Consider the following 55,591-nt stretch of genomic DNA (forward strand, 5'->3'; position numbering starts at 1 on the left):
CCTTGACGCCCAGGTCGTCCAGTGTCTTGCGCTGCTTGGGCGCGCGGTGCCGGCCGCCGGTCTCGTCCCGGGCCGCCAGCCGGTCGGCGACGCCGATGACCACGCCGACGACGACGAGCATGGTGGCGGTGATCCGCAGATCGCGGAACGGCCCCTCGATCTGGTCCTTCAGGGTCACGCCCAGCAGGCCGATGGGTATGGAGCCCACGATCACCAGCCAGCCCATCTGCGCGTCGTGGTCGCGGCGGCGCACGGCCCGGTCGGACAGTGACCGGAACCATGCCGTGACGATCCGGCCGATGTCCTTGCGGAAGTAGATCAGCACCGCCGCCTCCGTGCCGATCTGCGTGATCGCCGTGAACGCCGCCCCAGGATCCTCCCAGCCCGAGAACGCCGCGGTCAGCCGCAGATGCGCGCTGGAGGAGACGGGCAGGAACTCGGTCAGTCCCTGGACGAGTCCGAGGACGAGGGATTCAAACCAAGACATGAAGGTACGGCGTCCAAGCACTGGGAAGAAAAGGTGATCATGTGACGGCCGAAGCGTAGCGGGCCAGGGGGACGGCGTGGAAACAGGGCCCGGACCGCCCTCAGGCGGCTGTCGGGCCCGTCACGGTCCACCCCGGGGCCTGCGGATGGGCCGTCAGGTCCTCGTGGCGCACGGGTGCGCCGCATGCCCGGCAGGTGACCACCGGCACCAGTTCGTTGCCGCACACGTGCTCGACGGCCATCGGCAGGCCGGTGCCCCGACGGACGTGGCGGTCGCCCCACTCCTTGAGGGTCATCAGGACCGGCTCCAGTTCCAGTCCCGCCTGCGTGGGCCGGTACTCGAAGCGCTGCGGGCGTTCGCTGTAGAGGCGCTTGGTGAGGATGCCGGCCTCCACGAGCCGGCGCAGCCGGGTGGCCAGGATGTCGCGCGGGGCGCCGATGTTGCGCACGAGCTGATCGAAGCGGCCGTTGCCCAGGCACACCTCGCGCAGGACGAGCAGCGAGTACTTCTCGCCGACCAGTGCGAGGGCGTCGGCGATGGAGCAGGGGCGCGGGTCCTTCGTGGCGGCCATGCGCCCAGTCTAGAGGAAGGTTGGAATTTCCAACTGACAGGATTATGGTGAGTCCGGATTTCCTACTCACTGGTAGCCCGTCCATCGCCGCAGGAGGCCGGACCCATGCGTGACGCCGTCATCGTCGAAGCCGTACGCACCCCCGTCGGCAGGGGCAAGCCGAACGGCTCCCTCGCCCACGTCCACCCCGTACAGCTCCTCGCGCACACCCTGCGCGCCCTGGTCGAGCGCTCCGGCGTCGACCCGGCGCTGATCGACGACGTGATCGGCGGCACCGTCGACCAGGTCGGCGAGCAGGCCATGAACACCACCCGGTACGCCGTCCTCGCCGCCGGCTTCCCCGAGTCCGTGCCGGCGACCACGGTGGACCGCCAGTGCGGCTCCTCCCAGCAGGCCGTGCACTTCGCCGCGCAGGGCGTCGTCGCGGGCGCGTACGACGTCGTCGTCGCCTGCGGTGTGGAGTCGATGAGCCGGGTGCCGATGTGGTCCAACGTGCCCGCCGGCGCCGACCCGTTCGGGCCCGGTGTCGCCGAGCGCTACCCGGAGGGCCTGGTCCCGCAGGGCATCAGCGCCGAACTCATCGCCGCCAAGTACTCCCTCACCCGGGCGCAGATGGACGAGTTCGCCGTCTCCTCCCACCGCAAGGCCGCCGCAGCGTGGCGGGAGGGGCTGTTCGACGACGAGATCGCGCCGCTGGACGGCGTCGCCCGCGACGAATGCGTCCGCCCGGACAGCACCCCGGAGATCCTCGCCGGCCTCCGGCCCGCCTACCACGACCCCGGCTTCGCCGAGCGCTTCCCGCAGATCGAGTGGAACGTCACCGCGGGCAACGCCAGCCCCGTCAACGACGGCGCCTCAGCCGTCCTGATCACGTCCGGCGAGACCGCCGCCCGGCTCGGCCTGCGTCCGCTCGCCCGGCTGCACAGCTTCGCCGTGACCGGCTCCGACCCGCTGCTGATGCTCACCGGTGTCGTCCCGGCGACGGAGAAGGTGCTGCGCAGGGCCGGCCTCAGCCTGGCCGACATCGACCTGTTCGAGGTCAACGAGGCGTTCGCCGCCGTGGTGCTGGCCTGGCAGCGGGAGACCGGCGCCGTCCTCGACAGGGTCAACGTGCACGGCGGCGCGATCGCCCTCGGCCACCCGCTCGGCGCCAGCGGCACCCGGCTGACCACGACCCTGGTGCACGCGATGCGGCGACGCGGCGCCCGGTACGGCCTCCAGACCATGTGCGAGGCCGGCGGACTCGCCAACGCGATGATCCTGGAAGGAGTCTGAGCCGGGAACCCGCCCGCAACACCGGTGCGGCTCGCGGCACCGGCGGGCCGCCGGGCCAGGGCGCGTCCCGCGGCGGCGACCAGGTCGTCGGTCGCCGCGACGGCGGCCTCGCGGCGGGCGGCCGGCACGGTTGGTCGGTGACGTCGGGACGCTGAACCCGGCCGGCGGGGCCCTGCGGGCCGGTTCCGCCAGGGGCGGCTCCAGCACGGAGACCGCGACCGGGGGAGCGTTGACGGCGGACCGGGTGGCTCGGGACGCCGCCCGGGCCGCCGCGGCGGCCTCCGTGCTCGCGCCGCTCAGCCGCAGGTCCTCGCGGTGCCACATGGCCCGCCGATGGCCGCCCGGCACGGCCACCGGCTCGCCCGGCGCCGACCGCGGCGCATCCGCCCCGCCGTCGGCACGGGCCGCCCGCTCGTGCCCGAACTGCGTCAGCCCGGTGAGCGCACCACCGAGCGGCGTGCCGGCCGCGGCGATGACGCCGGACCACAACGAGGCATTGTCCTCGGCCGACTGACGCAACCGGCTCCGTCGCCTCCTCGGCCGACCGGTCCGCCGGGACGGCCTACCGGCCGCGCAACTGGTGGCGTTTGCGCCAGGCCACCACCGAGCCGGCCAGCGCCGGTACGGCGATGCAGCCCATCGCGATCAGGAAGGCCGGGGACGTCGGCGCCGAGGCGCGGGCGCCGGCCACCGCGTAGGCGGCCGTGTTCGGGATCGAGCCCAGGGCCGTCGCCAGCAGGAACGGCAGCCAGCGCATCCGGGAGACGGCCGCGCAGTAGTTCGCCGCCCAGAACGGCACCCCCGGGAACAGCCGGGCGATCAGCATGGACCGGAACCCGTGCCGGCTCAGCTGTCCGTCGGCCGCCTTCAGCCAGCGTCCCCGCAGCAGCGGGCGCAGCGCGTCCTGCCCGAGCATCCGGCCCAGCCCGAACGCGACCCCGGCGCCCAGCACGGTGCCGGCGAGTGCCGTCGTCAGCCCGAGCTGCGAGCCGAACAGCGCGCCCGCGGCCAGGTTCAGCAGGGGGCGCGGGACGAACGCCACGGTGCACAGTCCGTACGCCGCCGAGAAGACGACGGCCGCCGCGACCCCGCTGAGCTGTGGCGGCCAGCCGTGCGTCAGCAACCGCTGCGGCTCGAACAGCAGCACGGCCACCACGCCGCCCGCGAGCAGGGCGAACAGCAGCGAGAGCCGGACATGCGGGGACCGCAGCACACGGGCGCAGCCGGCGGTGAATCTCGAGTGCGGCAGCGGTGCGGCGGGCGTGGCCGCGGGGACACCCGCGGTGACGGCCGCGGCCGTGGGCGCGGTCAGGGGAACGGTGAGCTCCGTGCCGGTGGCCCGGGGAGAGGCCGTGGCGGTGCCAGAGCGGTTGGCATCGAGCATCTGGTGACACTAACCGACGGACGTGTGTGATCGCCGTATGGTCGGAACTCGCCCACGGTGGAAAAGGGTTCGACGCCGGACAAACCGTCGGTGATGATGGACGGCATGTCCCGGTTCGCCTTCCTCCCCGCAGCATCCGCCGTCGCGGATGCCTCGAAGGCTGCCGTCGCGCTCCTCGTGGCCGCTGTCGGCGGCGCCCGAAGCTGACCCTCTCCGGACAGTCCGGCGGACCCCGCAGGGGGAGGGTCGGCGGGTCCCAGGGGTCCCCGCGTTCTTCTTCCCGGCTGAGAGGCTTCGAGGTACAGCCATGTCCGCAACGGCCTACGTGCGCACCAAACCACACCTGAACATCGGCACCATGGGTCACGTCGACCACGGCAAGACCACCCTGACCGCCGCCATCACCAAGGTCCTCGCCGGGCGCGGCACCGGCACCTTCGTGCCGTTCGACCGCATCGACCGCGCCCCCGAGGAAGCCGCCCGCGGCATCACCATCAACCTCACGCACGTCGAGTACGAGACCGACACCCGGCACTACGCCCACGTCGACATGCCGGGCCACGCCGACTACGTCAAGAACATGATCACCGGCGCCGCGCAGCTCGACGGGGCGATCCTCGTCGTCTCCGCACTCGACGGGATCATGCCGCAGACCGCCGAACACGTGCTGCTCGCCCGGCAGGTGGGCGTCGACCACATCGTCGTCGCGCTCAACAAGGCCGACGCGGGGGACGCGGAGCTGACCGACCTCGTCGAACTGGAGGTCCGCGACCTGCTCACCGCCCAGGGCTACCCGGGCGACGCCGTCCCCGTCGTACGCGTCTCCGCACTGCGCGCGCTGGAGGGCGACCCGCGCTGGACGGCGTCCGTCGAGGCGCTGCTCGACGCGGTGGACACCTATGTGCCGACGCCGGAGCGGTATCTGGACGCGCCGTTCCTGCTGCCCGTGGAGAACGTGCTGACCATCACCGGGAGGGGGACCGTCGTGACCGGTGCCGTCGAGCGGGGCGTGGTGCGGGTCGGCGACCGGGTCGACGTGCTCGGCCCGGGCGTCCGGACGGTCGTGACCGGGCTGGAGACCTTCGGCAGGCCGATGGCACAGGCGCAGGCCGGGGACAGCGTCGCGTTGCTGCTCCGGGGCGTTCCCCGGCACGCCGTTCGGCGGGGACACGTGGTGGCGGCGCCGGGAAGCGTGGTGCCGGCCCGGCGGTTCTCGGCCCGGGTGTACGTGCTGCCGGGGCGTGACGGGGGCCGTACCACCCCGGTCACCACCGGCTACCGGCCGCAGTTCCACCTCCGTACGGCGGACGTGGTGGGGCGCGTAGACCTGGTTGGGGCGGGTGTCGCCCGGCCCGGGGAGACGGTGGAGATGAGCGTGGAGCTGGGCCGGGAGGTGCCGTTGGAGCCGGGGCTCGGGTTCGCGGTCCGCGAGGGCGGGCGGACCGTGGGCGCGGGGACCGTCACCGCGGTGGGATGACCGGTGCCGCCGGGGGCCGCGGGGCCGTACCGGCACGGTCCCGCGGTGCTCCGGAGCACGTCACAATGAACGGGTGACCGAGCAGATACCCGTGTCCCGCACCACCGATCACGGCACCGCCAGGCTGATGCCCGACGTCGACCGGGAGCGGGCCTGGCTGCTCACGGTCGACGGGGCGCCGCAGTCGTACGTGGACCTGGACGATCCGGCGTACCTGGAGTTCGAGTACACGCGCCGGCTGGGTTTCGCGCTGGACGCCGTGGCCGCTGAGGGCGCGCCGCTGGACGTCGTGCACCTCGGCGGCGGCGCCCTCACGCTGCCCCGGTACGTGGCGGTGACCCGGCCCGGCTCACGGCAGGACGTCGTCGAGGCGGACCGGGGGCTGCTGGACCTGGTCGCCGAGCACCTGCCGCTGCCGCGGGACTCGGGTGTCGTGCTGCACGCCGACGACGCCCGGGCCTGGCTGGAGGGGGCTCCGGACGACCACGCCGACGTACTGGTCGCCGACGTGTTCGGCGGGTCCCGGGTTCCCGCCCACCTGTCCACGCTCGCCTACGCGCGTGCGGCCGAGCGGGTGCTGCGTCCCGGCGGGGTCTATCTGGCCAACCTCGCCGACGCGGCGCCGTTCGGCTTCCTGCGGGCCCAGCTCGCGAACCTGGCCGCCGTGTTCGAGGAGATCGCGCTGATCGCGGAGCCGGCGGTGCTGCGCGGCCGGCGGTTCGGCAACGCGGTGGTCGTGGCCTCGCACCGGCCGCTGGACGTCGCCGCGATGGCCCGGCGCAGCGCGGCCGACGTCTTCCCGGCCCGGGTCGAACACGGCGCCTCGGTGCGGGAGTTCATCGGTTCGGCCAGGACGGTCGAGGACGCCGACGCCGTAGCGTCACCCGAGCCCCCCGCCGGCGCCTTCGGCATCGGCTGACGCGGCGGGGGCGGGCGGGGGAGGGGAAGTCACTCCACGACCGGGTCGCCGTGCAGCCGTACCGTGGCGAGGATCTTGTCGACCGTGGCGTCGGGGATCTCGTCCTTGACACCCTTGGCGCCGTAGAGGGTCCACGCCACGAAGCTGCCCTTGGAGTTCTTGAAGGCGAACGTCGTGGCCTTCCCGTCGGTGTCGCACTTGTCCTTCTTCGGCACGCCGACGACGTACGACGTCGCCACACTGCCCTCGACGCCCGACGTCGTCGTGAATTTCCTGGGCTTGCCGATCCGCAGGTACTTCTTGGCGGCGTCCGACTGGTCGGTGTAGCCGCCGAACACGAACGCGGCCGAGTCGCCGCGGGCGATCCCGGCGGTGTTCTTCGCCCCGTTCTCGCCCTTCGTGCCGCTCGCCGCCAGCGCCTGCGACTCCTTGGTGCCGCCCTTCTCGGACGTGCAGTAGTCCGGCTTCAGGTACGAGGGACTGGAGAAGCCGATGTACGGGGAGCCGTCGCCCTTCTGCTCGTCCTCGAAGAAGGAGAAGACGCCGGGCCGCTCCACCTCCCAGTCCCCGGGCACGTCGAACGCGGTGCCGTACTTGGGGTTGACCACGAGCTTCCAGCCCGCGACGGTCGGCTTCTCACTCCCGCTCGCCCGCGGGTTGCCGGCCGCGGAGGAGGCCGGTGAGTCGGCGGGGTCGGCCGTCGGTGACGGGGCCGTGCTGTGTCCGCCCTTGCCGTTGTCCGCCTCGTCGTTCTTCGAGCCGCGGCCCAGCACCAGGTATCCGGTCACGGCGGCGGTGACCACCACGGCCGTGGCCGCGACGATCGCCACCAGCTTCGTACGGCCGCCACCGCCCTGCGGCGGCTGCGGCGAGGACGCCGTGGGCGGCTGTCCCCACTGCGCCTGCTGCCCGGCCTGCGGGTACTGCTGGTACCCGGGCTGCTGGTACGGGTTCGGCTGCTGGTGACCCGGCTGCTGGTACGGGTTGTGCTGCGGGTTGTGCGCGCCCCCTGGCGGCTGCTGATCTGGCCACATGGCCAGTAACCCTAGTGGGGTGCGGGACACGTTTCGGTCACCGGTGTTCGTCAGGTTCGTGGCGAATCCGCGGTGCCCGCGGGCACCGGCTCTGGTCAGCTCCGGCTACTCGTGAGTAACATGACGGAATGAGCGCAGACCAGATGTCGATCGGCGACATGCTCGCCGCCACCGTGCCCATGGCCCGGACGCTGAACCTGGAGTTCCAGGAGACCACCGCCGACAAGGCTGTGGTGTTGCTGCCGGACCAGGGCGCGTACCACAACCACGTGGGCGGCCCGCACGCCGGCGCGATGTTCACCCTCGGGGAGTCGGCCAGCGGCGCGATCGTCCTGGCCGCCTTCGGAGACCAGCTCTCGCGCGCCGTGCCGCTCGCCGTACGCGCCGAGATCGCCTACCGGAAGCTGGCGATGGGCGCCGTCACCGCGACCGCGACGCTGGGCCGTCCGGCCGCCGACGTCCTCGCGGAACTGGACGCCGGACAGCGCCCCGAGTTCCCGGTGGCGATCGAGATCCGGCGCGCGGACGGTGCCGTCACCGGCGAGATGACGGTCGTCTGGACGCTGCGGCCCAACGGCTGACGCGGCAGTCGGCAATCGCAGCCCGCTCCCCGGCGCACCGACGGCGGCGCCGGGGGGAGAGGGCGACCGGGGGCGGTGAAGTCCGGCAGCCGACTGCGGGGCGGCGGCCGGAAGTCGGGAATGTGGTGCGCCATACGGCTTTTACGGCAGCCGAGTTGGCGGAATCCACGAGAACCGCCCTGGGGATACCGGCGGTAACTATTGTGCGGTGAACGGATGTTGGCATCGGGGGTATTCGCACTTCTTGTTTCCCGCGACCCGCGTGTGCGAAGGTGAGCCTCCCCGCGGGAAGGCAGAGGCAGACGCCGATGTCAGGGCCGGCTCTCAGGTGCATACCTCTCAGGTACGTACCTACCAGGTAGTGCTTTCCGACAGGACGCGCCTGCGTCTGCGTTTCCTGCGGCTGGAAAGGAAATGGTTCCGTGCCGTCCCCTCACCCCCCACGCCCGCCGTTCCCGCCCCCGCCCGCTCCGGCCGGTGAGTCCGACCGTGCCCTGGTCGCCCGGCTGACCGGTCCCGGCGACGCCCGCCATCACGCCGTCGCCCTGCTGCTGGCCCGGCACTGGCGCCCCACCCGCGACTACGCGGTGGTCTGCCTGGCCTCCGCCGGTCCCGCCGCCCAGCTGGTGGCCACCGCGGCCTTCCATCAGGTGCTCGGCCGCATGGCGGGTGGCGTGCTCGGCGGTGCCCTCCGGCCGCAGCTGCTCGTCGCCGTCCGGGACACCGTCCGCTCCTGGGCAGCCGACGAGGCGGCGCGCATCGCCCTGCCGGAATTGCGCAAACCCACCGGCGGCCGGGGCCTTCGCGCGACGAACCCCGGGACACCGGAAAGCCGGCAGCTCGCCGCGCGCGCATTCCAGGCCCTTCCCGGCGCCTCGCAATGCCTTCTCTGGCATACCGAGGTCGAAGCCGAACCCATAAACATACCGGCAGGTCTGCTGGGGGTCGACCCCGCCACCGCCATCGCCGCACTGGAACAGGCACGCGAGCAATTCCGTGCCGGGTGCGTCCGCGCCCACCGGGAACTCGCACCCTCCAGCGAATGCCGTTTCCACAACCGCCTGCTCGACGCCCCGATCCGCCGTGGCGGCGCCCTGCTTCCCGACGTGCGCCGGCATCTGACGGTCTGTGAGCACTGCCGGTACGCCGCCGGACAACTCGGCCACTTCGACGGCGGTCTGCACCTCCTGCTCGCCGAGACCGTGCTCGGCTGGGGTGCCCGCCGCTACCTCGACTCCCGCCCGGGCCGCGGCGCCCCCGAGGAATGGCCGCCTCCGCCGGCGGTGCGGCCCGCGCCCCCGGCGACCGCCGGCCGGCACCGCACCGGGCCGGGCAACCGCCGCCGCACGGCCGTGGCCGTCGGGGTCGCACTGACCTCCCTCGCCCTGCTCGCCACCGTGCTCGCGGCCAGGAGCTGGTCCGATGACAACGGTGTCCCCGCACCAGCCACCTGGTCCGCCCCCGCCGGCGGTGCCACGCACCCGGACGCCACCGGCACCCGCTCCGCGGCCTCGCCCTCCGCCGCCTTTGCCGGTGGGTCCGCGGAGATCGTTCGCGGCGCCCTGCGCGGCCTCGGTTCCCGGCTCTGCCTGGACGTGCGCGGCAACCGGGTCACCGCGGGCGCGGGCGTCCGGCTCGCGCCGTGCTCCTCGGCCGCCTCGCAGCAGTGGTCGTACCGGGACGACGGACTGCTGCGCAGCGCCGCGGACCCGTCCCTGTGCCTGGCCGCCGACCCCGGAACGCGGCGCACCGAGCTGGCGGGCTGCCTCGTTCCCACCGGCGAGGTGTCGTACGACGTCACGGTGCGCGGCGAGATCCTGCTCCGCCGGCACAAGGGCCTGGCGCTCATACCGGGTCCCGGCGGTTCCGGCACGCGGGTCGCGGTGGCCGGACGCGACGGGTCACCGGAGCAGCGGTGGGTGCTGGAACCGGAAGCCGCCGAGGTGCCCCGGTCCTCCGGTACGGCGGCGCGGCCTGAGGGTGCGTCCGGGGCGCCCGGAGCGCCGGACGGACCGGGGCTGTCCGGCGGGACCGGTACGGCGGGGAGGGGGGCGTCGTCGCCGGGCGGCGCCGCGCCGGACTCCGGGCAGCGGGGGGACGGCTCCGTCGCACACGGCAAGCCGGAACGCGAGGGTGCGGGAGCCGGGCAGGGGAACGAGCCGCGGATCGCCCAGGTGCACACCGAGGAGGACAGGCGGCGGGGCGCGGCCGGTGGTGCGGGCCGCCTGGGCCGCGCGGGCCGTGCGGCGGACGTGGCGAAGGCCGACGTGGCGGACGTGATGGTGGCGCTGGGGAGTGCCGTCAGACCGGTCGGGGGCGACCTCACCCCACCGGCCGGCGCACGGACGGCCTCGCTGGGCACGGTCACCGCCGACGCGGGATCGCAGGCCGTACGGGCGCTGGTGGGCTGACCGGTGCCGGGTCCGCCCGGCGGGCGCCCCGGCCGGGCCCCTCGACCGTTACGCCGGCGCCGGCCGGGGAATCCCCGGCTCACCCGCACCGGGGTACCGGAGTCGTGCCGCGGCGATGCCGCCGCACGACCCGCTCCGCGGGCCTCCCCCGCGCCGTGCCCCTGAACCGGTCCGCGCCGTGGCCGCCGGCCCACCCGCCGCGCCCCCGCCCGGCGTCCGCCGGCCGGTGGCCCGCCGGGAATGGCCGCTCGCGGTGCGCCGTGGCACACCGCGGTGGCCGCGCACCTGGGGGGCGGGGACGGGGCGGCGGCCGGACGGTGCGAGCAGGGAGACGTTCACCGCCGACCAGGTAGCCTTCCTGGGGGGCGCGCCGCACATGCGGTGACCCGGAGGGCAAGGGCAGCGACAGGGGAGGTACCGGCGGTGCACGTCCAGGAATGGCTCGACTCGGTGCCGGCGGCCGCCGTCTACGCCGTGGTGGCCCTGGTGATCGGCCTGGAGAGTCTGGGCATCCCGCTGCCCGGCGAGATCATCCTCGTCTCGGCGGCCCTGATGTCCTCCCAGCAGTCGGGCGTCAACCCGGTCGTGCTCGGTGTGTGCGCGACCGCGGGCGCCGTGATCGGCGACTCCATCGGCTACGCGATCGGCCGCAAGGGCGGACGCCCGCTGCTCGCCTGGCTCGGCGCCAGGTTCCCGCGGCACTTCGGCGCGGGCCATGTGGCCACCGCCGAGCGGTCCTTCCAGAAGTGGGGCATGTGGGCGGTCTTCTTCGGCCGCTTCGTCGCCCTCCTGCGCATCTTCGCCGGCCCCCTCGCGGGCGTCCTGCACATGCCGTACTGGAAGTTCCTGATCGCCAACGTCCTCGGTGGCATCTGCTGGGCCGGCGGCACCACGGCCGTCATCTACTACGTCGGTCTGGTCGCCGAGGACTGGCTGAAGCGGTTCTCCTACCTGGGCCTGGTGGCGGCCCTGCTGATCGGCCTGGCGTCGGTGCTGGTCCTGAAGCGCAAGGCGAAGAAGGCGCAGCCGGCCGAGCGGGAACCGGAACCCGTGAACGCCGGGGACTGAAGCCCCCCGCGCCTGCGCCCCCGCGCCCTCGCACCTGCGCCCCCGCACTCGCCCCGGTCCTAGCGGTGCACATCCGCGTGGGCCCTGCCCAGCTCCGCGTACAGGGTGCCGTTGAGGGTGACCCCTTCCCGCTCCTGCGCGGTCAGTTCCCGCTTCACCTTCGCCGGCACCCCCGCCACCAGCGACCCGGCCGGCACCACCATCCCCTGCGGCACCAGAGCCTGCGCGGCGACCAGCGACCCGGCCCCGATCACCGCCCCGTTGAGCACGGTCGCGCCCATCCCGATCAGGCAGTCGTCCTCCACGGTCGCCCCGTGCACCACCGCGTTGTGCCCGATCGACACCCGCTCCCCGACGGTCACCGGAAATCCGGGATCGGCGTGCAGCGTGACGTTGTCCTGCACATTGGCCCACGCGCCCACGGTGATCTTCTCCACGTCGCCCCGCAGGACCGCGCCGTACCAGACGCTCGCCCCCGGGTGCAGCGTGACATCCCCGATGACGGAGGCCGTGGGTGCCACGAACGCCTCCGGATCCACCCGGGGCTCCCGGCCCCCGATACCCACGATCAGTGCCTTGTGCGTCATCACCCGTCTCCTCCTGGTCGGCAGTACACCGCACGGTACGACACCGGGTGGGGTGAAGATCACAGCAGCCCGCGCCCTCCGCCGGGCGACCGGTGAGTAACGTGAGCCCGTGTCGAAGCGCAAGAACACGTTCTCATCCTGGCGACGCCGGCTGGCGCAGCGCGCGGTGCACGCGGGCTGGTCGTGGGTGCGCGACGCGGGTTCGGTGACGGCCGAGCACCCCGGCCGCTACCGGTTCGGCGCGATCGGCGAAGCCACCCGGCTGGCCTTCCCGCTCGGCACGGTCTTCGGCGAGCCCTGGATCCGGCTCGGATCCCACTGCATCATCGCCGAGCAGGTCACCCTCACCGCCGGCCTGATGCCGGACCTGGACCTGGGCCCTGAGCCCATCCTGCGCATCGGCGACGGCGTGGTGCTCGGCCGTGGCAGCCATGTCATCGCGGACACGACGGTCACGATCGGCAGTGACTGCTACTTCGGCCCGTACGTCTACGTCACCTCCACCAACCACTCCTACGACGACCCGCACCAGCCCATCGGCCGGCAGTGGCCGCGGATGGAGCCCGTCGAGATCGGCCCGGGCTGCTGGATCGGCACCGGCGCGGTGATCCTGCCGGGCGCGCGGATCGGCCGGAACGTCGTCGTGGCGGCCGGCGCGGTGGTCCGGGGCATGGTGCCCGACCACGCGGTGGTGGCGGGGGCGCCCGCCCGGGTCGTACGGCGCTGGACGGCCGGCGACGGCTGGCAGCCGCCGCTGCGGACCCCGGCCCCGGTGCCGATCCCGGACGGGACGACGCCGGAGCAGCTGCGGGCGCTGGGGGAGCTGGACGAGGACGTGGTCGCCCGGCTCGCCGCGCTCGAACCGGAGGCCTGACGCGACCGGCCGGCCACCGGCACGGCCGGCCTCGCAGTACAGTTCGGTGAACGCTCGGGTGCACCGCACCGTAGTGCGGTGCACGGCACCGCGCTATGCGTCACCTCGGACTTCCCGGATATTGGACCCCACGTGTCGGACCTCGAACTCCTGACCCAGTCCCTGGCGCGCAACGTCAAGCACTGGCGTGCCGTGCGCGGCTTCACGCTGGACGTGCTGGCCGCCCGGGCCGGTGTCAGCCGGGGCATGCTCATCCAGATCGAGCAGGCCCGCACCAACCCCAGCATCGGCACGGTCGTCAAGATCGGCGACGCGCTCGGCGTCAGCGTCACCACGCTCCTCGACTACGAACAGGGCCCGACGGTCCGGGTCGTCCCCGCCGAACGGGCCGTGCGGCTGTGGCACACGGAAGCCGGCAGCTACAACCGGCTGCTCGCCGGCACGGAGGCGCCGGGACCGCTGGAGATGTGGGACTGGCGGCTGATGCCGGGCGAGAGCAGCCCCTCCGAGCCGCATCCCGGCGGCACCGTCGAGCTGGTGCACGTGACCGCGGGCGAGCTGACGCTCGTCGTGGACGGCGCGGAGTACCGCGTTCCGGCGGGCGCCAGCGCCTCTTTCGAGGCCGACGTCCCGCACCGGTACACCAACCGGGGGGACCTGCCGATGGAGATGGTGATGGCGGTGTCCGTGCCGCCCGTGCCCTGAGACAGGGGTACGGCGCGCGGACGGGTCTTGCTAGCGTGCGGCCATGCGCCCACCCATCGGAGACTTCGACACCGCCACCCCCGCCCCGGACTGCCTGGACGAGCTGACCGCGCCCGTCGCCGATGCCGTACGCCACTGGCAGGGCGCTGTACCGGCCGAGCGGATCCTCTATGTGGACACCGACCCGCGGTGGGCCGACACGGCCGTCTTCGTGGAGCACTACGGCCGCGACCTGCTGGAGCGGTCGGCGAACTGCGTCGTCGTCGCGGGCAAGCGGGGCGGCATGACCGCACTGGCCGCCTGCGTGGTGCTCTCCACCACCCGGGTCGATGTCAACGGCGCCGTACGCCGTCAACTGGGCGCCCGGAAAGCCTCGTTCGCCCCCATGGAGACCGCGACCGGCGAGACCGGCATGGAGTACGGCGGCATCACCCCGCTCGGACTGCCCACCGGCTGGCCGGTGCTGGTGGACGCGGCCGTCGTCGACCAGCCCTACGTGCTGATCGGCAGTGGCCGCCGGCGCGGCAAACTGCTGGTGCCGGGCAAGGCCCTGGCCGAACTGCCGGGCGCGGTCGTACGGGAGGGCCTGGGCGTCGCCTGACCGGCGAGCGGCGGCCCGTCACGCGCTCAGTACGCGCCCGCCGTACCGAGGTACTGCTCGGCGAAGGCCGCCGCCGCGGCCGGTGAGGTGAACAGCCGGCGCAGCCGGGCCCGGGCCGTGCCGGCCCGGTAGGGGTCGCCGTGGGACATACCGTGGTAGATCTCGGAGAGCCACTGGGAGAAGTCCTGGTAGTCCCACACCCGGCGCAGACAGGCCTCCGCGTAGCCGTCCAGGGCCGTGCCGTCGCCCTCGGTCAGGTGGGCGACGAGGCCGTCACCGAGCAGGAACGCGTCGTGGAGGGCCAGGTTCATGCCCTTCGCGGCGATCGGCGCGACGAGGTGCGCGGCATCACCGGCCAGGAAGAGCCGGCCGGACACCATGGGCTCCACCACGTAGTTGTGCATGTCGAGCACGCGCTTCTCCAGCAGCCTGCCCCGTGTCAGCGGCGGGCGGTCCGCGGCGTGCAGGCGCCGCTGGAGTTCGTCCCAGACCCGCTCGTCCGGCCAGTCGTCCGGGTCGTCGCCCGGCGGGCACTGGAGGTAGTACCGGGTCAGGTGCGGAGCCCGGGCCATGTGCCCGGCGAACCCGTCGGGGTGCATGCCGAACAGCACACAGTCGGAGGACGGCGGTGCCTCGGCGAGCAGCGCCAGCCAGCCGATGCCGTAGTCGTGCCGGGAGATCCGCGCCCGTTCCGGCAGCGCCGCCCGGCTCACCCCGCGGGCCCCGTCGCAGCCCGCCACGAAGTCGCAGCGCACCAGGAGCCGTTCGCCGCTGTCCGGGTCGGTGTACGAGACGGAGGGCCGGTCGGAGTCCAGGTCGTGCAGGCGGACGTCGCGCACGCCGAAGCGGACGGCGCCGCCGCGCACGTCGGCGTACTCGCGAACGAGGTCCGTCACCAGTGACGGCTGCGGGTAGACCCAGTGGTGGCGCCCCGTCAGGTCGCCGTAGGCGAAGCGGTGGCCGCGGCCGTCGAAGCGGAACTCGCACTCGGTGTGCCGCTGGGCGTGCGCCGTCAGGTTGCTCCCCAGGCCGCGCTGTTCCAGGCCCTGTACCGCCCATTCCTCGATGACCCCGGCGCGGGGCCGCTGTTCGATGAACGCACGGCTGCCCGCCTCCAGGACCAGGCAGTCGACGCCGGCGGCCCGCAGGATGTTGCCGACGGTCAGCCCGGCCGGGCCGGCGCCCACGATGACGACCGGACGGTGGGGCACGGCGGAGGAGCCGGAGTGGGGGGAAGGAGACGTCATCCGTGCATTATGACGGTGTCCCGTCAGGCGAGCCGACGGGACACCGTGGGGTGGGGCGGGAGCGGGGTCAGTGCGCGGGCGCGTCCGTGACCACGACCTCCTCGATGCTGCGCTCGATCGCCTGGGGGCTGGACGCGGTGGCCCTGGCCCAGTAGTAGACGCCCAGCGAGAAGACGGCCACGACGAGGATGTCCCACCACAGCGGGATCACACCCCGGCCGCCGAAGCCGCCGAGCCAGGAGATCACGCCCAGGCCGAGCAGGTAGCCCGGCAGCCACTGCGCGGCCCGGAAGTCCAGCCGGGGCGCGTCGGGCAGCCGCTTGCTGGTGGCGTACCAGGCGTAGGAGCCCAGCAGCACGTAGCCGAGCAGGATCGCGAAGCCCAGCCGCCACAGGGTGTCCCAGCCGGCCCAGTAGATGATGAGGTTGGCGACCACGAACGACAGCGGCGAGATGAACCGCCCGCCGGGCAGCCGGTAGGGGCGGTCGTGGTGCGGCAGCCGGTCGGCGAAGACGCCGTAGGCCAGCGGCGCGCCCGCGTACATCAGCACGCTCGCCGAGGTGATGAAGCCGACCAGCTCCTGCCAGCTCGGGAACGGCAGGAAGCAGATCACACCGGTCACGAACGACATCAGGAGACCGAACCACGGCACGCCGCGCTTGTCGGTCCTGGCGAAGGCCTTCGGCGCATAGCCGTTCTTGGCCAGGCCGTAGGAGACGCGCGAGGTGGCGGTGGTGTAGATCAGGCCGGTGCCACCGGGGGAGATGATCGCGTCGATGTAGAGCACCCAGCCGAGCCAGCCCAGGCCCACGACGGTCGCCAGGCCCGCCCAGGGACCGCTGATGCCGGGGAAGTCCAGCTTCGCCCAGCCGTGGGCGAAGGACGCGTGCGGCAGCGCGGCGATGAACACGACCTGGAGCAGGATGTAGATCACGGCGCCGATCGCGACCGAGCCGAGGGTCGCCCGGGGCAGGTCACGCTTGGGGTTGCGGCTCTCGCCCGCCAGCTGGATCGCCTGCTCGAACCCGAGCAGCGCGAAGATGATGCCGCTGGAGCTGATGGCGCCGAGCATGCCCTTGGCGCCGAACGGCGCGAAGCCCTCCGAGGTGAAGTTGCTGGCGTGGAAGTTGCCCGCGGCGATGATGAAGATCGCCCCGAGCGGGACGGCGATCTTCCACCAGGTGGCGGCGCTGTTGGTGTGCGCCAGGGCCCGGACGCCGAAGAAGTTGACCCCGACGAAGACCGCCATCAGCAGCACGGCCGTGAGGAGACCGACGGGCGTCAGCGTCCCGTCGGCGTGCTGGAGGCCCTGCGCCCACTGCCAGTGACCGGCGTAACCGATCATGGCCTCGACCTCGATCGGGGCCACGGTGGCCGCCTGGAGCCAGGAGAACCAGCCGAAGGACATTCCGGCCAGGCCGCCGAAGGCGTAGTGCGGGTAGCGGGCCGTGCCGCCCGCCACCGGGAACATGCCGCCGAGTTCGGCGTGCACGAGCGCCAGCAGCACGATCGCGACCGCGCCGATCACCCACGAGACGATCGCCGCGGGACCGGCCACGACGACCGCCTTCTCGGCGCCGTACAGCCAGCCGGAGCCGATGATGGAGCCGACGGAGGCCCACATCAGACCGATCAGTCCGACATCGCGGCGCAGGCCGCCGGACTCCGTCGTGGCCTGTGGCACGGCATGGTCGACTTTCGCCATGTCAGGTGGCCTCTCAGTTCATGAACACGAAACAAACGAGCAAGGACGCCACAGGCTAGAAAGACTTTCCGCTTCAGCAGAAGACTGTTTCCCAAAACTTGACCCAGGATCTTGTCGGTCTTGGGAACAGCGTTCACACAGGTCAGAGATCAACTCAGAATGTCAATATTCAGCGACGAATTGTGAGAAGAAAGTGAGACAAGGGGTGGGCGGGCTAGTTCAGGCGTGGAATTTCGATCGCCGGGCACCGGTCCATGACCATCTCCACACCCGCGGCCCGGGTCCGCTCGTACGCGCCGGCGTCGACGACCCCCAGCTGGAACCACACCGCCTTCGCGCCCCGCGCCACGGCCTCGTCGGCCACCGCGCCGGCCAGCGCGCTGTTGACGAAGACGTCGACCACGTCCACGTCGAAGGGCACGTCCGCGAGGGAGGCGTACCCCCGCTCGCCGTGCACCGTCTCCGCCTTGGGGTGCACCGGCACGATCCGCTTGCCGAACCGCTGGAGCACCTGCGCCACCCCGTACGCGGACCGGTTCCGGTTCGCGGACAGGCCGACCACCGCCCAGGTGTCGCCCAGCTCGGTCAGGATCCTGCGGATCGTCGCCTCGTCGCCGTACATCGGCCGCCTCCTCGGGCTGCGGGAACAGAACGTGGGGGCAACAGCGCGCCCACCGGTGCGGATTCCCGCCGCAGCGCGCCACGACGGCCGCAATCGGCGCAAGCTGCCCGCATGCGGCCGTCCGGCCGCCTACGCTCGCCCCGTGCTGCGCATCCTCGACGTCCGAACCGGTGAGCCCGTCGCCGCCGCGCCCGCCCGCCGCGGCCTGACCCGCGTCGAGGCCCACGCCTCGGGTCTCGACCCGACCGCCCTGCGGGTGCTGCTCACCGCCGACCTGCTCGTGCGGGCCCTGGAGCTGGGCGGCACCCCGGTCTGGACGATCCTCACCGCACCCCGTGAACAGCCCGAGCTGCGCACGGCCGCCACCCACCTCGCCATCCGCCCCTTCGAGGACGGCCGGGACCTCGCGTCCGGGCTGGGAGAGGCCCAGGTGATCCACGTCGCCGGACCGAACACCGCGACCGTCCGCACCGAGGGACCGGTGGCGGCCGTCGCGCCGGTGGCCTGGACCGGGCCCGAGCCGCCGCTGCCCGCCCTCCTCGCCGACCCCGCCGCCCTGCGGCTCGCCCTGCTCTCCGTCCCCCGGCGGGAGACCGCGCGGCTGGACGCCGCCGCCCTCGACCGGTCCGCCGGGCAGCTCGCCCACTGGCGGCGGGCCGTGGCCGGATGGGCCCGGCGGCCCTCACGGCCGGTGCCCGAAGAGATCCGGACCAGGCTGCGGGCCGCCTGGGACGACGACCTCGACCTGCCCCGCTCGCTGGCGGTGCTGCGGGACGTGGAGCACGCCCCCGACCTGCCCGACGGCGCCCGCTTCGAGACCTACGCCCACGCCGACCGGCTGCTCGCCCTCGATCTCCTCCGCGACCTCGGGAACCCGGCGTGATCGAACGGGCGGGCGCCGGACCGCTGCGCCGGCTGGTGCTGCTGCGGCACGCCAAGTCCGCGTGGCCCGAGGGCGTCGAAGACGCCCGCCGCCCGCTGGGGCCCCGGGGGCTGAGAGACGCCCCGGCCGCCGGCCGCGCTCTCGCCGACTCCGGTTCCCTGCCCGACCTCGCCCTGTGCTCCACCGCCGTCCGCGCCCGCCGGACCTGGGAGCTGGCCGCCGCCGAGTGGGGCACCCCGCCGCCGGTACGCCTGGACGGGCGGCTGTACGCGGCCGGCGTGCCGGAGCTGCTGGAGGTCGTGCACGAGGTGCCGCCGGAGGTGAACACGCTGCTGCTGGTCGGGCACCACCCGGGCCTCGCCGACCTGGTGCGGGCGCTCGCCGCGGACGGCCTGGACGACACCCTGGAGCGGGTGGGGGAGAAATTCCCGACGGCCGCGATCGCCGTCCTCGCCTGGCGCGGCACCGGCTGGCCGGCACTGGCCCCGGGCACGGCCCTGCTGACCTCGTTCACGGTGCCGCGCGGAGCGAAGGGGGAGCGGCCGCGCTGACGCGGGGGCGAGCCGGTGACGTGCTGCGCATAGGCTGACGGGATGCAGGACGAGTACCGCACCGTCGCCCGCGCGGGTGTGCACGAGACCGAGATCAACCGCTCCCGCTTCCTGTGCGCCCTCGCTCCGGCCGCCACCGAGAAGGAGGCGCAGGACTTCGTCGCGGCCGTCCGCGGGGAGCACGCCGACGCCAGCCACAACTGCTGGGCGTACGTCATCGGTGCCGACGCCTCCGTGCAGCGGGCCAGCGACGACGGCGAACCGGGCGGCACCGCCGGCGTCCCCATGCTCCAGATGCTGCTGCGCCGTGACATGCGGTACGTCGTCGCCGTCGTCACCCGCTACTACGGCGGGGTCAAGCTCGGCGCCGGCGGACTCATCCGCGCGTACGGCGGTGCCGTCGGCGAGGCCCTGGACGCGCTCGGCACCCGCACCCGGCGCCGCTTCCGGCTGGCCACGGTGACCGTCGACCACCAGCGCGCGGGCAAGGTGCAGAACGACCTGCGGGCCACCGGACGCGAGGTGCGGGACGTCCGCTACGGCGAGGCCGTCACCCTGGAGATCGGCCTGCCGGACGCCGACGTGATCGCCTTCCGCGCGTGGCTCGCCGATGTGACGGCGGGCACGGCCGGCTTCGAACTGGGTGGCGAAGCCTACGGAGATGCTTGACTATTGCGGCGAAACGGGCATAACGCCTCTGTTGCGGGCGGGTCGTGACGGGCTGGTACGGGAGTGACCGCCCGTGATGTCGGACCCGGCCGATAGTCTCGGGGCCCATGAGATTGCTGCACACGTCCGACTGGCATCTCGGCCGGGCCTTCCACCGGGCGAACCTGCTCGGGGCCCAGGCCGGGTTCATCGGCCACCTCGTCACCACCGTGCGCGAGCACGCGGTGGACGCGGTGGTCGTGTCGGGCGACGTGTACGACCGGGCGGTGCCCCCGCTCGCCGCCGTGGAACTGTTCGACACCGCCCTGCACCGCCTCGCGGACCTCGGCGTGCCCACGGTGATGATCTCCGGCAACCACGACTCGGCTCGCCGTCTCGGCGTCGGCGCCGGACTCATCGACCGCGCCGGCATCCACCTGCGCACCGAACCGGCCGCCGCCGGCACCCCCGTGGTGCTCCAGGACGCCCACGGCGACGTCGCCTTCTACGGCCTGCCCTACCTCGAACCCGCCCTCGTCAAGGACGAGTTCGCCGTCGGCAAGGCCGGGCACGAGGCCGTGCTCGGCGCCGCCATGGACCGCGTCCGCGCCGACCTCGCCGGCCGCCCGGCCGGCACGCGCTCCGTCGTCCTCGCCCACGCCTTCGTCACCGGCGGCCAGGCCAGCGACAGCGAGCGGGACATCACCGTCGGCGGGGTCGCCGCCGTACCGGCCGGCGTCTTCGACGGCGTCGACTACGTGGCGCTCGGGCATCTGCACGGCTGCCAGACCATCACCGAACGCGTGCGCTACTCCGGCTCCCCGCTCGCCTACTCCTTCTCCGAGGCGGGCCACCGCAAGAGCATGTGGCTGGTCGACCTGGACGCGGACGGCTCGGTCACCGCCGAGCGCCTCGACTGCCCGGTGCCGCGCCCGCTCGCCCGCATCCGCGGCACCCTGGACGCGCTGCTCGCCGACCCCGAGCTGACCCGCCACGAGGAGGCCTGGATCGAGGCCACCCTCACCGACCCGGCCCGCCCGGCCGACCCCATGGCCCGCCTCACCGCACGCTTCCCGCACACCCTCAGCCTCGTCTTCGACCCCGAGCGGGCCCCCGACGACCCCCACCTGTCGTACGCCCGGCGGCTCGCCGGCCGCAGCGACCACCAGATCGCCCAGGACTTCGTCGCCCACGTCCGCGGCACCGGACCCGACGAGCACGAGACGGCCGTCCTGCGCGACGCGTTCGACGCCGTCCGCGCCGACGACGCCGTACGAGAGGTGGCACGATGAGGCTGCACCGGCTCGACATCACCGCCTTCGGGCCCTTCGGCGGCGCCCGCACCGTCGACTTCGACGCCCTGTCCGGCGCCGGCCTGTTCCTGCTCCACGGGCCCACCGGCGCCGGCAAGACCTCCGTCCTGGACGCCGTCTGCTACGCCCTCTACGGCTCCGTCCCCGGCGCCCGCCAGAGCGGCCAGGGCGCGCACCTGCGCAGCGACCACGCCCCGCCCGGCACCCGCACCGAGGTCCGCCTCGACCTGACCGTCGCCGGACGCCGTCTGGAGATCACCCGGCAGCCCCCCTGGGAGCGGCCCAAGCTGCGCGGCAAGGGCACCACCGTCGACAAGGCCCAGACCTGGCTGCGCGAGTACGACAGCACGGCCGGCGTCTGGCAGGACCGCAGCCGCTCCCACCAGGAGACGGGAGAGGAGATCACCCAGCTGCTCGGGATGAGCCGCGACCAGTTCTGCCAGGTCGTCCTGCTGCCCCAGGGCGACTTCGCCCGCTTCCTGCGCGCCGACGCCGAGGCCCGCAGCAAACTGCTCGGCCGCCTCTTCGACACCCGGCGCTTCGCCGACGTCGAAAAGCGCCTCGCCGACCGCCGCAAGGCCACCGAGGCGCGCGTGCGCGACGGCGACGCGGCGCTCCTCGCCGACGCCCACCGCATGCAGCAGGCGGCCGGTGACGCCATGGACCTGCCCGGCCTGGCCCCCGGCGACCCCGGCCTGGCCGAGGCCGTCCTCGCAGCCGCCGCCGTCGCCCGCAGTACCGCCCGCGAACGCCTCACCGTCGCCCGCTGCCGTCTGGCCGCCGCCGAGTCCGCCCACGCCGCGGCCCGCCGCGCCCTGGACGACATACGCGAACGGGCCCGTCTCCAGCACAGGTTCGCCGAGGCCCGGCAGCGCGCCGAACGGCTCCAGGAGAGCGCCGCCGCCCGCCGGGAGACGCGCGAGCGCATGGAACGGGCCCGCAAGGCGGAGGCCGTCGCGCCCGCGCTGGAGCTGCGCGACGCCGCCGAGGCGGACCACCGCCGGGCCGCCGAGGCCGAGGCCGGCACGCGCGGGCGGCTCACCGCCCCCCACGCCGGTGCCGACGCCGGCGCACTGGCCGCCGCCGCCCGCCGGACCGCCGAGGAACTCGGCGGCCTCGACGCGGCCCGGCGCGCCGAACGACGGCTCGCCGAGCTCACCGAGGAGCGCACCGGACTCGACCGCCAGGAAAGCGCCGACGAGGACGTCCTGCGCGAGGCCGACGCCTGGCTCGCCGAATGGGACGGCACCCGAGCGGCACTCCAGGCCCGCGTCGACTCCGCCCAGGAGGCCGCCACCCGCGCCGAACAACTCGCGGTCCAGCGCGCCCCGATGCGGCGGCGGCTGGACGCGGCCCGCACCCGCGACCGCCTCGCCACCGACCTCGCGCAGGCCCGGCAGCGCACGGAGTCCTCGGCACAGCGTGCCCTCGACGCCCGCGCCCACTGGCTCGACCTCAAGGAACAGCGGCTGAACGGCATCGCCGCCGAACTCGCCGCCCACCTCACCGACGGCGAGCCCTGCGCGGTCTGCGGAGCCACCGCACACCCCGCCCCCGCCCGCAAGACCACCGGACACGTCGACCGGGACACCGAGGACCGCGCCCTGGCCGCGTACCAGCGGGCCGAGGAGCGGCACAGCGACGACGAGCGGCAACTCGGCCAGGTCCGCGAGGCGCTGGCCGCCGCTACCGCCGAGGCCGGCGAGACGCCCACCGACCGGCTCGCCGCCGAGGCCGGCGAACTGGAGGAGGAGTACGCCCGCGCCCGCCGCGCGGCCTCCGCCCTGCACGCCGCCCAGGAGGAACTGCGGCGCGCCGGACACGAACGCGAGCAGCGCCTCGCCGACCGCCACCAGGCCGCCGTGCGGGCCGCCTCCCGGCTCACCCGGCGCGACACCCTGGAACGCGAACAGGCCGCCCTGAAGGCCGAGTTGACGCAGGCGCGCGGCACCTCGGACAGCGTGGCCGCGCGCGCCGAGCAGCTGGAGCGGCTCACGCAGCGGCTCACCGAGGCCGCCGACGCCGTGCGCGCCGCCGAGGACACCGCCCAGCGGCTGAAGGACGCCGACGCCCGCCTCGCCGACGCCGCCTACCGGGCCGGCTTCGACACCCCGCAGGCCGCGGTGGCGGCCCTGCTGGACGCCACCGCCTACCAGGACCTGCAACACCGCCTCGACGCCTGGCAGCAGGAGGAGGCCGCCGTCCGCGCGGTCCTCGACGAGCCCGGCGCCGCGGCGGCCGACCGGCAGCCGCCCGCCGACCCGGCCACCGCCGAACGGACGGCGGCCGGCGCCGAACGGCGGCTGCGCGAGGCCGCCTCCGCCCGCGACGCCGCCGCCCGCTGCTGCACCGAGCTGGACCGCCTCTCCGCGCGCGCCACCGAGGCCGTACGCCACCTCGCCCCGCTGCGCGAGGAGTACGGCCGGGTGGCCCGGCTCGCCGCGCTCACCGCCGGCAACTCCGCCGACAACGAACGCCGGATGCGCCTGGAGTCGTACGTCCTGGCCGCCCGGCTGGAGCAGGTCGCCGCCGCCGCGACCGTCCGCCTCCAGCGCATGTCGTCCGGCCGCTACACCCTCGTCCACTCCGACGACCGCGCCGGACGCGGACGCAGCGGGCTCGGGCTGCACGTGGTCGACGCCTGGACCGGGCGGGCCCGGGACACCGCGACCCTGTCCGGCGGCGAGACCTTCTTCGCCTCCCTCGCGCTCGCCCTCGGCCTCGCCGACGTCGTCACCGACGAGGCGGGCGGCGTCCGCCTGGACACCCTCTTCATCGACGAGGGCTTCGGCAGCCTGGACGACCAGACCCTGGACGAGGTCCTGGACGTCCTCGACTCATTGCGCGAGCGCGACCGCAGCGTCGGCATCGTCAGCCACGTCGCCGACCTGCGCCGCCGCATCCACGCCCAACTGGAGGTCGTGAAGGGCAGATCGGGTTCGACGCTGCGCCAGCACGGAGTGGGCTAGTGGCCCAGCGGGCGTCGGGGTAGCGGGGAGGAGTACACGACGCTGGTGGTGACCGGGCCCAGGGAGCCGATCCTGCCCGAAACCTCCTCCAGGTGGGACATGGAGCGCGCGGCGACCTTGATGACGAAGCAGTCGTCGCCCGTCACGTGGTGCGCCTCCAGGATCTCGGGCGTCGCGGCCACCAGGTCGTGGAAGGGCCGGTAGTTGCCGTTCGGGTAGCGCAGCCGCACGAACGCGAGGATCGGCAGGCCCAGCCGTTCCGGGTCGACCACCGCCGCGTACCCCTGTATGACACCCGCCTCCTCCAGCCGCCGTACCCGTTCGGTGACAGCGCTCGGTGACATCGACACGGCGCGCGCCAGCTCGGCGTAGGTGGCCCGTCCGTCGCGCTGGAGGACCTCGAGGATGCGCCAGTCGGTGGCGTCCGGGGAATACACGGTCATCAGGGATGAATAGCAGGGAGATCCCCGGCCGGGCAAGGGCAGGCCCGTGGATCGTCCCTTCAGGCCGCGGCTCAGGGACCGTAGATTTCCCGTCATGACCGACGCCGCTTCCGAGAACCCCGTCCTGCGTGTCCCGCCCGCCGCCCCCGCCGAGGCCGCCGCCCACTTCCGGGCGAGCCTCGCCCGCCACGCCGACGTCGCCGACGTGGCCGAGGCGCTCGCGGCCGGTGGTGAGCCCGGCTTCGTCGTGGTCGACTCCCGCTCCACCGAGTCCTGGGACCAGGGCCACATCCCCGGGGCCGTCCACCTGCCGACCGCGCTCATCCCCGAGCTGGCCGGACAGCTCCTCGACAGATCCGTGCCCGTGGTCACGTACTGCTGGGGCCCCGGCTGCAACGGCGCCACCCGCGCCGCGCTCGCCCTCGCCGAACTCGGCTACCGGGTCAAGGAGATGCTCGGCGGCTTCGAGTACTGGGCACGTGAGGGCCTCGCCTACGAGACCCGGCAGGGGCCGGCCCGCCGGGACACCGACCCGCTGACGGCACCCGTGGCGGGCGGGTGCGGCTGCTGACGCCTCCCGGCGCGGGTCAACGCCACCCCTCGCAGTCGATGCGCAGATGCCGGGGGCCGCGCAGCACGGCGTTCTGCCGGTACGGCGGCGGATCCTCGGCCAGGCGGGGATCGTCCATCCGCCGGGCCAGCTCGGCCAGGGCGATCTGGGTCTCCAGCCGGGCCAGCGGGGCACCGAAACAGCTGTGGATGCCGCTGCCGAATCCGAGGTGCTGGAGGTCCTCGCGGTCCGGGTCGAAGCGCCCGGGATCCTTGAAACGCTCCGGGTCGCGGTTGCCCGCCGCCAGGACCAGCCACAGCCGTGACCCCTTGGGGATGGTCACCCCGCGCACCTCGATGTCGGCGATGCAGGTGCGCTGCGGCACGATCTGCACCGGCGGCTCGTACCGCAGCAGCTCCTCCACGATCCGCACCGACAGACCCGGCTCCACCCGCAGTCGGGCCAGGATGTCCGGATGGCGCAGCAGCGTCAGCATGCCGTTCGTGATCAGGTTGACCGTCGTCTCGTGGCCGGCGATCAGCAGCAGCACCGCGGTGCTGAGCACCTCCATCATCGTCATGGAACCGTCCGCGCCCTGGCTGTGCACCAGGTCCGACAGCAGGTCGTCCCGCGGTTCCTTGGTGCGTTCCTCGACCAGACCGGCCAGGTACATGCCGAGCTGCATCCGCGCCTCCCGGGCCGCCTTCATGCCCTCGGTGTCCGCCGTCGTGCGCGTCGCGGGATCGAGGCTGGCGACCAGCGGATCGACCCAGGCGCGGAACCGCGGCTCGTCGTCCCGGGGCACGCCGAGCAGCCGGCAGATCACCGCCACCGGGAAGGGATAGGCGAACTGGTCGACCAGGTCGATCTGCCGGGTGTCCGCGAGTCCGTCGATCAGCCCGCTGACGATGGCGGCCATCTCGCCCCGCATGTTCTCGACCCGGCGCGGCCGGTGCGGCGGCCCGAAGGCGCTGTTGGCGATGCGCCGGAGCCGGTCGTGCTCGGGCGGGTCGAGCCGCAGGAAGGACGGCGGCAGTCCCGTGTTCTCCCCCTGCGAGACCTCGTCGTCCCCCGCCGCGGCGAGGTTGGCGGCGTCGGAGCTGACCCGCGGATCGTGGAGCAGGCCCTCGATGTCGTAGTACGAACTGATGACGTAGGGGCCGCCCTCCTCCTCGTGCAGGACCGGCGTCCTGCGCAGCTCCTCGTACAGCGGGTACGGGTCGGCGCGGTGGGCGAAGTCGGTGATCTGGCGCACCAGCGAGGCTTGCGTCATGACAGGTCCTTGGAGCGTCGGGGCCGGGGCGGTCAGTGCCGGGCGGGGTGGAAGACCAGCTGCTGATCGGCCGGTGAGTAACCGCTGAGGGTCACTGTGGGGCCGTGGGTCGGAAGGGAGGGGTCGGGGAAGTCGGCCGCCACCGGCCGCAGGCCCTCGGGCCGCCGGTCCATCGTCGGGAACTCCACCGGGAACGGCGCGCCCCGCTCGATCTGCCGCTGGTAGAACTCCAGCCACCGGGTGTTGTCGAAGCTCACGGCGGCGATCATGCGGCCCTGGCAGCCGTAGACCCCGACGAACCGGCGCTCGGCCAGCGAACCCTGCGTGATCATGAGCTGCTCGCCCATGGGCGGCACCCCGACCGACTTGATGTTCACCCCGAACATCGAGGACCAGAAGGCCGGCATCCACAGGTGCGGGCGCCGCTCGGCGCCGTGGCAGATCATGTTGTGCGCGGCCGTCTCCGCCTGGGCGACGGCGTTGCCCCAGTGCTCCAGCGACAGGAACTGGTAGCCGAAGAGGGCGTGCGGGGAGCGTGCCACGTCACCGGCCACGAAGACGTCGTCGGTGACGATGCCCCGGAAGTCGAAGGCACGGCACCCCGCGTCGCAGGCGATGCCCCGCGGCCCGGCGCCCAGCCCCGACCCGGCCAGCCACTCCGTGTTCCGCAGCGAACCCAGGGAGACCACGACCACGTCCGCCTCGACGACGGTCTCGTCCGACAGGTGGACGGCCCGCACCCTGCCGATCGGGTCACCCTCCAGGGAGGTCACCGTGACGTGGGTGCGCAGATCCACGCCGTTCTCGGTCTGGAGGCCGGCGGCGACCGCGCCGATCACCCCGCCGAGCGCGCCCACCAGCGGTGCGCCCGCACGCTCGGCCACGGTGACGGGGATGCCCATTTCCCGGCACGCCGAGGCGACCTCCGAACCGGCGAACCCGGCACCGATGACGAACACCCGGCGCGGCCCGGCCTTCAACCGCCGGTAGAGGTCGGCCGCGTCCTCCCGCGTGCGCAGCAGACAGACGCCGTCCAGCCGGGCCTCCTCCTCCTTCGGCCACGGCCGGGCGCGGACGCCGGTCGCGATGAGCAGCCGGTCGTACTCCACCTCGTCGCCGTCGGCCAGCCGGACCCGCTTGGCCGTCAGGTCCAACCCGGCCGCCGCGACGCCCAGGCGCCACTTGGCGTCGATCTCGCGGCGGTGCGGGAGCTCCGTGCGGTGCGGGGACGCCTTGCCGAGCAGCACCGACTTGGACAGCGGCGGCCGGTCGTACGGCTCGTACGGCTCGTCACCGATCAGGGTCAGCTCGCCGGCGAAGCCCTCGGCGCGCAGCGTCTCGGCGGCCCGCAAGCCGGCCAGCGAGGCGCCCACGATCACGATCCGGCCCTCGCGCCTGAGCCATTCCACGTGGTCAGCGGGCATCGGACGCCTCCCCGGCGGAACCGGTCACCGGCTCACCCGCGGCGCCGTCCAGCCCGTCCGCCGTGATCGCCTGCACCGGGCACGCGGCGACGGCACGCGCCAGCCGCTCCCGCTGCTCCTCGTCCGCGCGCGGGTTGTAGATCAGCGACTCCTCGCCGTGCATGGCGAAGACGTCGGGTGCGAGGAACGCGCACTGGGCGTACCCCTGACACTTGTTGAGATCGACGACGAGCCTCATCGACGCTCCGCCCTTCCGATGGCCAGGTCCGGTGCGGCCACGCGGCTCGCGCGGGCGTCTCCGGACGGCAGTCGTCCCCCGGGCCAGCATGCGAGCAGGACCGGGGTGCCCGCGCGCCGGGCGCGCCGATCGAGTGAGGGGCGCTCAGGGCGCGGAGGTCACCGGGCCGCGGCCGGCCGTGGCCGGTCACGGCGGCCGACCACGAGGAGGTACACGCTGATCAGCAGTGACCAGGCGGGAAAGGCGAGCTCCGCCCAGGGCACGTTGGACGACAGGAGGAGCAGCGTCAGCGCGGTCAGGACGCCCAGGACCGTGAGCCAGCGCGGCAGGACGCCGAGGCGGTGGCCGATCACCGACAGGGAGGAGACGAAGACGGCCGCCATCCGCATGGCGTACCCGGTCATCAGCGTGTACGCGAAGTGGCGTCCGAAGTCCCAGGTGGCCGGCGCCGGCGCCGCACCGGCGGGGTGGGCGACCGCGAGCACGGCACCGGCCGCCGCCGAGGCACCGAACATCATGGCGGTGAAGACCAGTCCGCTGCCGAGGAAGACGGTGGCCAGGAACCGGTCCTCGGCGTCGCCGACGTGCGCGCGTACCGCGCCGATGAACCACAGGAAGAAGATGCCGGCGAACGGCACCAGCGCCAGGGCCGTGCGCAGGGCGTCGCGCCGCCCGGGGTCCGTGAACCCCCGCGCGCCGATCGCGTCGGCTCCCTCGGGGATGCCCAGCCGGACCAGGACGATCGCCGCCGCCAGAAGCAGCGCGAAGACGACTCCGGCAAGTCCCGCCGCCCGCGGTGTCTCCAGCGCCTGCTGTCCCGGCCCTTTCTCGCGCATGCCCGGCCCGCCTTCCGCATCGGCCCCCGGCACCAGCTAGCCGCCTCCACCCCGCCCGCGCCACCGCGGGGCGCCCGTACGGACGCCCCGCGGGCCTTCGCCGGACGGGGCGGCACGGTGCTCACCGCGCCCCGGCCGACGGCAGGGGCGCGGTGAGCGGCTGACCGTCACAGCCGGGACAGCTCGTCCACCAGGTCGTCCAGGCCGAGCGAACCCTGCGACAGCGCCGCCATGTGCCACGCCTTCGGGTCGAACGCGTCGCCGTGCCGCTCGCGCGCCTTCTCCCGGCCCAGCAGCCACGCCCGCTCGCCCAGCTTGTAGCCGATCGCCTGGCCCGGGATCGTCAGGTACCGGGTCAGCTCGCTCTCGATGAAGTCCGCCGGCCGGCTGCTGTGCGCGCCGAAGAATTCCTGTGCCAGCTCCGGCGTCCACCGCTCACCGGGGTGGAACGGCGAGTCCGCGGGGATCTCCAGTTCCAGGTGCATGCCGATGTCCATGATCACCCGGATCGCCCGCATCATCTGGGCGTCGAGGTAGCCGAGCCGCTCCTCGGGGTCCGTGAGGTAGCCCAGTTCGTCCATCAGCCGCTCCGCGTACAGCGCCCAGCCCTCGAGGTTGGCGCTGACCCCGCCGACCGTCGCCTGGTAGCGGGAGAGGTTCTCCGCGACGTGCGCCCACTGGGCGAGCTGGAGATGGTGCCCCGGCACGCCCTCGTGGTACCAGGTCGACACCAGGTCGTAGACCGGGAACCGGGTCTGGCCCATCGTGGGCAGCCAGGTGCGGCCGGGCCGGGAGAAGTCCTCCGACGGGGGCGTGTAGTAGGGGGCGGCCGCGCCGCCGGGCGGGGCGATCCGCGACTCCACCTTCCGCACCCGCTCGGCGAGGTCGAAGTGCGTGCCGTCCAGGTCCTCGATGGCCTTGTCCATCAGGCCCTGGAGCCACGTACGGACCTCGTCCACGCCGTCGATGTGCCGGCCGTGCTCGTCCAGGTGCGCGAGTGCCACCCACGGCGTCCCGGCGCCGGGCAGGATCTTCTCGGCTTCCTTCTTCATCTCCGCGAGGAGCCGGTGGAACTCGGCCCAGCCGTACGCGTACGCCTCGTCCAGGTCCAGGTCGGTGCCGTTGTAGAAGCGGGCCCAGCGCGCGTACCGCTCGCGGCCGACCACGTTCGGGGCATCCGCGACCGCGGGCGCGTACACGTCCCGCATCCAGTCCCGCAGCTCCCGCAGGGCGCCGGTCGCCGCCCGCGCCGCCTCGTCCAGTTCCGCGCGCAGCGCCTCGGGGCCGGCGGCGGCGAAGTCCTCGTACCAGCCGCGGCCCGAGCCGTCCGTGTCCACCCACTCGGTGAGCTGCTCGATGTAGGTCGCGGTCGGCCGGGGCGCGGCGAACAGCTCGCGCTCCAGACCGAGTTCCAGCGACGTCCGGTATCCCGCGAGCGCGCCCGGCACGGCACGCAGCCGCTCGGCGATCGCCGACCAGTCCTCGTCCGTGTTCACCGGCATGACGGTGAACACGTCCCGCACCGCGTGCCCGGGCGTGCCCATGTTGCCGACCATGCGCAGGTGCTCGTCCGCCTCCAGGACGGCGAGTTCGGCGGTGAGCCGTTCCCTCAGCAGCCGCCCGCAGCGCCGTTCCGCGTCGCTGTCCGCGCCGGGCTGCCGCTCCGCCTCGTCCAGCCGGGCCAGCGTGGTGCGGATCAGCGCCGCCAGGGCTTGCTGACCGGCGGGTGAGTAGTCGGGCAGCCGCCGCGAACTCTCGGGCACGCCGAGATACGTGCCGGTGACCGGGTCGAGGGCGATGAGGTCGTCCACGTACGCGTCGGCGACCTGACGGGGCAGCGGGCTCTTGATCTCAGACATGCGGTCCATCCTCGTACGAGGACGATCTCCACGTCACCACGTACGGAGGATTCAGCTCTGGGCGTGGCCGGGAGGCAACAGCGGCCCGCATTCCCACTGCTGGAAGATGAGCCGGGTCTCCACCCGCGCCACCTCGCGCCGCGCCGTGAACTCGTCCAGCACCAGCCGCTGCAGGTCGGCCATGTCCGCTACGGCCACATGCACCAGATAGTCGTCCGGCCCGGTCAGATGGAACACCGACCGGGCCTCCGGCAGCGCCCGGACACGGTCCACGAAGGGGCCGACCAGCTCCCGCCGGTGCGGACGCACCTGCACCGACAGCAGGGCCTGGAGTCCGCGCCCGAGCTTGGCCGGATCGAGCCGCAGCCGGTGCCCGAGGATCACCCCCGAGCGGCGCAGCCGGGTCACCCGGTCCAGGCAGGTCGACGGCGCCACACCCACCTGCGCGGCGAGATCGCGGTAGGTGGTCCGGGCGTCGTTCTGCAACAGCCGCAGCAGATGCAGGTCCACCGGATCCAGTACGACGGAATCGGCCATGGGCCGAACGTAACACGGTGTTTGTCCCCAGTGAACCGTTCACTGTTCACCCTTCCGGCCATGGACACAGCGAGCACCGGCGCCTACGACGACGTACGCGCCGCATCGAGAGCCCTGGCCACGGAGGCCGTGCACGCCGGCCGCGACGATCTCGCCCGCCAGGGCCTGCACGCCCCGCCGATCGACCTGTCGACCACCTACCCCTCGTACGACAGCCGCGCCGAGGCCGCCCGCATCGACGCCTTCGCCACCGACGGCGCCGATCCGGCCGGGCCGCCGGTCTACGGCCGCCTCGGCAACCCGACCGTGGCCCGCTTCGAGACCGCCCTCGCCCGTCTGGAGGGCACGGAGTCCGCGGTCGCCTTCGCCAGCGGCATGGCAGCGCTCAGCGCCGTCCTCCTCGCGCTTCCCGCCATGGGCCTGCGGCACGTGGTCGCCGTACGGCCCCTGTACGGCTGTAGCGACCACCTGCTGACCGCCGGGCTGCTCGGCACGGAGGTCACCTGGACCGACCCGGCCGGCATCGGTGACGCGCTGCGCCCGGACACCGGCCTGGTGCTGGTCGAGTCCCCGGCCAATCCGACGCTCGCCGAACTCGACCTGCGGGCCGTCGCGCGCGCCTGCGGCCCGGTGCCGCTGCTCGTCGACAACACCTTCGCCACGCCCGTGCTGCAACGCCCGGCCGAGCAGGGCGCGCGGCTGGTGCTGCACAGCGCCACCAAGTACCTCGGCGGCCATGGTGACGTGCTCGCCGGCGTCGTCGCCTGTGACGAGGAGTTCGCGGGCCGGCTGCGGCAGATACGGTTCGCCACCGGGGGAGTCCTCCATCCGCTGGCCGGCTACCTGCTGCTGCGAGGACTGTCCACCCTCCCGGTAAGGGTCCGGGCCGCCTCCGCGAACGCCGCCGAACTGGTCCGCCGGCTCGGCGCCGATCCCCGCGTGGCCCGTGTCCACTATCCGCGGCTCGGCGGCGCGATGATCGCTTTCGAGGTGTACGGCGACCCGCACGAGGTGATCTCCCGGGTCCGGCTCGTCACCCCCGCGGTGAGCCTGGGCAGCGTCGACACGCTGATCCAGCATCCCGCGTCCATCAGTCACCGCATCGTCGACGCCGACGACCGGCGCGGGGCGGGGGTGAGCGACCGGCTGCTGCGGCTGTCGGTGGGCCTGGAGGACGTCGACGACCTGTGGAGCGACCTCGACCAGGCCCTGGGCGCCCGGGATCCCCTGGGGGAGCCGACGCGGAAGCCGGTGCGGCAGCCGGTGCGGGAGGCCGTGCGCTGACGGCACCGTCGGCCCGTGGCGCCCCTGCCCCGACGCGGTCCGGTGGGGCACCCGAGGCGTGAGCGCTGCGGTCAGGGCGGTCGGACTCGCCGTCAGCCGAGGTGTGGTGGGTTGCTCCGGGGGGCCGCGGCCAGTGCCGTGGTGTCCAGGCGGGCCGTGATGACCAGGGTGCCTTCCTCGATCTGGTAGTCGAGGGGCAGGCCGAGGCCGCGCATGGCGGCGACCATGCCGGTGTTGGAGGCCTGCGTCACGGCGTACACGCTCTCGCAGCCGGCCTCCACCGCCAGCGCCACCAGCCGGCCGAGCAGTTCCCCGCCGATGCCCCGCTGCTGCCAGTCGTCCTCGATCAGCAGCGCGACCTCCGTCTCGTCGCCGTCCCACAGCAGGTGCCCGAGGCCCACGATCCGGCCGGACGCGGTCTGCGCGGCCAGCGTCCGGCCGAAGCGGGGGCTGAGCAGGTGGGTCAGATAGCGGTCCGCGTCACCGACCGGGCCGTGGTAGCGCATGCCGAGCGTGCGGGGCGAGCACCGCTCGTGCATCTCCCTGGCCGCGGCCAGGTCACCGGTGTCGACCCGGCGCACGGTGATGTCGTTGCCCTCCGGCAGGGTCAGCACGTCCTGACCGCGCGGGATCCGCGGCCCGAGCCGGCTGTCCAGCTCCACCAGCGCCCGTGCCCGAGCGAACTCGGTCGGTGTGAACGGCAGATACGGCCGCTCCACGGTGAGCACACCGCCCTCCGGTGCCCGCAGCCGCATCACGGTCTCCTCGAGGACGCCCCCGGCCGGCACCGGTTCGGGACCACGGCCGCCGCCGACCGGGGTGCCGGGCAGTGACCGGATCGTGCAGCGCCCCAGCAACTGGCGCAGAGCCAGCGGAAGTTCGGCGGCGTCCAGGGCGGTGCGGGTGGCCAGCCCGAGCACCCGGGTGGGCGCGTCGACCAGGTCGTGGGCGTCGGCCCGTTCGATCCAGGTGGCCGTACCCCCGGCCAGCGCGACCGCCCGGGTGATCTCCGCCGCGGCCAGTGCGCCCGGGGACCGCAGCAGGAACTCGTCCACGGTGCCGTCGGCCAGCGGGTGCGTCTGGAGGCTCAGGATGTCCACCCGTCGTTCGGCCAGCGCCGTGCACAGCGCGGCCAGCGAACCGGGCGCGTCCCGCACCGTCGTACGCATCCGCCACAGCGTGCCGGCGTCGGTGACCCCACCGGCCGTGGCGCCGGTCCGGGTGGAGGGCCCGCCCGGCCGCGGGGCGGCGGCCGGCCGGGCGCCGGTATCACCGACCGGCGGCGCGTGTCCGTGGCGGCGTGACCACCACACGTGGAAACCCGCCGTCGCGGCCAGCACGACGGCCGACATCACCAGCAGGGCCGGCCCGTCCGGTCCGTGTCCGATCAGGTTCGCCGTGGCGTCCGCCACGGCGACCGCGGTGAACAGCGCGGCGAGTTCGACGACGTCCCGCCGCCAGTGGTGCACGGGCCGCCCGTGCCTGGCCCGGGTCACATCAGGCATGTCTGGAGTCATGCAGCCACTGTGAAGGAACGGTGTTGCGTGATCACGAACTGATTGTGACCGATGGGTAAAGCATGCTCCGTCCTATTTGTTGCCCTTTCTACAGGAGGCGGGCCCGGTGACCGGCCCACCGGCCCACCGGCCCACCGACCGCCGGGCCCGCCCGCCGCACCGCTACTGGCCGACCCGGCCCGGCTGCAACGTCCGTGTGAACAGCACCGTGCCGTCCTGCTCACGCAGCCGCACCGTCAGCTCGCCGCTGGCCCCGTCGATGTCGACCTCACCGAAGAACTGGTAGCCGCCCGCGGGCGAGACGTTCGACGCGGTCGGCGCCTTCACGAACACCCGCTCCGGGCCGAACGTGCCGTCCAGCGCGCTCGCCGGGAACGCACCGGCGTTCAGCGGTCCTGAGACGAACTCCCAGAAGGGCTCGAAGTCGGTGAACGCGGCCCGCGAGGGCTGGTAGTGCTGGGCGGAGGTGTGGTGCACGTCCGCCGTCAGCCACACCGTGCCGGTGATCCGCCGGTGCTTCACGAACCGCAGCAGCTCGGCGATCTGGAGCTCCCGGCCGAGCGGGGCCCCCGGGTCACCCTGCGCCACCGCCTCGAAGTTCGGCCGGTTCTCCGTCGTGTCGGGCACCACGAGCCCGAGGGGCATGTCGGCGGCGATCACCTTCCACACCGCGCGCGAGCGGGCCAGCTCCCGCTTGAGCCACTCCAGCTGCTCGCGGCCCAGGATGCCCTGCGGGTCGACGGTCCGGTCGTCCGGCGAGTTGGCGTTGCGGTAGGTGCGCATGTCGAGCACGAACACGTCGAGCAGCGGGCCCTGGCGCAGTACCCGGTGGATCCGGCCCTCACGGGCGCCCGGACGCAGGGTGGAGACCGGGGAGTACTCGCTGAACGCCCGCCGGGCGCGCGCCGCGAGGACGTCGATGCTCTTCTCGGTGTACCGGGTGTCGGAGGAGGTGATCACCTCGCCCGGGTACCAGTTGTTGCGGACCTCGTGGTCGTCCCACTGCACGACCGAGGGCACCTGGGCGTTGAAGCGGCGCAGGTTGGCGTCGAGCAGGTTGTAGCGGAAGTTGCCCCGGTACTCGTCGAGCGTCTCGGCGACCTTCGACTTCTCCTCGGTGGTGACGTTCCGCCAGGCGCTGCCGTCGGGCAGTGCCTGGGTGGCGGCGATCGGCCCGTCGGCGTAGACGGCGTCGCCGCTGAACAGGAAGAAGTCGGGGTCCAGCCTCGCCATCGCGTCGTAGATGCGGTAGCCGCCGCGATCGGGATCGATGCCCCAGCCCTGGCCGGCCAGGTCGCCCGACCACAGGAAGCGCACGCCGTCCCGGCGGCGCCGGGAGACCGTGCGGAACGTACCGGTCACGGGTGCGCCGGTGCGGCGCGGGTCGTCGGGGTCGGCGAGCAGCACCCGGTAGTGGATCTGCTCACCGGACGGCAGGCCGTGCAGCCGGGTGGTGCCGGTGAAGTCCGTGCGGGCGTCCAGCAGCGGGCCGTGCCATCTGCGCGGGTCGCGGAACGACTCGGTGGCCGCGGTCTCCACGACCATCCTGGCCGGACGGTCCGAACGCACCCAGACCAGACCGGAGTCGGCGCTCACGTCGCCCGTCTGCACGCCCCAGGCGGCCTCGGGGCGTCCGGAGCGGGCGAACGCCGGTGCCGCGCCGAGGCCCACGGGCAGGGTCAGGGCCGCCGACGTGACGAGGGAGCCGCGCAGAACACTGCGGCGGCCGGGGAGCGGACGGTGGGACATGGCTGCGCCTCCAGGGACGGGATCCGGCCGATGTGCGGAGCCACACCTACTCGGGCGCCGCGGCGCGCGCGCGAACGCCGGGTGAACAACGGCCCGCTCGGCCGGCCACCGCTCACCCGGTCGGGTGGCTCAGCGGCTGCCGTCCAGGATGACCCGGGCGATCAGCGCCGGGTCGTCGTTCATCGGGCAGTGCCCGCAGCCGGGCAGCCGGACCAGCCGGGCGTGCGGGATGAGCTGCTTGGCCCGGATGCCCTGACGGCGCACGAGAATACGGTCCCGGGTGCCCCAGGCCACCGTGACCGGCAGGCCCGGCAGGGTGTCGGCGAACCGGACGGTCGTGCCCGCCCGCAGGGTCGCCTCGAAACCGGCGGCCCCCACGAGCGCGAGCGTCTCGGCGACCACGGCCTCCGGTGAACGGCGGCCGGGGCGGGCGTAGATGGTGCTCGTCAGCGCCGTCCGGCCGGCCGGCGTGCGCGCCAGCCGCTCCACCAGCGGCAGCGGGAGCCGCTGGGCGATGCCGCGCATCGCGAGCAGCACCGCGAACGCGTACCGCCGCTCGGCCTCCGTCCAGAAGCCCGCCGGCGAGAGGGCGGTGACGGAGCGTACGAGCTTCTCCCGGCCCAGCTCCAGCGCGAGCAGGCCGCCCAGCGAGTTGCCGGCGACATGCGGCCGGTCCAGCTCCAGCGCCTGGAACAGGGAGCCGAGCACGGTGTGGGTGGTGGACAGGTCGTACGCCAGGCCGTCGGGCAGGGCCGGCGACGCGCCGAAGCCCGGCAGGTCGACGGCGATCACGTCGCGCTCGGTGGCGAGGATGTCCACGACCGGGTCCCAGGCCTGCCGGTGGTGGCCGATGCCGTGCAGCAGGACCAGCGGCTCGCCGCGGCCCACGCGCGCGTAGGACACGGTCACGTCCTTCGGACCGTGCGGAGTGGGGACCGGGAAGGAGACGGTGGCGGACATGGGGGTGCTCCTCGTCTGGGCTGCTGACGGACGCCGTAGACAGTTTGTCAGCAATCACTACCGGCGGGTAGCCCCCGGCGTCCCTCCGGCACGCGATCCCGGCCTCGCCCCCACCCGCCCCGCCCCCGGAGCGGGTCGTTCCGGGTGGACACAGGCAGATGCGCCGGGATGGGATGGGGTCGTGACCGCAGACCTCGCCACCGACGTCTTCGAAGAACACCGGCCCTTCCTCATGGGCGTCGCCTACCGCATGCTCGGGCGCGTCGCCGACGCCGAGGACGTGGTGCAGGACGCCTGGCTGCGCTGGTACCAGGCCGACCGCACGGACGTCCGCGAACCGCGTGCCTACCTCGTGCGCATCACCACCCGCCTGGCCATCGACCGGCTGCGGCAGGTGCGGTCGCGCGGCGAGGCGTACGTCGGACCGTGGCTGCCGGAGCCGTACCTCACCGAGTTCGGCGACACCGCGCCGGACTCCGCCGACCGCGCCGTGCTCGCCGACACCGTGTCCCTGGCCGTCCTCGTCGTCCTGGAGTCGCTCTCACCGCTGGAGCGGGCGGTCTTCGTGCTCAGGGAGGCGTTCGGCTACCCGTACGCCGAGATCGCCGCGCTGCTCGATCGCGGCGAGGCGGCGGTACGGCAACTGGCCGGGCGCGCCCGCCGGCATGTGGCGGAACGGCGCCCGCGCTACGACGTCGATCCCGCCCGGCGCCGGGACCTGACCGAACGCTTCATCGCCGCCGCGGTCGAAGGCGACCTCAACGGGCTGATGTCCCTGCTCGCCCCGGACGTCCGGCTGGTCGGCGACAGCGGCGGCAAGGCGAAGGCGCCGCTGCGGATCCTGCACACCGCCGACAAGGTCGCCCGCTTCCTCGTCGGCGTCTCGCGGTCCGGCCCGCCGGGACTCGCCCTGCGGCTCGTGGAGGTCAACGCGGGCCCCGCCGTGCTCGTCCTCAGCGACGACCGCCCCGACAGCCTGTTCCAGCTGGACATATCCGACGGCCGGGTCACGGCCGTGTACGTCGTCCGCAACCCGGACAAGCTGCGCTCGCTCGCCGCCCGCTGAACCGGCCACTTCGTGAGCCCCCGTCGTACGGCGGGGGCTTCGCCGTGCCGTGGTGACTCCGCGGTACGACGGGGGTTTTGCCGCGATGTCACAGACACCGTCCCGCGCGAACGGCTCGTGAACGCTCCGCGGCGGGTCCGCCACGGGTTCCCCACGGACCGAGGATTGGTCTTGACCAAGGGTGGCGGCAGCCCTATGGTCGCAGATAAGTGCAACAACCTTTAATAAACAAGGGCGCTAAAAGCCGCCGGACCACGGCTCTTGCGGAGGACAGGGTGGGGACCACGCAGCTGGAAACGGTGCCGGAACCGAAGTACTTGCATCTCAAGACCGTGCTTACCGAGGCACTGGACTCCGAGTTCTCGGTCGGCGAGATCCTGCCCAACGAGCGTGACCTCGCGGCCCGCTTCGGCGTGGCCCGCGCGACGCTCCGCCAGGCCCTCGAACAGCTGGAGCTGGAGGGCCGGCTGCAACGCCGCCGCGGGGTGGGCACGACCGTCGCGCCACCGCGCGTGGGTGTGGCCGTCGGCACCGAACAGCACACCTGGCCCGGCGCCGCCGGGGACGACTGGCAGCTCCTCGACTGTGTGCAGGCACCGCCGCCCGCCCCCGTCGCCGCGGCCCTGGAGACAGGCGCGGACGAGGCCGTCCATACCGTCCGGCGCTCCCGCATGTCCCACGGCCAGCAGGTCGCCACCGAGCTGCTCCACATCCCGGCGGCCTCCCTGGCCGACCTCACCGCGATCGACGCCCCGTCCGGCGCCGCACGCGCGCGTGCGGTGCTGCGCGAGTTGCAGCACCTGCCGCTGGAGGGGAAGGACCGCGCCGTCGAGCTGGGCTCCGCGCGCGCGGAGGACGCCAGGGAACTCGACCGGCTCCCGGGCTCACCCGTCCTGGTCGTCACCACCCGCTTCTTCGCCCAGGGCCGTACCGCGGCACTGTCGGTCGCCACCTACCGCGCCGACACCTGCCGGCTGACCTTCGGCGAGTCGGCGGGCGTGGAGATACACCACGACCCGGAACGCCAGGCGTCCTGACCCGGCCCCCCCGGGGCCCGCGAACGCACCCGGCCCGGGGCCGCACGGCTGCGGGTAACCGGGGGACGGCGCCCTTCCGGACGCGCCGGACCAGCACGCTCGCCCCGGGGCGCCTCGCCGTCCGCGCGGCCGGCGGCCACGCCCGGCGCCGGAGCGGCACACTCCCGGCGCCGGGAGCCCCGTCCCCGGCGTCGCGGCGGCCCGACCGCCGCACCCGGTGGGCCACAGCCGTACGACTGCCGCCCCCCTGCGACGCGATCACCGGACCTGCCGCCCCGACGGCCCGGCTGCCGCCCGGGTGCCACAGGAACGGCCCCGGCGCCTGGCAGCCGGTCGGCCGCCCCCGGGCGGGCCGGTGCCGCAAGGACGGCCCCCGGCGCCCCGACAGCCGGTCCGCCGCCCCCCGGCGGGCCGCGGCGGCACGCTCGCCGTACCCGGCGCCCCGCAGCCGGACTGCAGTGTTCAGCGCCCGAGCCGCGGCCCCTGGTCGGCCGGCAACCGCAGCCGGGGCGCCGGCGCCCGCACCCGGTCGCACCCGCACCGCGCATCCCCGCGGACCGCACCCGGGGGCCGCCACTCCCGTCCGCCCGTCAGCGGCGGGCGGTCACCGTGGCGTCCACCGCGAACAGTTGTTCCTCGACGTGGTCCATCGCGAGGCGAAGTGCCCCGGTGGCGACGGCCGCCTCGCCCAGGAGGGACAGGGCCACCTGGGGCGGACGCAGGCAGTAGCGGGCCAGTTCGCGGCGCAGGGGCTCCAGGACGCCGTCCAGGCCGGCCGCCCAGCCACCGATCACGACCAGTTCGGGATCGAGTGCCAGCACCAGCGCGGCCACGTCGTGCACGAGCCGCTGGATGAACCGTTCGACGGCTGCCCGCGCCCGCTGGTCACCCTCGCGGGCCAGTGCGAACACCTCGGCGACGGCCTGCTCGTCCAGCGGGTGCAGCGGTTCGTCGGTGGTGGACAGCAGCGTCTCCGGCGTCGCCCCCCGGCCCAGCAGATGCAGCGCGCCGATCTCCCCGGCCGCCCCGCCGTACCCCCGGTGCAGCCGTCCGCCGATCAGCGAACCCGCCCCCGGGCTCAGCCCGGCCAGCACGAACACCACGTCGTCCGACTCGCTCGCCGCGCCCTTCCAGTGCTCGGCGACGGCCGCCGCGTTGGCGTCGTTCTCCACCAGCACCGGGCACTTGAAGGACCGGCTCAGCCGCTCGCCGAGCTTCAGGCCGGTCCACTGCGGCAGGGCCGTGCTCAGCCGTACCGTGCCGTCCGCGTCCACGATGCCCGGCGTGCCGACGCCCACCGCCCGCAGCGAACCGCGGGCGACGCCGGCCCGGCGCAGCAGTTCGGCGACCGCTCCGCGCAGCCGGTCGAGCCGCTCGTCCGCCGGGGCCCTCTCGTCGACGTCCTTGGCCTGCGCGCCCAGCATCCGTCCGTCCAGCGCGGACAGCACCGCGGCGACCCGGTGCGGCCCGATCTCCAGGCCCAGCAGATGCCCCGCCTCGGCCCGGAACCGGAACCGGCGGGCGGGCCGGCCCTGCCGGCGCGCGCCGCCCTCGTCGGCCGCCGCCTCCACGACGAGCCCGCCCTCGATGAGGCCCTCCACGACGCCCTCGACGGTCGGCCGGGACAGCCCGGTGACGCGGGTGATCTCGGTGAGCGTCGCGCAGTCCGTCGCCCGCAGCGCGTGCAGCACCACCGCGGAATTGATCCGTCGCAGCAGCGAGGGATCGCCGCCGGTCAGCTGCCCCACCGTCCGTCCTCCCAGCTCGCGGCCGTGTTGGCCGGATCGTACTCGGCCCGGTCCGCCCCGGCGAGTGCCCGGTACCGCCCGCGGCGGGCGCAACTCGCTCACCCCGGCTCCACGAAGCCCGACTCGTAGGCCGCGATCACCGCCTGGGTGCGGTCGCGCGCCCCCAGCTTGGCCAGGACGGCGCTCACATGTGACTTCACCGTCTCGGTGCCGACGAACAGCCGGCCGGCGATCTCCGCGTTCGACAGCCCCCGTGCCATCAGCCGCAGCACCTCCGCCTCCCGCTCGGTCAGCCGGGCCCGCTCCAGCGCGGCCCGCGCCGGACCGCGGGCGTCGCCGTACCGGGTGGCGAGGCGCCGTACGGAGGCCGGGAAAAGCAGCGACCCGCCCTCCGCCACCAGCCGTACCGCGTGCACGATCTCGGCCGGCCGCGCCCGCTTCAGCAGGAACCCGTCGGCGCCCGCGCGCAGCGCCTCGTACACGTACTCGTCGTCCTCGAACGTGGTCACCACCAGGATCTTCGGTGGCTCGGCCACCGTGCGCAGCACCGCGCGCGTGGCCTCGATCCCGTCCAGCAGCGGCATGCGTACATCCATGGCGACCACGTCCGGCCGCAGTTGCCGGACCAGTGGGACGACCGCCGCGCCGTCGGCCGCCTCGCCCACCACTTCGATGTCGGGCTGTGCCGTCAGCACGGCCCGCAGACCCGCGCGGACCAGGGGTTCGTCGTCGACGAGGAGAACGGTGACCGGCATCCGGCCAGCGTAGATCAGCCCAGCGGCAGCTCCGCGCGCACCTGCCAGTCGCCCTCGTCCGGACCGCTTCGGGCGGTGCCGCCGAGCAGCGCGGCCCGTTCCCGTATCCCGCGCAGCCCGCTGCCCCGCCCGGAGCCGGGTACGGGCCCGGGCAGCGGGTTGCGGACCTCCAGCGCGAGCGTGCCGCCCGTGACCGAGACGCGGACCCGCACCGGCACGGCGCCCGCGTGCCGCAGCACATTGGTGAGCGCCTCCTGGAGGATGCGGTAGCCCTCACGGGAGACCGGCCCCGGTACCGCCTCGACCCCACCCGTCACCTCGGCGTCGACCTTCGCCCCGGAGGCCCGCGCCGCCTCCAGCAGCAGCCCGGCGTCCGCGAGCGTGGGCCGGGCGCTCACCGGCCGCCCGGCCTCCCGCAGGACGCCCAGCACCCGCTCCAGGTCCTCCAGCGCGGCCCGGCCGGTCTCCTCGATGGCCCTCAGCGCGCGGTCGGTGAACTCCGGGTCGCCCGCCGCGCGCGCGGCACCGGCCTGCACCACCGCGACCGTCAGGGCGTGCCCGATCGAGTCGTGCAACTCCCGGGCGATCCGGGTGCGTTCCAGGAGCTGTTCGGTGCGCTCCTCCAGGGCGGCGAGCCGCTCGGCCGCGGACGGTCCGAGGAGTCGCCGCCCGGCGGCCGTGACCAGCTCCCCGAGCGCGACCACCACGCCGTACAGGGCGAGCAGGGGGAGCGGGGCCAGCAGGGCCCAGGCGCGGTGCGCCGGCAGCCGGTCCAGCAGTGGTGCCCCGGGCGGCCCCCCGGTCCACGCGCAGCGCGCCAGCTCGAAGCAGAGGACGGGAAGCCACACGGTGGCGAGTGCGGTCACCGCGCCCAGGAGCATGCGCAGTTCCAGCCAGAGCACGGTACGCAGCCGGTCCGGCCAGGTCGCCGACGGGGCCTCGGAGACGCCCGGCTCCGGCTCGCCGGGCGTGAGCAGCAGCCGTGCCTGCACACCCTCCCCTCGCCGCACCGCGGGCACGAGTCCGAACGGGACGAGCAGCAGCGCGGGCACCCAGGGGGTCGACATGTCGATGAAGAGCCAGACGCTGACCGCTGCTATCGGCACCCACAGATGCAGCAGGCGCGTGTACGTCGTCCCGCGCAGCAGCGGGCGCAGAAGGCGGGCCATGACCTCATCGTGGCAGGCGGCACCGACAACGGCCGTCCCCCGCACGGGGGAGAGGGTCCCCACCGGCGGGGGAGGAGCCGACGCGCCCGGGCGGCCAGGCTGGTGCCATGACCAGCATCGATGTACGAGACCTCACCAAGGAGTACGGCGGACGGCGGGCCGTGGACGGCCTCACCTTCGCGGTCCGCCCCGGCCGGGTCACCGGCTTCCTCGGCCCCAACGGCGCCGGGAAGTCCACCACCCTGCGCCTCCTGCTCGGCCTGGACCGGCCCACCGCCGGCACGGCCACCATCGGCGGCCACGCCTACGCCCGGCTCCGCGACCCCCTGCACCGGGTGGGCGCCCTGCTCGACGCCCGCGCCGCGCACGGCTCCCGCACCGCCCGCGACCACCTGCGGTCCCTCGCCGCCAGCAACCGCATCCCGGCCGGCCGTGTGGACGCCGTCCTGGAGGAGACCGGGCTCGCCCCGGTGGCGCGGCGCCGGGTACGGACGTACTCCCTGGGCATGCGCCAGCGGCTGGGCATCGCCGCGGCCCTGCTCGGCGAACCCGAGGTCGTCCTGCTCGACGAACCCGCCAACGGCCTGGACCCGGAAGGCATCGTCTGGATCCGGACGATGCTGCGCCGGCTGGCCGCGGAGGGCCGTACGGTCCTGGTCTCCAGCCATCTGATGGGCGAGACCGCCGCGTTCGCCGACCACCTGCTGATCCTCGGCCGGGGCCGTCTGCTCGCCGACACACCGGTCCGGGAGTTCATCCACGCGCGCGTACGGCCCCACGTCCGCGTCCGGACCACCGATTCCGCCGCCCTCGGTGCCCTGCTCGCCCGGCACGGCCACGACGCGTCCCCGGGCGAGGACGGCACCTGGATCGTGCGGCACGCGCGCGTGGACGACCTCGGCCGGCTGATGTCCGAGGCGGGCCTGCCCGTTCTGGAACTCGCCGCGCGGGAGGCCACCCTGGAGGAGGCCTACCTCGATCTGACCGCGGCCGAGGCCGAGTTCACCGCCCCGTCCCAGGAGGCCTGACCATGCCGTTCGCACCCGTGCTGCACGCCGAGTGGATCAAAATCCGTACGCTGCGCTCCCTGCTGGGCAGCCTCGCCGCGATGCTCGTGGCCACCGCCGCGTTCTCCGCGCTCGCCTCAGTCGACGCGGACGACTCCGACCCGCTGTACTCGATGTTCTTCGGCATCAGTTTCGGGCAGATCGCCGCGATCGCCTTCGGGACGACGGCCGTCTCGTCGGAGTTCCGGGGCGGAGCGCTGCGGCTCAGCCTGGCGGCGGTACCCGACCGGGTGCGCTGGTTCGCGGCGAAGGCCACCGCGATCGCCCTTCCCACGCTGGCGGTCGGGCTGCTCACCGGCCTCGTCACGCTCCTGGGGGGCCGCGCCGCCCTCGGCGCGTCCGCGCCCGGCTGGGCCGAGGGGCTGCGCGGAGCCGTCGGTTGCGGCCTGCACCTGACGCTGATGGCGCTGTTCGCCGCCGGCGTGGCGGCCGCCCTGCGCAGCGGCACCGCGACCCTCTCCGTGCTGATCCCGTTCCTGCTGATCGTGTCCTTCGTCGTCGGCGACCTGTCCGGCGGCGTCGCCGACTTCCTCCCCGACCGGGCCGGCCAAGTCGCCCTGCACAGTACCTGGAACGGCACCCTCGGCCCGTGGAGCGGACTCGCGGTGACCGCGCTGTGGACGGCGGCGGCCCTGGTGGCGGGCGGATGGAGCCTGCGGCGCCGGGACGCCTGACGCCGGACGGGGCACGCCTGACGGACCGCCAATTGTCAGTGGTGCCCGCTTTACTTGACGGCATGGACATCGCGACGTGTCTGAACCTCATCGACGTGCTGTGCGCCCGGGAGTTCCCGGCGGCGCCCGGCAGGACGGAGCACGGCGAGAGCGGGCCCGGCTATCACATAGCCGCCTTACGGACGAGCGGGGACTTCCTGGGCGGAGGAGACGCCGACGGCAGCGAGCGGGACGAGACGGAGGCGCAGTACGAAGCAGAGCGGGACGGCCTCGCCGAGCGCCTCGAAGAGCGGTGGGGACAGCCGCAGTACCTCAGCCTGTACAGCGTGCTCGACCGGACCGTGGCGGGCGAGGACGTCGCCGAGCCGTGGGCCGGGCTGAGCGGTCACGTCCCCGACGTCCAGCTGTGGCGGGCCCCGGGGGCGGACCGCTGGGTCGCCCTCGGGGTGTCCCGGTGGGACAGGGAACTGCCCTGTCAGCTGCTGGGGATAGTGACGGAGGCCGACCCGCCGTGACCGGCCCCGTCCGCGGCCTCCCGCAGCCGGGCGAACTCCTCCGCCATCGTGGCCGCCGTCCAGTGCGCGTTCAGCCCGCTCGGGTTGGGCAGCACCCACACCCGGGTGGCGCCGATCGTCCGCTCCTGCGGGCCCACCCGGGCCGTACGGTCGGCGAAGGCGGCCCGGTACGCGGTCACTCCGACGACGGCCAGCCACCTCGGCCTCAGCCGCGTCACCTTCTCGGTCAGCAGCCGCCCGCCCTCGGCGTACTCCTCGGCGGTCAGCTCGTCCGCCCGTGCGGACGCCCGCGGCACCATGTTGGTGATGCCGAGCCCGTAGGACAGCAGCTCCCCCTGCTCGGCCGGCTTCAGCAGCCGGGGCGTGAACCCCGACAGGTGCAGCACCGGCCAGAACCGGTTGCCGGGCCGGGCGAAGTGGTGGCCGGTCGCCGCCGTCATCAGACCGGGGTTGATGCCGCAGAACAGCACCCGCAGACCGTCCGCGACCAGGTCCGGGACGAGACGGTCGCGGGCGGCCTCCAGTTCCGCCTGGGTGAAGCGGGGAGCGCGAGGGGGGCGGGACACGGGGGTCAGAGGATCGCTCCCGGGGTGTAACCGGCGGCCTCCGGGTGCCGCTTGACGATCTCCTCGATCCGGCCGGCGACCAGAGCCACCTGGTCGGCGGCGGCGCCGGTGAAGGACAGCTTGTCGGCCATCAGCGTGGCCAGCTGCTCACGGTCGAGCGGCAGCCGCTCGTCCGCGGCCAGCTTGTCCAGCAGGTCGTTGCGCTCGGCGCCCTGCTCGCGCATCGCGAGCGCCGTGGCCACGGCGTTCTCCTTGATCGCCTCGTGCGCGACCTCGCGGCCGACACCGGCCCGCACCGCCCCCATGAGCACCTTGGTGGTGGCCAGGAACGGAAGGTAGCGGTCCAGCTCACGGGCGACGACGGCCGGGAAGGCGCCGAACTCGTCGAGGACGGTCAGGAAGGTCTCCAGCAGGCCGTCCAGCGCGAAGAAGGCGTCCGGCAGCGCGACCCGGCGCACCACCGAGCAGGACACGTCGCCCTCGTTCCACTGGTCGCCCGCCAGCTCGCCCGTCATCGAGGCGTAGCCGCGCAGGATGACCATCAGGCCGTTGACACGCTCGCAGGAGCGGGTGTTCATCTTGTGCGGCATCGCGGAGGAGCCGACCTGGCCCGGCTTGAAACCCTCGGTGACCAGTTCGTGCCCGGCCATCAGCCGCACCGTCTTCGCCAGCGACGACGGCGCCGCCGCCAGCTGCACCAGCGCGGTGACGACCTCGTAGTCCAGCGAGCGCGGGTAGACCTGGCCGACCGAGGTGAAGGCCTGCGAGAAACCGAGGTGCCGGGCGATCCGGGTCTCCAGCTCGGCGAGCTTGCCGGCGTCGCCGCCCAGCAGGTCCAGCATGTCCTGCGCGGTGCCGACCGGACCCTTGATGCCGCGCAGCGGGTAGCGGGCCAGCAGGTCCTCCACGCGCCCGTGGGCCACGAGCAGCTCGTCGGCGGCGGTCGCGAACCGCTTGCCCAGGGTCGTGGCCTGCGCGGCGACGTTGTGCGAACGGCCGGCCATCACCAGCTCGGCGTACTCGCCGGCCAGCTTGCCGAGGCGGGCCAGCACGGCCACCGTGCGGTCGCGCATCAGCTCCAGCGAGAGCCGGATCTGCAACTGCTCGACGTTCTCGGTGAGGTCGCGGGAGGTCATGCCCTTGTGCACGTGCTCGTGCCCGGCGAGGTCGTTGAACTCCTCGATCCGCGCCTTCACGTCGTGCCGGGTGACCTTCTCGCGCTCGGCGATCGAGGCCAGGTCGACGGTGTCGAGGACACGCTCGTAGTCGGCGATGGCCTCGTCCGGAACCTCGATGCCGAGGTCCTTCTGGGCCCGCAGCACGGCGAGCCAGAGCTGCCGCTCCAGTCTCACCTTCTGCTCGGGGGACCAGAGCGTGGCGAGCTGGGCGGAGGCGTAGCGTCCGGCGAGGACGTTCGGGATGCGGGGCTTGGCGGGCGCAGAAGTCACGTGTCCAGAGTCTACTGGCGGTTCGTGCAGGCCAGCGCCATGGGGGTGTTCGGCGGAAGCTACGAGACCGGTGCCACTTCCCGGCGGCGCCCCGCCGGGCCGCTAGGCCTGTCCCTCGTACGGCAGCAGTTCCGGACGCTTGGGCGGGCGGCCGTCGCCCGACGAACGGCCGGTCAGGCGGCGGCCTATCCACGGGAGCAGGTGCTGCCTGGCGAACCGGGCGTCGGCCACCCGGCGGGAGACCCAGCCCGGCGGGAGCGTCCGCGCCATCGGGACATGCCACTCGGCGTCCTCCGCCTCGTACCCGAGCGTCTGCCACACCGCCTCGGCCACCCGGCGGTGGCCCTCGGCCGTGAGGTGCAGCCGGTCCACGTCCCACAGCCGCGGGTCGGCCAGCGATGGCGCCCCATACAGGTCGACCACCAGGGCGCCGTGCTTGTCCGCCAGCTCCTCCACACAGGCGAACAGCTCCTCCATGCGCGGCCGGAACCGTTCGAGCACCGGGCCCCGGCGGCCGGGGCTGCGCATCAGCACCAGCTGCTCGCAGGAGGGCGCCAGCCGCTCCACGGCCTCGGTGAGCAGGTCCCGGACCCGGTTCATGTCGCACTTGGGGCGCAGGGCGTCGTTGAGCCCGCCGACCAGGGTGATGACGTCGGGCCTCATGGCCGCCGCCAGGGGCACCTGCTCGTCGACGATCTGCCGGATCAGCTTCCCGCGCACGGCGAGGTTGGCATACCGGAACCCGGGGGTGCGGGCGGCCATCCGCGCGGCGAGCAGGTCGGCCCAGCCGCGGTAGGAGCCGTCGGGCAGCAGGTCCGACATGCCCTCGGTGAACGAGTCACCGAGGGCGACCAGGCTGGTGCAGGGGGGAGGAGTGGGATTCGTCTGCATGGCGACAGCGATGCTATCCCGGCCCCATACCTGCCGGTCGGTCGGGTCCGCCACATTGGTCAGGTCAGGTGAGGTCGGGTCCTGTCTGGGCGGGCTGGCCGAACAGCTGGCGCAGGACGTCCTCCATGGTCACCAGACCGGCCAGCCGGCCGTCGTCGCCGAGTACGGCCGCGACGTGCGTCCGGCCGCGCCGCATCGCGGTGAGCACGTCGTCCAGCGGCGTCCGCTCCCGTACCCGCGCGATGGACCGCATGTCGCCCAGCCGGAACGGCAGGTCGCGCGGGGTCATGTCCAGCGCGTCCTTCACGTGCAGATAGCCCACGATCCGGCGGCCGGCGTCGACCACCGGGAAACGGGAGAAGCCCGACTCGGCCGACAGCCGCTCCAGCTGCTCCGGGGTGACGCCCACGCGCGCGTAGACCACGCGTGCCAGCGGTACCACCACGTCCCGCACCGGGCGGCTGCCCAGCTCCAGGGCGTCGTGCAGCCGTTCCTGCGCCCGGTTGTCGATCAGGCCCGCCTCGCTGGCGTCCTTCACGATCTCCGCCAGTTCGGAGTCGGTGAAGGTCGCCGCGACCTCGCCCTTCGCCTCCACCCGGAGCAGCTTCAGCAGACCGTTGGCGAAGGTGTTGACAGTGAAGATCACCGGCCGGAGTGCCCGGGACAGCGCGACCAGGGGAGGGCCGAGGGCCAGCGCGCTGCGCACCGGCTCGGCGAGCGCGATGTTCTTGGGGACCATCTCGCCGAGCAGCATGTGCAGGTAGGTCGCGAGGGCCAGCGCGATCACGAAGGACACGGCGTGACCGACGCCCGCCGGCACGCCGGCCGCGTGGAACACCGGCTCCAGCAGGTGCGCGATCGCCGGCTCGGCGACCACACCCAGCACCAGGGTGCACAGCGTGATGCCGAGCTGGGTGGCGGCCAGCAGGGCCGACACGTGCTCCAGACCCCACAGCACACTCCGCGCCCGCCGGTCGCCCTCCTGGGCGAGTGGCTCGACCTGTGAGCGGCGCACGGAGATGAGCGCGAACTCGGCGCCGACGAAGAAGGCGTTGACGACGAGGGTCGCCAGGCCGATCAGCAGTTGCAGGGCGGTCATCGGGTCCCCTCCGGCCTCTCGTCGGTCCGTCCGGCCCTGCCGCCGGCTCGGTCGCCGGCCCTTCCACCGGCTCCCCCGGCGGCTCGTGCGTGGGCACGCGCGTCGGCCGCTGCGTCGGCCTGCCCGCCGCCCTTCCCGGCGGCGCTCTCGTCGTCCAGAGGTGCGTGCAGCAGTACCCGGGCGGCCCGCCGGCCGGCGGCGTCGGACACGTCCAGCCGCCAGCCGGCCACGTGCACGCGGTCGCCGGCGGTGGGTATCCGCCCCAGCTCGGTGGCGACCAGGCCGGCCAGTGTCTCGTACGGTCCCTCCGGCAGCCGCAGGCCCACGCGCGCGAGCTGGTCGGCGCGGGCCGCGCCGTCGACCAGGTACAGGGCCCGCCCCTCGTCGTCGGCGCCGGCGGGGGCGAGACCGGACGTCTCGTGCGGGTCGTGCTCGTCGCGCACCTCGCCGACGACCTCCTCGACGATGTCCTCCAGCGTCGCCACGCCGGCCGTGCCGCCGTACTCGTCGATGACGACGGCCATGGTGCGCCGGCCGCCGAGCCGGTCCAGCAGCCGGTCGACGGTCAGGGACTCGGGTACCAGCAGCGGCTCGCGCATCACCTGGGCGACCGTGCGGTGGCGCCGCTGGTCCGCGGGGACCGCCAGCACATCCTTGATGTGGGCGGTGCCGACGACGGAGTCCAGGACGCCGCGGTAGACCGGGAACCGGGACAGGCCGGTGGCCCGGGTCGCGTTCGCCACGTCCTCGCAGGTCGCCTGGAGGTCCAGGGCGACGACCTGGACGCGCGGTGTCATCACGTTCTCCGCGGTCAGGTCGGCCAGGTTCAGTGTGCGCACGAACAGCTCGGCCGTGTCCGCCTCCAGGAGGCCCTGCTTGGCGGAGTGCCGGGCGAGGGCCGCCAGCTCCTGCGGCCCGCGCGCGGAGGCCAGTTCCTCGGCGGGCTCGACGCCGAACCGCCGTACGAGACGGTTCGCGGTGTTGTTCAGATGGGTGATGAAGGGGCGGAAGGCCGCGCTGAACCAGCGCTGCGCGTTGCCCACCCGCAGGACCACGGCCAACGGTGAGGAGATCGCCCAGTTCTTCGGCACCAGCTCGCCGACGACCATCAGGAACACCGTGGACAGGGCCGTGCCCAGCACCAGCGCCGCGGAACTCGCCGCGCCGGCGGACAGGCCCATCGCCCGGAACGGGCCGGCGAGCAGCTTCGCGATGGACGGCTCGGCGAGCATGCCGACCACCAGGTTGGTGACGGTGATGCCGAGCTGCGCGCCGGAGAGCTGGAAGGTCAGGTTCCGTACGGCCTTCAGGGCGCCCGCGGCGCCGCGCTCGCCGCGGGCGGCGGCCCGCTCCAGCTCACCCCGTTCGACCGTGGTCAGCGAGAACTCCGCCGCCACGAAGGCACCGCAGGCGACCGACAGCAGGATCGCCACCAGAAGGAGGAGCACTTCGGTCATCGGGTCACCCCCGTCCCATGGTGGGACAGGGCAGGGGAGGACGCGCGGTGTCGCGCACGGGGAGGCTCGCCCATGGGCGGACGCTCACAACCTTTCATAGAGGGCCGAGTGCTCCCTCAAGAGTAAAGGATGGGCAAAAAACCTTCGGTCCCTGTGGATGAGCGGCTTCAGCCGGGGGTTGCGCCCCGGTCGGCGAGCGGCTTCACCCAGCGCCGCCACCGCTCCTCCGGCCCGTATCCGGCGGCCTGCCAGGCGTGGTGCGCGGTCGCGTTGCGGACCAGCACCATGGCGTCCGCGCGCCGGCCGCCGAGCCGTACGAAGTGCTCCTCGGCGGCGGCCAGCAGCGCCGAGCCGATGCCGTGGCGCCGCCACCGCGGGTGCACCGCGAGCCGGTACAGATGGCACCGCCAGCCGTCGAAGCCGGCGATCACCGTGCCGACCAGCTCGCCGTCCCGCTCGGCGACGAGGAGCGCCCCGGGGTCGCGGCCGACAAGCCGCTCCACGCCGGCACGGTCGTCGCTGATGCTCGTCCCCTCCGCGGCCGTCTCCCAGAAGGCCAGGACGGAGTCGAGGTCGTCGGGCACGGCGGCGCGTATCCGCAGATCGTCCATACGGTCATCGTGCGGGTCACCGCCCGTCCGGCACCGGGATTTCCATCATGCGGACCGGCGGGCGCGCTGCAGCGGGCCGCGCGCCCGTCCGGCTCGCCGGTGCCGAGTGGTGCCGGGCGTCCCCCGGGCCGGGCTCCGGCGCAGGACTCGGCTTCCGCCACCGGGGCCGGCAACGGCTCGGCTGTGCCGAGGCGGTCCGGGACGAGGATCACGTCGTGTCCCAGCTCCTCGGCCCGGCGGCACGTGGCGCGCCACTCGGCGGCGGGGGCGGCCGTGAGCACGCTGACTCCGAAACCGAAGTGATCAGCAATCAGCCGAAGCGGTCAGCGGTCAGCGGTCAGTCGTCAGTCACCAGTCGTCAACGGAGATGATCAGCCGATGTGATCATTCATGGGCGATCGCCGCCAGCACGTTCATCCGCGACGCCCGCAGCGCCGGCAGCAGGGCCGCCACGACACCCACCACCGCCGAGCCGACCACGACCGCGACGATCGTGCCCCAGGGGATCGCCAGCGCCGTCAGCCCGCGCAGCGCCAGCACCTGCTGCATGCACACACCCCACACGAGCCCCAGCGCCAGCCCCAGGACCGCGCCGAACACCGCGATGACCACCGACTCCAGCCGGATCATCCGGCGCAGCTGCCGCCGGCCCAGCCCGATCGCACGCAACAGCCCGATCTCCCGGGTCCGCTCCACCACCGACAGGGCGAGGGTGTTCACCACGCCGAGCACGGCGATGACGATCGCCAGTCCCAGCAGTGCGTACACGAGGTACAGCAGCACGGCGATCTGGTTGTGCACCAGCTCCTTGTAGTCGGCCTGGTCACGCACCTGCACCTGCGGGAACGGCTTGAGCGTCCGCTCCAGCCGTTCCCGCAGGTCCGCCGGCTTCGTGCCGGGGGCCGCGTTCACGTAGAGCGCCGAGTCCTGGCCGTTCGGCAGGTACCTCCGCAGCGTCCCGAGGCCGAAGAAGACGCCGCCCTGGGCGCCGAAGGACTCGGCCGCCTGCTGGTCGGTCAGCGCGCCGACGGTCAGCTCCGCCCGGCGCCCGCCCGGGAACTCCACCGGCAGCACGGTGCCGGCCCGCACGCCGTGGTCCCGGGCGTAGTCGGCGTCCATCGCGAGGTGCCCGTCGGCCAGGGCCGCGGCCGAACCGCCCCGCGCGTAGGTGAGGTGCGCGACGTCGTCCAGGCCGGGGCCGTACCCGGCGGCGGTGGTCCGCACCCGCTCGCCGTCCGGCAACCGTACGGCGAGGGGGGTGAGCCGCTGGGCCACGACCAGCCCGGCGCCGGGCGTCGCGGCCACCCGCTTGCCGACCTCCCCGGTGAACGGCGTGAAGTTGCCGCTCTGGACCACGAAGTCGGCGCCCAGCGTCCGGTCGATCTGCCGGTCGAAGGACGCCGACATCGACGCGCTCGCCACCGACATCCCGCCCACCAGGGCCAGCCCCACCATCAGGGCCGCGGCCGTGGCACCGGTACGGCGCGGATTGCGCAGCGCGTTGCGCTGGCTCATCCGGCCGACCGGGCCGAACAGCGCGGGGAACGCCGCGCCGAGCACCCGGATCACCGGCCGCACCAGCAGCGGCCCGGCGACCACGGTCGCGACGAGGGTCAGCACGACCCCGAGGCCCAGCAGGGAGGCCGCCTGAGCGGTCCGCGTGGCCGCCGCGCACCCGGCCAGCGCCGCCGCGCCGGCCGTCCCGGCCACCGCCCCGGCGATCGCCCGGCCCCGCAACGGCCTGCCCACCCCGGCGACCTCGGCATCCGCGAGCGCCGCCATCGGTGAGACGGCCGCGGCGCGCCGCGCCGGCAGGTAGGCGGCCACGAACGTCACACCGAGACCGACGACGTAGGCGGCGACGGGTGTACCCCAGCCGATCACCATCTGGGTGCTCTTCAGGTTCATGCCGACCGCACTGATCAACCGGATCAGTCCGGCCGCCAGCCCGATCCCGGCGGCGAGACCGAACGTCGAGCCGAAGAGCCCCAGCAGCAGCGCCTCGGTGAGCACCGACCGCCGTACCTGCCGCCGGTCCGCGCCCAGCGCCCGGAGCAGGCCCAGCTCGCGGGTGCGCTGCGCGATCAGCATGGAGAACGTGTTGACGATCAGGAACACGCCGACGAGCAGGGCCACACCGGCGAACCCCAGCATCACGTACTTGATCACGTCCAGGAAGGTGCCGAGGTCCGCGGCGGCCGACTTGGCCTGCTCACCGGCGGTCCTCAGCGCGTACGTACCGGTGCCGATCGCCGCGCCGACCCGCCGTGCGAGGTCCGCGTCGGACACCCCCTCGGCCGCGTCCACCGAGATGCCGGTCGCCCGCGCCGGCGAGCCGAGCAGCTCCCGGGCGGCCACCGCCGGGTCCAGGTAGATCCGTGCCGCGCCCGGATTGGTGGTCGTGAAGGTGGCGATGCCGACGACCCGGACCCGGAAGGTGCCCGGCTGCGCCTGCACCGTCAGCGTGTCCCCGATCCGCACGTGCCGCCGGCCGGCCGTGTCCGCGTCCAGCAGCGCCTCGCCGGCCCCGCGCGGCGCGTGGCCGGAGGTCAGCCGCACCGGGCTCCGGCCGGTCGCGTACCAGGCGGCGGCGACGGTGGGGGCGCCGGTGGTCGGGCCGACGGACCTGTCCCGGCGGTCGACCACCACGACGTTCCGCACCGACACGTCCGCGCGGGCCGCCGCGACACCGGCGACCTTCGCCACCCGGTCCCGCAGCGCGGCCGGCACGGTCTGCACCGCGCCGCTCGCGCGGGCCGACCGCAGGTCCCCCCGGGGCTGGACCGTCACATCGGCGGCGGTGGAGGCGAACAGCCGGTCGAACGTGCGGGTGACGGTGTCGGAGAAGATCAGACTGCCCGCGACGAACGCCACCGACAGCACCACGGCCAGCGCGGACAGCGCCAGCCGCCCCTTGTGCGCGAGGAAGCTCCGCAGGGTCGCCCTGAGCACCGGTCAGCCCTCCGCGGCCGTGCCACCGGCAGCGGACCCGCCCGGAGCCCCGCAGGAGTCGGCGGTACGCGGACCTTGCGTGGACAGGACGCGCATCCGCTCCAGCACGTTCTCCGCCGTCGGCCGGGCCGTCCGGTCCACGATCCGCCCGTCGGCTAGGAAGAGCACGAGGTCCGAGCGGGCAGCGGCGCCCGGGTCGTGGGTGACCATGACGACCGTCTGCCCGAGGTCGTCCACGGCGCCGCGCAGGAAGCCCAGTACCTCCCGGCCGGCTTGCGAGTCCAGGTTGCCGGTCGGCTCGTCGGCGAAGATCAGCTCGGGCCGTGAGGCAAGCGCCCGCGCGCACGCCACCCGCTGCTGCTGACCGCCCGACAACTGCGCCGGCCGGTGCGTGAGGCGGTCCCGCAGCCCGAGGGTGTCGATGACCTGGTCCAGCCACCGCGCGTCGGGCTTCCGGCCCGCGATGTCCATCGGCAGGGTGATGTTCTCGGCAGCGGTCAGCGTGGGGATGAGGTTGAACGACTGGAACATGAACCCGATCCGGTCCCGCCGCAACCGGGTCAGCTCCCGCTCCCTCAGCCCCGTGATCTCGGTGGCGCCGAGCCACACCCGGCCGGCCGATACGGTGTCGAGGCCGGCGAGGCAGTGCATCAGCGTGGACTTCCCGGAGCCCGACGGGCCCATCACGGCCGTGAAACGGCCCCGCGCGATGTCCACGTCCACCCCGTCCAGGGCGAGCACGGCCGTCTCGCCGGAACCGTACGCCTTGACCAGCCCCCGGGCGCGGGCCGCGACCCCGCCGTCCGGGGTGTGCTGCGCAGCAGGTGTCGACACGAGCGCCTCCCGGTCGCCGAACCGTTCGTTCCGGGCGAGCGTAAGGGACCCGCCGAGCAGACGCAGCGCTTCCGTGCGCCCCTTGCCGCCGCTAGCATCCCGGCGCTAGCGTCGAGGGATGGCGAAGACCCAGCTGAACGTGCGCGTGGACGAGGGCACGGCCCGCGCGGCCCGGGAGCGCGCCCTGGCCCGCGGCATGAGCGTGAACCGCTACATCGAAGAGCTGGTCAGACGGGACACCGGGGAGGCCGGCCGGACGTTCGTGGAGGCCGCCGCCGACTTCATGAAGCAGTACGAGTCCGCGTTCGCCGAGGAGTGCGCCGAACCCCACGGCGCCGGCATCCGCGCGGACCGCGACCGACCCTGAAACCCCCACCTTGAACGATCTCCGCATCGACCTGGCCTGGCTCCTCATGCTCGCCGAACGGCAGACCCCCGGGGACCCGCAGGTCACCGACTGGGGCGCCCTCGTCGCCGCCGTCGCCCGGCACCGGGCCGAGATATTCGGCGTACCGGTCTACGACACCCCGCACGCGCGAGCCGCGTCGCTGCTCCAGCTGCTCATCCATGTCCCGGCGCTGGAGCGGTCCAACGCCCTGTTCGCCTCGGCGGTCGCCTACGGCTACCTGGTCGCCAGCGGCGTCAAGGTCGCCACCACCCCCGAGCAGGTCAGGGACCTCGCCCGCCTGGTCAAGGACGGCACCGCGAGCGTCGACGACATCGCCCGGCAACTCCACCGCTGGACCGCCTGACCGCTCTGCGGGCGGGGCGGCTCGGTCAGCGGGCTGCGGCGGGGCGGCCGGGCCCGCGGGCGCCGGCCGGTGGTTCGCTCCGCGGTGCCTGGCGGTGCTGCCTGTCAGCGCGTGGGCCCGGCGCGGTAGCCGGTCGGCGCTGCCTGTCCGGGCGGCTCGGCCGGCGGGCGGCGGCGGGGCGGTCGGCCGGTGGGTGTCTGGGGCGGTCGCCGGTCAGTGCGTGACCGGCGGGACCGCTGCCCGGCCGTGCCCGGCGGGGCGGTTTCGGTCAGTGCGTGGCCGCAGGCGTGCCGGTCAGCCGGTGTCCGGCGGTCGGTCGGCGCTCGACGGGGCCGGGTCAGCGCGTGTCCGGTCCGGGCGGTCGCCAG

Annotated in this window: 52 protein-coding genes and 1 pseudogene (2 of these 53 only partly in view); 23 read left to right on the forward strand and 30 right to left on the reverse strand. The window is 74.0% G+C overall.

Annotated elements, in window-relative coordinates; translation table 11 throughout:
• Window positions 1–487, reverse strand: the 5' portion of a protein-coding gene (locus ACGFT1_RS31760; protein ID WP_373912427.1) for an undecaprenyl-diphosphate phosphatase. 392 nt of this gene lie to the left of the window's left edge; the window shows 487 of its 879 coding nt (coding positions 1–487); the start codon lies at window positions 485–487; its stop codon lies beyond the left edge, outside the window.
• 100 nt (window positions 488–587) lie between these two features.
• Window positions 588–1,058 (reverse strand): winged helix-turn-helix transcriptional regulator, encoded by a 471-nt coding sequence (locus ACGFT1_RS31765; RefSeq protein ID WP_373912428.1) that lies wholly within the window; start codon window positions 1,056–1,058, stop codon window positions 588–590.
• A gap of 105 nt (window positions 1,059–1,163) precedes the next feature.
• Between ACGFT1_RS31765 and ACGFT1_RS31770 the strand changes: the two genes are divergently transcribed.
• Window positions 1,164–2,333 (forward strand): acetyl-CoA C-acyltransferase, encoded by a 1,170-nt coding sequence (locus ACGFT1_RS31770; protein WP_373912429.1) that lies wholly within the window; start codon window positions 1,164–1,166, stop codon window positions 2,331–2,333.
• A 562-nt stretch (window positions 2,334–2,895) separates the two neighbouring features.
• Here ACGFT1_RS31770 and ACGFT1_RS31775 read toward each other — a convergent pair.
• A complete protein-coding gene (locus ACGFT1_RS31775; RefSeq protein WP_373912430.1) occupies window positions 2,896–3,717 on the reverse strand; it encodes a TVP38/TMEM64 family protein in 822 nt (273 codons plus the stop codon).
• A 307-nt stretch (window positions 3,718–4,024) separates the two neighbouring features.
• Here ACGFT1_RS31775 and tuf point away from each other — a divergent pair, with 307 nt between their 5' ends.
• Both tuf and ACGFT1_RS31785 read left to right on the forward strand, forming a co-directional pair.
• Window positions 4,025–5,194, forward strand: a complete 1,170-nt coding sequence (tuf, locus tag ACGFT1_RS31780; RefSeq protein WP_373912431.1) for an elongation factor Tu — start codon at window positions 4,025–4,027, stop codon at window positions 5,192–5,194.
• 73 nt (window positions 5,195–5,267) lie between these two features.
• Window positions 5,268–6,113, forward strand: coding sequence for a spermidine synthase (locus ACGFT1_RS31785; RefSeq protein ID WP_373912432.1), 846 nt, complete (start codon window positions 5,268–5,270; stop codon window positions 6,111–6,113).
• Window positions 6,114–6,142: 29 nt separating this feature from the next.
• Here ACGFT1_RS31785 and ACGFT1_RS31790 read toward each other — a convergent pair whose 3' ends face one another.
• Window positions 6,143–7,147 (reverse strand): hypothetical protein, encoded by a 1,005-nt coding sequence (locus tag ACGFT1_RS31790; protein ID WP_373912433.1) that lies wholly within the window; start codon window positions 7,145–7,147, stop codon window positions 6,143–6,145.
• Between the two features lie 128 nt (window positions 7,148–7,275).
• On the opposite strand from ACGFT1_RS31790, the gene ACGFT1_RS31795 reads away from it, so the two are divergent.
• From ACGFT1_RS31795 to ACGFT1_RS31805, 3 genes are all read left to right on the forward strand, one after another.
• Window positions 7,276–7,728 (forward strand): DUF4442 domain-containing protein, encoded by a 453-nt coding sequence (locus ACGFT1_RS31795; RefSeq protein WP_373912434.1) that lies wholly within the window; start codon window positions 7,276–7,278, stop codon window positions 7,726–7,728.
• 422 nt (window positions 7,729–8,150) lie between these two features.
• The gene (locus ACGFT1_RS31800) at window positions 8,151–10,139 is read left to right on the forward strand and encodes an RICIN domain-containing protein (protein WP_373912435.1); all 1,989 of its coding nucleotides are present in this window, start codon (window positions 8,151–8,153) and stop codon (window positions 10,137–10,139) included.
• A gap of 423 nt (window positions 10,140–10,562) precedes the next feature.
• Entirely contained in the window at window positions 10,563–11,207 is a 645-nt protein-coding gene (locus tag ACGFT1_RS31805; protein WP_373912436.1) for a DedA family protein, read from the forward strand.
• Window positions 11,208–11,266: 59 nt separating this feature from the next.
• Here ACGFT1_RS31805 and ACGFT1_RS31810 read toward each other — a convergent pair whose 3' ends face one another.
• Window positions 11,267–11,794, reverse strand: coding sequence for a gamma carbonic anhydrase family protein (locus tag ACGFT1_RS31810; RefSeq protein ID WP_373912437.1), 528 nt, complete (start codon window positions 11,792–11,794; stop codon window positions 11,267–11,269).
• A 109-nt stretch (window positions 11,795–11,903) separates the two neighbouring features.
• Here ACGFT1_RS31810 and ACGFT1_RS31815 point away from each other — a divergent pair, with 109 nt between their 5' ends.
• The 3 genes from ACGFT1_RS31815 (at window position 11,904) to ACGFT1_RS31825 (ending at window position 13,974) form a co-directional block, all read left to right on the forward strand.
• Window positions 11,904–12,668, forward strand: a complete 765-nt coding sequence (locus ACGFT1_RS31815) for an acyltransferase (protein ID WP_373912438.1) — start codon at window positions 11,904–11,906, stop codon at window positions 12,666–12,668.
• A gap of 132 nt (window positions 12,669–12,800) precedes the next feature.
• On the forward strand, window positions 12,801–13,373 hold the full coding sequence (locus ACGFT1_RS31820) for a helix-turn-helix domain-containing protein (protein WP_373912439.1): 573 nt from the start codon (window positions 12,801–12,803) through the stop codon (window positions 13,371–13,373).
• A 43-nt stretch (window positions 13,374–13,416) separates the two neighbouring features.
• Complete coding sequence (locus ACGFT1_RS31825) at window positions 13,417–13,974, forward strand: YbaK/EbsC family protein (protein WP_373912440.1); 558 nt, start codon at window positions 13,417–13,419, stop codon at window positions 13,972–13,974.
• A 26-nt stretch (window positions 13,975–14,000) separates the two neighbouring features.
• On the opposite strand, the gene ACGFT1_RS31830 is transcribed toward ACGFT1_RS31825, so the two are convergent.
• The 3 genes from ACGFT1_RS31830 to ACGFT1_RS31840 all read right to left on the reverse strand — a co-directional run bounded on the left by ACGFT1_RS31830 (window position 14,001) and on the right by ACGFT1_RS31840 (window position 17,548).
• Complete coding sequence (locus ACGFT1_RS31830; RefSeq protein ID WP_373912441.1) at window positions 14,001–15,221, reverse strand: 4-hydroxybenzoate 3-monooxygenase; 1,221 nt, start codon at window positions 15,219–15,221, stop codon at window positions 14,001–14,003.
• 67 nt (window positions 15,222–15,288) lie between these two features.
• Window positions 15,289–16,926: an APC family permease gene (locus ACGFT1_RS31835; RefSeq protein ID WP_373912442.1), complete on the reverse strand. Its 1,638-nt coding sequence runs from the start codon at window positions 16,924–16,926 to the stop codon at window positions 15,289–15,291.
• Window positions 16,927–17,140: 214 nt separating this feature from the next.
• Window positions 17,141–17,548 carry a CoA-binding protein gene (locus ACGFT1_RS31840; RefSeq protein WP_373912443.1) on the reverse strand — a complete coding sequence of 136 codons (408 nt, stop codon included), beginning with the start codon at window positions 17,546–17,548 and terminating at the stop codon, window positions 17,141–17,143.
• 142 nt (window positions 17,549–17,690) lie between these two features.
• On the opposite strand from ACGFT1_RS31840, the gene ACGFT1_RS31845 reads away from it, so the two are divergent.
• From ACGFT1_RS31845 to ACGFT1_RS31865, 5 genes are all read left to right on the forward strand, one after another.
• Window positions 17,691–18,431: a hypothetical protein gene (locus ACGFT1_RS31845; RefSeq protein ID WP_373912444.1), complete on the forward strand. Its 741-nt coding sequence runs from the start codon at window positions 17,691–17,693 to the stop codon at window positions 18,429–18,431.
• On the forward strand, window positions 18,428–18,982 hold the full coding sequence (locus tag ACGFT1_RS31850) for a histidine phosphatase family protein (protein ID WP_373912445.1): 555 nt from the start codon (window positions 18,428–18,430) through the stop codon (window positions 18,980–18,982). The genes ACGFT1_RS31845 and ACGFT1_RS31850 overlap by 4 nt, the downstream gene beginning before the upstream one ends.
• A gap of 42 nt (window positions 18,983–19,024) precedes the next feature.
• Window positions 19,025–19,651 (forward strand): YigZ family protein, encoded by a 627-nt coding sequence (locus ACGFT1_RS31855; protein ID WP_373912446.1) that lies wholly within the window; start codon window positions 19,025–19,027, stop codon window positions 19,649–19,651.
• Window positions 19,652–19,758: 107 nt separating this feature from the next.
• Window positions 19,759–20,922: an exonuclease SbcCD subunit D gene (locus ACGFT1_RS31860; protein ID WP_373912447.1), complete on the forward strand. Its 1,164-nt coding sequence runs from the start codon at window positions 19,759–19,761 to the stop codon at window positions 20,920–20,922.
• Entirely contained in the window at window positions 20,919–23,912 is a 2,994-nt protein-coding gene (locus ACGFT1_RS31865) for an AAA family ATPase (RefSeq protein ID WP_373912448.1), read from the forward strand. Before ACGFT1_RS31860 ends, ACGFT1_RS31865 begins: the two co-directional genes overlap by 4 nt.
• Here the strand turns inward: ACGFT1_RS31865 and ACGFT1_RS31870 are convergent.
• Window positions 23,909–24,355, reverse strand: a complete 447-nt coding sequence (locus ACGFT1_RS31870) for an Lrp/AsnC family transcriptional regulator (protein ID WP_373912449.1) — start codon at window positions 24,353–24,355, stop codon at window positions 23,909–23,911. The genes ACGFT1_RS31865 and ACGFT1_RS31870 overlap by 4 nt on opposite strands.
• Window positions 24,356–24,449: 94 nt before the next feature.
• Between ACGFT1_RS31870 and ACGFT1_RS31875 the strand changes: the two genes are divergently transcribed.
• Window positions 24,450–24,926: a rhodanese-like domain-containing protein gene (locus ACGFT1_RS31875; RefSeq protein ID WP_373912450.1), complete on the forward strand. Its 477-nt coding sequence runs from the start codon at window positions 24,450–24,452 to the stop codon at window positions 24,924–24,926.
• Between the two features lie 16 nt (window positions 24,927–24,942).
• On the opposite strand, the gene ACGFT1_RS31880 is transcribed toward ACGFT1_RS31875, so the two are convergent.
• The 6 genes from ACGFT1_RS31880 to ACGFT1_RS31905 form a co-directional block, all read right to left on the reverse strand.
• On the reverse strand, window positions 24,943–26,178 hold the full coding sequence (locus ACGFT1_RS31880; RefSeq protein WP_373912451.1) for a cytochrome P450: 1,236 nt from the start codon (window positions 26,176–26,178) through the stop codon (window positions 24,943–24,945).
• A 32-nt stretch (window positions 26,179–26,210) separates the two neighbouring features.
• Window positions 26,211–27,602 (reverse strand): NAD(P)/FAD-dependent oxidoreductase, encoded by a 1,392-nt coding sequence (locus ACGFT1_RS31885; RefSeq protein WP_373912452.1) that lies wholly within the window; start codon window positions 27,600–27,602, stop codon window positions 26,211–26,213.
• On the reverse strand, window positions 27,592–27,840 hold the full coding sequence (locus tag ACGFT1_RS31890; protein WP_361995833.1) for a ferredoxin: 249 nt from the start codon (window positions 27,838–27,840) through the stop codon (window positions 27,592–27,594). The genes ACGFT1_RS31885 and ACGFT1_RS31890 overlap by 11 nt, the downstream gene beginning before the upstream one ends.
• 158 nt (window positions 27,841–27,998) lie before the next feature.
• Entirely contained in the window at window positions 27,999–28,676 is a 678-nt protein-coding gene (locus ACGFT1_RS31895) for a hypothetical protein (protein WP_373912453.1), read from the reverse strand.
• Between the two features lie 167 nt (window positions 28,677–28,843).
• Window positions 28,844–30,535: a DUF885 domain-containing protein gene (locus ACGFT1_RS31900; RefSeq protein ID WP_373912454.1), complete on the reverse strand. Its 1,692-nt coding sequence runs from the start codon at window positions 30,533–30,535 to the stop codon at window positions 28,844–28,846.
• Window positions 30,536–30,586: 51 nt separating this feature from the next.
• Window positions 30,587–31,072 (reverse strand): Lrp/AsnC family transcriptional regulator, encoded by a 486-nt coding sequence (locus tag ACGFT1_RS31905; protein WP_373912455.1) that lies wholly within the window; start codon window positions 31,070–31,072, stop codon window positions 30,587–30,589.
• Window positions 31,073–31,132: 60 nt separating this feature from the next.
• Here ACGFT1_RS31905 and ACGFT1_RS31910 point away from each other — a divergent pair, with 60 nt between their 5' ends.
• A complete protein-coding gene (locus ACGFT1_RS31910; protein ID WP_373912456.1) occupies window positions 31,133–32,356 on the forward strand; it encodes a PLP-dependent aspartate aminotransferase family protein in 1,224 nt (407 codons plus the stop codon).
• Between the two features lie 92 nt (window positions 32,357–32,448).
• Here ACGFT1_RS31910 and ACGFT1_RS31915 read toward each other — a convergent pair whose 3' ends face one another.
• The 3 genes from ACGFT1_RS31915 to ACGFT1_RS31925 all read right to left on the reverse strand — a co-directional run bounded on the left by ACGFT1_RS31915 (window position 32,449) and on the right by ACGFT1_RS31925 (window position 36,582).
• Complete coding sequence (locus ACGFT1_RS31915; protein ID WP_373912457.1) at window positions 32,449–33,873, reverse strand: GNAT family N-acetyltransferase; 1,425 nt, start codon at window positions 33,871–33,873, stop codon at window positions 32,449–32,451.
• Window positions 33,874–34,035: 162 nt separating this feature from the next.
• Window positions 34,036–35,622 (reverse strand): alkaline phosphatase, encoded by a 1,587-nt coding sequence (locus tag ACGFT1_RS31920; RefSeq protein WP_373912458.1) that lies wholly within the window; start codon window positions 35,620–35,622, stop codon window positions 34,036–34,038.
• A 129-nt stretch (window positions 35,623–35,751) separates the two neighbouring features.
• Window positions 35,752–36,582, reverse strand: coding sequence for an alpha/beta fold hydrolase (locus tag ACGFT1_RS31925; protein WP_373912459.1), 831 nt, complete (start codon window positions 36,580–36,582; stop codon window positions 35,752–35,754).
• A 181-nt stretch (window positions 36,583–36,763) separates the two neighbouring features.
• On the opposite strand from ACGFT1_RS31925, the gene ACGFT1_RS31930 reads away from it, so the two are divergent.
• Both ACGFT1_RS31930 and ACGFT1_RS31935 read left to right on the forward strand, forming a co-directional pair.
• Window positions 36,764–37,648, forward strand: a complete 885-nt coding sequence (locus tag ACGFT1_RS31930; protein WP_373912460.1) for an RNA polymerase sigma-70 factor — start codon at window positions 36,764–36,766, stop codon at window positions 37,646–37,648.
• A gap of 275 nt (window positions 37,649–37,923) precedes the next feature.
• Entirely contained in the window at window positions 37,924–38,685 is a 762-nt protein-coding gene (locus ACGFT1_RS31935; protein ID WP_373912461.1) for a GntR family transcriptional regulator, read from the forward strand.
• A gap of 590 nt (window positions 38,686–39,275) precedes the next feature.
• Here the strand turns inward: ACGFT1_RS31935 and ACGFT1_RS31940 are convergent.
• The 3 genes from ACGFT1_RS31940 to ACGFT1_RS31950 form a co-directional block, all read right to left on the reverse strand.
• Window positions 39,276–40,433, reverse strand: coding sequence for an ROK family transcriptional regulator (locus tag ACGFT1_RS31940; protein WP_373912462.1), 1,158 nt, complete (start codon window positions 40,431–40,433; stop codon window positions 39,276–39,278).
• Window positions 40,434–40,531: 98 nt separating this feature from the next.
• Window positions 40,532–41,188 (reverse strand): response regulator, encoded by a 657-nt coding sequence (locus tag ACGFT1_RS31945; RefSeq protein WP_373912463.1) that lies wholly within the window; start codon window positions 41,186–41,188, stop codon window positions 40,532–40,534.
• 14 nt (window positions 41,189–41,202) lie between these two features.
• Window positions 41,203–42,357 (reverse strand): sensor histidine kinase, encoded by a 1,155-nt coding sequence (locus tag ACGFT1_RS31950; protein ID WP_373912464.1) that lies wholly within the window; start codon window positions 42,355–42,357, stop codon window positions 41,203–41,205.
• A 107-nt stretch (window positions 42,358–42,464) separates the two neighbouring features.
• On the opposite strand from ACGFT1_RS31950, the gene ACGFT1_RS31955 reads away from it, so the two are divergent.
• The 3 genes from ACGFT1_RS31955 (at window position 42,465) to ACGFT1_RS31965 (ending at window position 44,613) form a co-directional block, all read left to right on the forward strand.
• A complete protein-coding gene (locus ACGFT1_RS31955; RefSeq protein ID WP_373912465.1) occupies window positions 42,465–43,385 on the forward strand; it encodes an ATP-binding cassette domain-containing protein in 921 nt (306 codons plus the stop codon).
• Window positions 43,386–43,387: 2 nt separating this feature from the next.
• On the forward strand, window positions 43,388–44,098 hold the full coding sequence (locus ACGFT1_RS31960; RefSeq protein ID WP_373912466.1) for an ABC transporter permease: 711 nt from the start codon (window positions 43,388–43,390) through the stop codon (window positions 44,096–44,098).
• Window positions 44,099–44,160: 62 nt separating this feature from the next.
• Entirely contained in the window at window positions 44,161–44,613 is a 453-nt protein-coding gene (locus ACGFT1_RS31965) for a hypothetical protein (protein WP_373912467.1), read from the forward strand.
• Here ACGFT1_RS31965 and mug read toward each other — a convergent pair.
• From mug to ACGFT1_RS32005, 8 genes are all read right to left on the reverse strand, one after another.
• A complete protein-coding gene (gene mug, locus ACGFT1_RS31970) occupies window positions 44,574–45,137 on the reverse strand; it encodes a G/U mismatch-specific DNA glycosylase (protein WP_373912533.1) in 564 nt (187 codons plus the stop codon). The two genes, ACGFT1_RS31965 and mug, sit on opposite strands and share 40 nt — an antisense overlap.
• Before the next feature lie 47 nt (window positions 45,138–45,184).
• Window positions 45,185–46,627, reverse strand: coding sequence for an adenylosuccinate lyase (gene purB / locus ACGFT1_RS31975; protein WP_373912468.1), 1,443 nt, complete (start codon window positions 46,625–46,627; stop codon window positions 45,185–45,187).
• A 102-nt stretch (window positions 46,628–46,729) separates the two neighbouring features.
• Complete coding sequence (locus ACGFT1_RS31980; RefSeq protein WP_373912469.1) at window positions 46,730–47,518, reverse strand: SGNH/GDSL hydrolase family protein; 789 nt, start codon at window positions 47,516–47,518, stop codon at window positions 46,730–46,732.
• Window positions 47,519–47,582: 64 nt separating this feature from the next.
• Entirely contained in the window at window positions 47,583–48,617 is a 1,035-nt protein-coding gene (locus tag ACGFT1_RS31985) for a hemolysin family protein (protein ID WP_373912470.1), read from the reverse strand.
• Window positions 48,614–50,074: a hemolysin family protein gene (locus ACGFT1_RS31990; protein WP_373912471.1), complete on the reverse strand. Its 1,461-nt coding sequence runs from the start codon at window positions 50,072–50,074 to the stop codon at window positions 48,614–48,616. The genes ACGFT1_RS31985 and ACGFT1_RS31990 overlap by 4 nt, the downstream gene beginning before the upstream one ends.
• Window positions 50,075–50,241: 167 nt before the next feature.
• Complete coding sequence (locus tag ACGFT1_RS31995) at window positions 50,242–50,685, reverse strand: GNAT family N-acetyltransferase (RefSeq protein ID WP_373912472.1); 444 nt, start codon at window positions 50,683–50,685, stop codon at window positions 50,242–50,244.
• A gap of 384 nt (window positions 50,686–51,069) precedes the next feature.
• On the reverse strand, window positions 51,070–53,637 hold the full coding sequence (locus tag ACGFT1_RS32000) for an ABC transporter permease (protein ID WP_373912473.1): 2,568 nt from the start codon (window positions 53,635–53,637) through the stop codon (window positions 51,070–51,072).
• A 3-nt stretch (window positions 53,638–53,640) separates the two neighbouring features.
• The gene (locus ACGFT1_RS32005; RefSeq protein ID WP_373912474.1) at window positions 53,641–54,471 is read right to left on the reverse strand and encodes an ABC transporter ATP-binding protein; all 831 of its coding nucleotides are present in this window, start codon (window positions 54,469–54,471) and stop codon (window positions 53,641–53,643) included.
• 118 nt (window positions 54,472–54,589) lie between these two features.
• On the opposite strand from ACGFT1_RS32005, the gene ACGFT1_RS32010 reads away from it, so the two are divergent.
• Both ACGFT1_RS32010 and ACGFT1_RS32015 read left to right on the forward strand, forming a co-directional pair.
• Window positions 54,590–54,838: a toxin-antitoxin system HicB family antitoxin gene (locus ACGFT1_RS32010; RefSeq protein ID WP_373912475.1), complete on the forward strand. Its 249-nt coding sequence runs from the start codon at window positions 54,590–54,592 to the stop codon at window positions 54,836–54,838.
• A gap of 10 nt (window positions 54,839–54,848) precedes the next feature.
• Complete coding sequence (locus ACGFT1_RS32015; protein WP_373912476.1) at window positions 54,849–55,223, forward strand: fic family toxin-antitoxin system, toxin component; 375 nt, start codon at window positions 54,849–54,851, stop codon at window positions 55,221–55,223.
• 337 nt (window positions 55,224–55,560) lie between these two features.
• On the opposite strand, the pseudogene ACGFT1_RS32020 reads toward ACGFT1_RS32015, so the two are convergent.
• Window positions 55,561–55,591 (reverse strand): annotated as a pseudogene (locus ACGFT1_RS32020) (class I SAM-dependent methyltransferase); it runs 652 nt beyond the window's last position.

Source organism: Streptomyces sp. Y20 (assembly GCF_043195475.1).
In the GTDB taxonomy this organism is placed as follows: Bacteria; Actinomycetota; Actinomycetes; order Streptomycetales; family Streptomycetaceae; genus Streptomyces.

Bases quoted from the DNA above. Each gene is read 5' to 3' on its own strand.
- ACGFT1_RS31875 (WP_373912450.1), top strand. From the start codon at position 24,450: ATGACCGACGCCGCTTCCGAGAACCCCGTCCTGCGTGTCCCGCCCGCC.
- ACGFT1_RS31830 (WP_373912441.1), bottom strand. From the start codon at position 15,221: ATGACGTCTCCTTCCCCCCACTCCGGCTCCTCCGCCGTGCCCCACCGT.
- ACGFT1_RS31865 (WP_373912448.1), top strand. From the start codon at position 20,919: ATGAGGCTGCACCGGCTCGACATCACCGCCTTCGGGCCCTTCGGCGGC.
- ACGFT1_RS31950 (WP_373912464.1), bottom strand. From the start codon at position 42,357: ATGGCCCGCCTTCTGCGCCCGCTGCTGCGCGGGACGACGTACACGCGC.
- ACGFT1_RS31870 (WP_373912449.1), bottom strand. From the start codon at position 24,355: ATGACCGTGTATTCCCCGGACGCCACCGACTGGCGCATCCTCGAGGTC.
- ACGFT1_RS31965 (WP_373912467.1), top strand. From the start codon at position 44,161: ATGGACATCGCGACGTGTCTGAACCTCATCGACGTGCTGTGCGCCCGG.
- ACGFT1_RS31840 (WP_373912443.1), bottom strand. From the start codon at position 17,548: ATGTACGGCGACGAGGCGACGATCCGCAGGATCCTGACCGAGCTGGGC.
- ACGFT1_RS31980 (WP_373912469.1), bottom strand. From the start codon at position 47,518: ATGCAGACGAATCCCACTCCTCCCCCCTGCACCAGCCTGGTCGCCCTC.
- ACGFT1_RS31825 (WP_373912440.1), top strand. From the start codon at position 13,417: ATGCGCCCACCCATCGGAGACTTCGACACCGCCACCCCCGCCCCGGAC.
- ACGFT1_RS31880 (WP_373912451.1), bottom strand. From the start codon at position 26,178: ATGACGCAAGCCTCGCTGGTGCGCCAGATCACCGACTTCGCCCACCGC.
- ACGFT1_RS31905 (WP_373912455.1), bottom strand. From the start codon at position 31,072: ATGGCCGATTCCGTCGTACTGGATCCGGTGGACCTGCATCTGCTGCGG.
- ACGFT1_RS31960 (WP_373912466.1), top strand. From the start codon at position 43,388: ATGCCGTTCGCACCCGTGCTGCACGCCGAGTGGATCAAAATCCGTACG.
- ACGFT1_RS31885 (WP_373912452.1), bottom strand. From the start codon at position 27,602: ATGCCCGCTGACCACGTGGAATGGCTCAGGCGCGAGGGCCGGATCGTG.
- ACGFT1_RS31895 (WP_373912453.1), bottom strand. From the start codon at position 28,676: ATGCGCGAGAAAGGGCCGGGACAGCAGGCGCTGGAGACACCGCGGGCG.
- ACGFT1_RS31795 (WP_373912434.1), top strand. From the start codon at position 7,276: ATGAGCGCAGACCAGATGTCGATCGGCGACATGCTCGCCGCCACCGTG.
- ACGFT1_RS31765 (WP_373912428.1), bottom strand. From the start codon at position 1,058: ATGGCCGCCACGAAGGACCCGCGCCCCTGCTCCATCGCCGACGCCCTC.
- ACGFT1_RS31835 (WP_373912442.1), bottom strand. From the start codon at position 16,926: ATGGCGAAAGTCGACCATGCCGTGCCACAGGCCACGACGGAGTCCGGC.
- ACGFT1_RS31955 (WP_373912465.1), top strand. From the start codon at position 42,465: ATGACCAGCATCGATGTACGAGACCTCACCAAGGAGTACGGCGGACGG.
- ACGFT1_RS31900 (WP_373912454.1), bottom strand. From the start codon at position 30,535: ATGTCTGAGATCAAGAGCCCGCTGCCCCGTCAGGTCGCCGACGCGTAC.
- ACGFT1_RS31990 (WP_373912471.1), bottom strand. From the start codon at position 50,074: ATGACCGAAGTGCTCCTCCTTCTGGTGGCGATCCTGCTGTCGGTCGCC.
- ACGFT1_RS31810 (WP_373912437.1), bottom strand. From the start codon at position 11,794: ATGACGCACAAGGCACTGATCGTGGGTATCGGGGGCCGGGAGCCCCGG.
- ACGFT1_RS31860 (WP_373912447.1), top strand. From the start codon at position 19,759: ATGAGATTGCTGCACACGTCCGACTGGCATCTCGGCCGGGCCTTCCAC.
- ACGFT1_RS31915 (WP_373912457.1), bottom strand. From the start codon at position 33,873: ATGACTCCAGACATGCCTGATGTGACCCGGGCCAGGCACGGGCGGCCC.
- ACGFT1_RS31925 (WP_373912459.1), bottom strand. From the start codon at position 36,582: ATGTCCGCCACCGTCTCCTTCCCGGTCCCCACTCCGCACGGTCCGAAG.
- ACGFT1_RS31985 (WP_373912470.1), bottom strand. From the start codon at position 48,617: ATGACCGCCCTGCAACTGCTGATCGGCCTGGCGACCCTCGTCGTCAAC.
- ACGFT1_RS31910 (WP_373912456.1), top strand. From the start codon at position 31,133: ATGGACACAGCGAGCACCGGCGCCTACGACGACGTACGCGCCGCATCG.
- ACGFT1_RS31770 (WP_373912429.1), top strand. From the start codon at position 1,164: ATGCGTGACGCCGTCATCGTCGAAGCCGTACGCACCCCCGTCGGCAGG.
- ACGFT1_RS31855 (WP_373912446.1), top strand. From the start codon at position 19,025: ATGCAGGACGAGTACCGCACCGTCGCCCGCGCGGGTGTGCACGAGACC.
- ACGFT1_RS31790 (WP_373912433.1), bottom strand. From the start codon at position 7,147: ATGTGGCCAGATCAGCAGCCGCCAGGGGGCGCGCACAACCCGCAGCAC.
- tuf (WP_373912431.1), top strand. From the start codon at position 4,025: ATGTCCGCAACGGCCTACGTGCGCACCAAACCACACCTGAACATCGGC.
- ACGFT1_RS31995 (WP_373912472.1), bottom strand. From the start codon at position 50,685: ATGGACGATCTGCGGATACGCGCCGCCGTGCCCGACGACCTCGACTCC.
- ACGFT1_RS31920 (WP_373912458.1), bottom strand. From the start codon at position 35,622: ATGTCCCACCGTCCGCTCCCCGGCCGCCGCAGTGTTCTGCGCGGCTCC.
- ACGFT1_RS31890 (WP_361995833.1), bottom strand. From the start codon at position 27,840: ATGAGGCTCGTCGTCGATCTCAACAAGTGTCAGGGGTACGCCCAGTGC.
- ACGFT1_RS32010 (WP_373912475.1), top strand. From the start codon at position 54,590: ATGGCGAAGACCCAGCTGAACGTGCGCGTGGACGAGGGCACGGCCCGC.
- ACGFT1_RS31945 (WP_373912463.1), bottom strand. From the start codon at position 41,188: ATGCCGGTCACCGTTCTCCTCGTCGACGACGAACCCCTGGTCCGCGCG.
- ACGFT1_RS31775 (WP_373912430.1), bottom strand. From the start codon at position 3,717: ATGCTCGATGCCAACCGCTCTGGCACCGCCACGGCCTCTCCCCGGGCC.